The sequence below is a fragment of the Chryseobacterium lathyri genome (assembly GCF_019970085.1).
In the GTDB taxonomy this organism is placed as follows: domain Bacteria; phylum Bacteroidota; class Bacteroidia; order Flavobacteriales; family Weeksellaceae; genus Chryseobacterium; species Chryseobacterium lathyri.
Window position 1 is genome coordinate 922744 of the sequence record NZ_JAHXYG010000001.1, and the last position, 55865, is coordinate 978608.

Below are 55865 nucleotides of genomic sequence, written 5' to 3' on the forward strand. Positions count from 1 at the left end.
TTTTGATGTTTTTATCCTTAGTAGAATAATAAAAGCATTCTCCAGGCTTTAATTTATAGAGAAGCGGAGATTCATTTGTTTTGATTATCTTTATTTCAAGAGTATTGATGACAGAAACACCACGGTCTTTATCAATAAAACAGTATTTGTAAGTTTTCGAAAATATTTGATCTTTAAATCCTAAAACTCCGGTAATGGCAATTAAAATTGAAGTAACGATAGCCCAGGCATTTTTTTTAAGCAAATTTTTTCTTGCTGCAGAAGGTTGTATTTCTGTTTGGGTAACTGTTGGTGTATTTTGTTTAACTGATTGATTTTCAGTATTTGATTTTTGTAAATCAATATTTTCCTGAGGCTGGTATTCTATTTTTTGAGGCTGAATTTCAGTTTTTGGTAATTCAGGAGCCGAAGAAACTGTTTTTTCTAATTCTATGATTTCTTCCTGTTCAAGCTCTTCATTTTCCTGCAGTAATTCTCCTGCAAAAAGATGTTGTTTCTTGAAGTCATACCATGAGTCGTATCCTGCATAAATACTCAATAAATTGAGCATATCGATTCTTGGTAATTTAGTGACCGGAGAAGTTTTGAAATAAGTGTAAAATGATTTTTCACTGATGTTGCCTTTAGCTTTTTTGCGAAGGTCTTCCTGGAAATATATAATATCTATCCCTTTCCATTTTGAAATATCATCATGGGAAGAGTTGGATTCTTTTAAAAATTCAGTCTGAACATCTTTTTTTAGCTGTTCAAAATGTAATAGATCTAAATCTGTCAATTTTATTAAATAATTAAATTGTTGATTATCAGTATTGTTTTTTTGTAAAACTATTTTACAAAGGTATTACAATTATTTTTCATAAACAACTTTTGTATCTGGTCTACCTTTGTCTTGTTCAAATAACAGAACAGAAGAAATTTATAAAAAACAATATTAACAAAATTAAATTTAATTTATTATGAAAAAGTCGTTATTCGTAGCTGCTATCGCTGCAATCTCTCTAGTTGCTTGTAAAAAAACTGAAGCTACTTCTACTGAAGGAGCAACTGATTCTGCTGCTGCTAACGTAGCTGATTCTGCTGCTGTAGTTACTGATTCTGCTGCTAAAGTAATTGATTCAGCTGCTAACGTTGCTGTTGATGCTACTAAAGATGCTGCTGCTGCTACAACTGCTGCTGGTGCTGATGCTGCTAAAGCTACAACTGAAGCTGCTGCTGACGCTGCTAAAGGTGCTGCTGATGCTGCTAAAGGTGCTGCAAAAGATGCTGCTAAAGAAGTTAAAGACGCTGCTAAGAAATAATTCTAGCATAAGCTTAACAATAAAAGAACCGTTTCACCCTGTGAGACGGTTTTTTTATGTTTTATACCTTAACCTCTCTGTCATTGCGAGCCGAAGGCGAAGCAATCTCATCGGGCTAAATACTAAAGTCCAGATTCTTACCCCTTCTTTTGTCTCAACGACTCATAACAGGTAATGGCTACTGCATTGCTCAGGTTCAAAGAGTCAATACTTCCTGCCATCGGAATCAGCGTATTTTTTCCTTTTCCAACCCAGAAATCACTTAATCCGGAATGTTCCGTTCCAAATAAAACAGCAGAACGCTGTTTGAAATCTCTTTTATAAAGATCTTCAGCGGTCTCATCCATAAGAGTAGTATAAATATTGAAATTGTTTTTCTGTAAGAATTCAAAGGTTTCTTCATTTTCAGCATCATACACTTCCATTCCGAAGAGACATCCCACACTTGAGCGTATCACATTAGGATTATAGAAGTCAGCTTTTCCATCTGCAACAATTAGAGCATCAACTCCGAAAGCCTCGCAGCTTCTCAGGATTGCGCCAAGGTTACCGGGTTTTTCTACACCTTCTACAATGATGATGGTAGAATTTTCTTTGGGAATAAATGATGAAAGGAGATTTTCTTTAGTTTTATAAATTCCGATAATTCCTTCAGAGCTCCCCCTATACGCTATTTTTTCATATACCTTTTCACTTACATAATGGATTCTGCCTTCCGGAAGTTTTCCTTTAAAGATATTTTCACAGATAAAAAACTCGACAGGTTCGAAATCATACTGCAAAGCTCTTTCATTTTCCTGCTGTCCTTCAACCACAAAAACTTTTGATTTTTTACGAAACCTGTTATCAGCCAGAAGCTTGGTGATGTTTTTTATTTTATCGTTTTGAAAACTTTCTATCAACATGCTACAAAATTATGTAAAATTTGTGATTACGTCTGCCTGGTTTTAATGAAAAGGTTTTTTCCAGTAATTTGAAATGGTATTTTATTCCTGCGTTTATTGTAGATAACCAGGGTTATGATGAGCAAAATAGATAAAATTTTAAATAAATTTCCATACATATTGCCTGAAACATTTTCTGAAACACTAAATATTTCCCAGTAGAGATTCATGAAAAGATGAAGAAAAATTGCTGTCCAAAGATTAAAATCAGTTTCAAAATAAACCCATGAAAAGAAGACTGAACCTAAAAAGGTAATGAGAAATATTTCAGTAAACTCTGTGAAGCTGCTGCCCTGGTATAAATGCACATGGGCAAACAATAATGATCCGAATAAAGCAGAAGTAATAAATCCCAGCCTGGTAAATCTGTATAGAATCCCTATAAGAAATGCTCTGAAAATAAGTTCTTCAAAAAAAGGGGATGAAATGCTGTTAATGAATAGGGATTGAAAACTAATACTTTGTACCAGCTTAAAATAGATAAAATAGCCGGCTAGCATGGGAAGTGTGCCCATAAAAGCTATGGAAAAACCTTTTAGAATGGGTTTGTTGATTGAAAAAAGGGTGGTAATATTCTTCTCCGGGAATATGATTTTTAAAGTAATGATAAGTGGGAGCATTGTGATACAGTATGCTGCAACATGGGCAACAGCTTTGCTTCCGGATAATTCTTTGACGAAAATTTGAATACTTTTAAAATAAAAAAGATCAACGAAATAGTAGACAGAAAACCCCAGAATAAAAAAGAAGAAGAAGGAAATAGTTTTGTTCATTGCTTATAATTTTGAACAAAAATGAAGATTACAGTAAGGCTGGTCAAATGAAAGTGATGAATGACAAAAGAATGTGACGGACAGCAAATATCAGACTTTTAAAGGTCTTAATTTTGGAATAATCAACGAAATAAAGCTTCTTGAAACGGGGATCTCAAAATCATCAGAAAGAAAAAGTCTGTAGCCCTGGGCATTTCCTTTAAGACTTTTGACCTGATTTAAATTAACAATATAGGAGCGGTGACATCTTTTTATAGAATCTGTCTGAATCTGATTCAAAAGGTTTGAGAGGCTTATTCTGACTACAAGTTTTTTTACCTGCCCATTTTCCAAAAAATAGATTGAACAGTAGTTTTCCATAGACTGTGCACAGATGAAGTTCTCTTCATGAATCTGCAAATCCGTATTATTTGCAGATATATTCAATACTTTATTGAGTGTGGTAACGATTGAATTATCATGACCTGCAAGCTGCTGGGAAACCTCTTCTGCAGTTTTTTCGTGGATTGTTTTTAAATAGATATACCTCGACAATATATAAATAGTTGAAATTGGGATTCCCAGGGCCAGACAATACAGAAACATATAGAGGTAGTTGCTAAAGCTCAGCGTAACATGACTTATGAACAAAGTATTGTAAAAATAAGATAGGATAGAGGCTGAAAGAAGAATACCTGCCATCTTCAGCAATTCGGAGCCGATGTTCCAGTCTCTGAAACGAATAATACTAAGTTCTGCAGCAAAAAAAGCTGATCCAAATATAATGGAGTAAGGGAAAAGCAACAGATATTTATACTGATGCCGGAAGTTTTCCGTTCCAAAAGGCTGAAAAACAATCAGGAATATATAGATTAAAAGGCCGGCAGTAATTGATGAAAGCAGGATCTCCTTATAAGATTCAGATTTTGGATAAGAATATGCTGCAAAGGAAAACATATAATAATCTTTGGAATTTAATTTTTAAAATTACTTAGCAATTGGCATTCACGCCTTTTTTGGGAAACTGCGGGCAGTACCAGGGATATCGCAAAAATAACAACGCTGATGATTAAAATGATATGATTCTTTTCAAGTCATTAGTTTTCCGTTTCCAGAAAGTTACCGTTGTCAATAAGGCTTTGAGGCAGGTCTTTCTTATTCTTGATTCCTAAAGATTTCAGTTTCTGCGTCTGGATGACCAGGTTGTCATTTCCTGTAGACAGCTGCTTGTAAGCATCGTTGTATACATTTTTAGCCTGATCAAGATTTTTCCCGACTTTCTCAAGGTTTTCGACAAACCCAACGAATTTATCATACAGTTTTGCTCCACGATCAGCGATTTCCATTGAGTTTCTGTTCTGGTACTCACGTTTCCATAGATCTGCAATAAGCTTTAATGAAGTAATCAGGTTGCTCGGGTTCAGCAGAAGGATTCTTCTTTCATAAGCAAAGTTCCAAAGGTTCTGGTCTGCCTGCATAGCGGCAATATAAGCTGGTTCACTGGGAATGAACATCATGACGAAATCCAAGGACTTTCCATAATCATCATAGGCCTTCTGGCTCAGCTGAAGGATGTGATTTTTGATAGACCCCAAATGCTGGTTAAGCTTCATTGCATAAATATCCTGGTCATTCTCATCCACCAATTCTGTAAAGGCTGTCAGGGAAACTTTAGAATCTATGATTACATTTCTTTCATCCGGATATTTTATGACAGCATCAGGACGCATTTTTTTACCGGAAAATTCGGAAAACAGCGCTTTATTGTCTTCATCGCGAAGCTCATGCTCAAGGAAATATTCCCTTCCTTTTACAAGCCCGGATTTTTCAAGAATACTTTCAAGGATCATTTCTCCCCAGTTCCCTTGGGTTTTGCTTTCCCCTTTTAAAGCTCTTGTCAGCTTTTTCGCGTCTTCTGAAATCTGCTGATTCAGCTCAGCAAGCTCTTTTACTTTTTCTGCCAGAGAGAAACGTTCCTTATTTTCCTTTTCATAGGCTTCATTTACCCTGTTTTTAAGGTCGGTGATCTTTTCCTGGAAAGGTTCAAGAATGTTTTTTAAATTATTTTGATTTAAAGTTGTGAACTTTTCCGTCTTTTCCTCTAAAATTTTGTTGGCCAGATTTTCAAACTGAAGTTTGGATTCTTCCTGAATCTTGGTGATTTCTTCCTTTTGGTTATCAAGAGACTGTTGTAGGCTGTCATTTTTAGCAGAGAGTTCAGAATTTTTAGCAAAAATATGCTGCTTCTCCGAGATAAGAGTTTCTATTTGCGAGGTCTGCTTTGCATTAAGCTGCTTCTGCTCTGAAAATTGTGCATTTAAAGAAGCGTGTTCTGCAGAAATTTTTGCGTATTCATTTTTTAGATCATTCAACAGGTCGGTCTGCTGCTGGTTCTGCTCCTTTTCTTTGTTGATATTTTGGCTTAGCTCCTGGACTTTCAGATTAAGATTTTCCAGGTCTGAATTATTTTTGATATGCAGATTATTCAGTTCATCATAAGAATTTCTTGAAACCGTAGACGATTTTAAAACAAAATATAAAATAACGGCTCCCAGAATTCCGCCGGTAATAAATCCAATAAGTAAATAGGTCATCTCCATGTTTCAAAATTACAAAAAGAAAAATTGATTTCTTTTACGGGAAACCGTTAAAATTTTGTAGAATGGGGTGGTAGTTATTATTTATAATATTCAATATCTATCATATGAATCTGGAAAGGCAGATTATTTTTTAATAAGATTAATTTATCGGGATTTTTGTGCTTGTCTTTATGAGATGTCTGAAATCTGTAAGCAATGGTTTGGGCAGTCAATAGATCTTTTACATCATACCCTGAAATAAATCCTTCTTCATTGTAATAATAATCGACAAATGAATGGCTTTTAAGTTGACCGCTCTGATTGTCATAAATCATGCGTTCGTTGCTTTTTATTCTTAAAAGTTCATTATACCTATATTTATCTTTTGATACCAGCCTGTTCTGTAAGTCATACAGGTCGATGAGATATCCGCCCTTTTGATGAGTAATTTTTGCTCTGAGCCTGACTTCTCCATCTCTGCTTAAAGAATACCCTGTTTTTAAACCGTTTTTAAACTCATACTCGGTAATTTGCCGGTCTTTATTGCTTTGATATGATTCTTTTGTAGCATTTCCATCTTCATTATAATAACGGGTTTTCACAGAGATTAAGGAATCAGCAGGTTTATCTTTTATGGAATCGCTGTATATTTTGATTGTAAGTGAACGTATTTTTCCCTTATATCCTGAATTAATGATTTCAGGGTGTTTTTTATTTTGAGCTGTACAAAAAATACTTAGATAAAATAAAAACAAGATGCTAAGGTTTCTTTTCATTTTGAGAGATAGAATGTTTCTGCTTATTAAATATGATAAAAAAGTGAGCCGGAAGACTCACTTTATATTTGTTGATCAGATTATGGAGTGATGGTAATCGGATCTGGAAAAGGTTCAAGAACCAATGGTTTACACATTGCGGCTACTTCGCATCTTCCACCCATACATATATAATTAGTCATAGTGGTGGTGCCGTCAGGACATCTGATCATGGCTTCACCAGGGCATCCTCCCGGGCATTGTGCCGGATATAAATTTCCGCCGAATACTTCTTTCAGTTCTATTCTCGAAAGTTTTGATACGTTCATTTTTTTCATGGAATTAATTTTTTGATGGTTTTAATTTGTATTAATCTGAAAATGAACCTCTAAGATAGTGAAAAAATAAATCACTATGAAGTTACATAATGATTTATTTTAGATAGATGTTTAAGGAAAAATGTTTTCTATGGATTCTCTTTAGATATTTCTCCGTGATGTTTTAAATACAAAGGCAATGCGGCAGATCCGTACCAGGGGAAGATTTCATAGCCGAAGACCCCGGCTTGTACTGCAGGATCAGTTTTTACCCATTGCTCGGCTTCTTCTTTGGATTTTGTATTGAAAATAAACATACCGCGATAGTTTTCTTTGTTTTGTTCAAGGAAAGGTCCGGCCACCACAATTTTTCCTTCGTCAGCCAGCTTTCCGATGTTTGCCATATGGCCTTTCATCAGTTCTCCCATCTTGGCTTTATCATCAACTTTTGTAGTGCCGGTAGTGAGCATTACGATTGTGTAGGGTTTCATTCCGTATTTATCAGCACCGAGAGATGTGGCCAATTCCTGGTTGAATTTTGGTTTTTCTGTTTTCTTTTCCTGGGCAAAAGATAAAGCTGCCACTAAAAGAGTGAGGGATAAATAAATTTTTAATTTCATAGTAATGCTTAATTATAAGTAAAATATCTGAAATCTGATGTCCATCATCTGATATCTAAATTTAATCTTTTATTCTTAAAAATTCTTTAGCAAGCTCAATCATTTTAGGATCGCCGGTATATTTACCATGCTCATCGGAAAGTTTTACTGTAGCAATCCATTCCTTATTCGGTGCCTGTACTCCGATCAGTTTCATGACGATATTCATTGGTTTTAACCCGACGTCATTGGTAAGGTTGGTCCCGATCCCGAACGATACGCCTATCTTTCCTCTGCAGTAATTAGTGATTTCTTCTACTTTTTCCAGGTTCAAAGCATCCGAGAAGATAATGTATTTAAATAGAGGATTGATCCCGTTATTGATATAGTGGGCTATTGTTTTATCTGCAAATTCCAATGGGTCACCGCTGTCATGACGTACGCCGTCAAACAGTTTGGCAAATTTCTTATCGAACTGCTGGAAGAAAACATCGGTAGTATAGGTATCTGAAAGTGCGACTCCAAGATCGCCTCTGTAAACATCCACCCAATGTTCAAGGGCCATTTCATTGGCCATTTTGAATCCATATTCAGCGGCATGGAACATAAACCATTCGTGCGCATGGGTACCAATTGGTTTCACACCGTATTTCATGGCAAAATGAACATTGGAACTTCCAATAAAAGTTGATTCTTTACTATGCGTTAAAGCTTCCATTACCAGATTCTGTACCTTATAAGAATGTCTTCTTCTGGTTCCGAATTCTGCGAAATTTACCCCTAATCTCGCCAGTGAATCTGCTTTTTCCAGTGTTCTGTTCATAACGATCTCATTGGAATCTCTTTCCATATGATTCATTTCATAATGAAGCTCGCTGATTAAAGCAAGAAGAGGAACTTCCCAAAGAATGGTTCTGTACCAAAGTCCTTCAACGGTTACGGAAAGCTCACTGCCTTCCTGGCGTATTTTTACTTCAGACGGATCATAATGATAACCTTCTAAGAAATCCAGATAAGGGAGATCTATATATGGACAGGTTCTTGCCATGAATTTTTTTTCCTCCTTGGTCAGCTTTAATTCTGCCATTTTATTGACTGCTTCTTTTAAGGCAACATCAAAACCTTCCGGAAACTGATGCTTTCCTCTGTTGATGAATTCATATTTTACAATGGAGCTTGGAAATAATTTTACCACTGCATTTTGCATCGTTATTTTATAGAAATCGTTATCCAGAATAGAGTTTAATCGAACGTCGTGCATAATATGTGTAATTTTAACGCAAATATAGTTATTTAAAATAAAAATCGCCTAAATGTAAGACGATTTTTTTAATCAGTTGATTTTTGCAGGTTACTTCCCTAAATAGGAATTGTACATCCATACTTCTTTTTCCTGTTCAGTAATGTAGTCGCTCATCTGAGAATTGGTTCCTTCATCTCCTGCGGCATCTGTAATGTCCAGAAGCTCTCTCTGCAGATCGATTACTACTTTGAAAGAATTCAAAATAAGCTCAACACTTTTATGGGCATCCGTTACTTCCTTACTTTCTTTAATGGTGGCTACTTTTAAATAGTCTGAGTAGTTGTGGGCTGGGGTGGCACCTAGTGTAAGGATTCGTTCTGCGATCTCATCGATCTTCAATACAAGGCTGTTGTACAGCTCCTCAAACTTAGGATGGAGGGTAAAAAACTGATCTCCTTTGATATTCCAGTGTGAACCTCTTGTGTTTTGATAAAATATTGAATAATTGGCTAAAAGGATATTTAATTTTTCTGAAATATTCTTACAGTCAGCTTCTTTCAGACCGATAATGCTTGCATTTTTCATATGTTTACTTTTTATGCTAACAAATTTAGAAAATATTATGCCGAAAACACAGGTTTACGATTGATGATACTTATCTTTGATATTTTTATAATTGATCTTAAAAATGCAGTCATTCCGAAATATAGGACTAAGAAATTTTTTTATATTGTTTGCTGTTTTTTTTACGGTGTGTTTATCATACTATATAAACTCGGTTTCAAAAACAGGAGGTCATTATATTTATCTTTTGGATGATGCCTATATTCATTTAGCAGTGGCGAAAAATTTTGCGCTCCACAATGTCTGGGGAATTACAGAATATAAGTTTTCTTCCGCCTCTTCCTCGCCATTATTTACATTTATCATCAGTGTTCTAATTAAAATAGTTGGGAATGATGATCAGATTCCGCTGTATTTTAATGCTGTTTTCAGTGTTGGGATTGTTTATTTTCTTACCCAATATTATGGAGATATTTTTAATGATATAAAAAAGACATTTTTAGCGGTAATCTTCACGTTATTTTTTGCTGTTCTTCATTTACAATTGCTTGCGGGGATGGAGCACGTCTTTCAGGTATTTCTTTTTGTAGTAAATATCTTTTGTTTTTTCCGCCGGGATAAAAATAAGTGGGCACTTATTGGGTTTTATGGTACCATTCTATTGATGGGGCTAACGCGCTTTGAAAGTATGTTTTATTTTACCGTAATGGCTTTTGTTCTGATCTTACTTAAAAAATGGAAGGACGCTGTTGGAGTGCTGCTGGCTGGCTTTATCCCGATTGTTATTTTTTGTTATTTTAATAATCAGCAGTCTGGCTACTTCTTTCCCAATTCTGTGGTGGTAAAAGGAACAAAACTGAGTTTCGATTCACATTTCCTGATTCAGCTTAAAGCTATTGTGCTTGATAATTTTTTATTGAATATCAGCTTTTATAAAATAGGTCTGTTTCCTCTTTTATTATGTACCATCTTTATAGGTAGAGATTTAAAAAGTAAAACGTTCCGGGAGGCTGTTGAGAATAATTTTTTTCTTATTATATTTTCTTTAACGACGATCTGTCATTCCATGTTTGCAGATTTTAAAGGACTCTTTCGCTATGAAGCTTATCTTCTTGTGGGATTTTCAATGGCGCTTATTCCAAAGGTTAAAGATCTTTTCTTGGATTTTAAAAAGTATTGCAGAACAGAAATTCTTATCAGCATACTGATTGCCATGAATATTCTCCTTTTAATTTATAAAGGCTGGATCGCTCATCAGGTAATTGATAATGGAGGGAAAAATATTTATGAACAGCAGATACAGTCTGCGAGATTTTTACATACTTATTATAATAACTCTAAAGTAGTGGCCAATGATATTGGGGCTATTAGCTACTATACCGATATTCATTTGTTGGATATTATCGGTTTAGGTTCTGAAGAGACAATTGTTTTTAATGAAAACAGAAAAACTTTTGATCATAAGTTTGAAGATTTTCTTACCCGTTACTGTCTGAAAAACAAATATGATATAGCAGTAGTATATGATGGATGGTTTCAGGGACATATCCCGGGAAATTGGGAAAAAGCAGCCGTTCTGAAGATTAAAAATAAGGTAACTGTTGCCAGGCTGGAGGTATCTATATATTCTATTAATAGAGATAATTTTCAGCTGCTACAACAAAATATCAGGAATTTTAACTGGGATAAAAATGTAACGGTCATATTGATGGATTAAGCGTAACTAGCTGTTAATTAATTTTTAGTAAGAAATGTTATTTACACCTAAGTGTTTGTTAATTAAAAAAATATTCCTATTTTTGCACCCTAAAATAAAAAGCAATTAAATGCCTACTATTCAACAATTAGTAAGAAAAGGAAGAGCCACGCTTGCCAAGAAGAGCAAATCGGCTGCCCTTGATTCTTGTCCACAAAGACGAGGTGTATGTACGAGAGTATATACTACCACTCCTAAGAAACCTAACTCTGCACTTAGAAAAGTTGCAAGGGTAAGACTTTCTAACGGGAAAGAAGTCAACGCCTACATCCCGGGCGAAGGACATAATCTTCAAGAGCACTCGATAGTATTGGTAAGAGGCGGAAGGGTGAAAGACCTACCGGGAGTACGTTACCACATCGTAAGAGGTGCATTAGACACTGCAGGTGTAAATGGAAGAACACAGAGAAGATCGAAGTATGGAGCTAAGAGACCTAAGCCAGGTCAGGCAGCTGCTGCACCAGCAAAAGGAAAGAAAAAATAATCATTAAATAAGGTACAGAAGCAATGAGAAAGACAAAAGCGAAAAAAAGACCGTTGTTACCAGATCCGAAGTTTAATGATCAATTGGTAACTAGATTCGTAAACAACCTGATGCTTGACGGTAAAAAGTCAATCGCATTCAAAATTTTCTATGATGCATTAGATATCGTAGAAACTAAAAAAGGAGATAACGAAAAAACTGCACTTGAAATCTGGAAAGATGCACTTACTAATGTAATGCCTCACGTAGAAGTACGTTCTAGAAGAGTAGGTGGAGCTAACTTCCAAATCCCTATGCCAATCAGAGCTGATAGAAAAATTTCTATGGCAATGAAATGGTTAATCAAATATTCAAAAGCTAGAAATGATAAGTCTATGGCTTTGAAATTAGCTAATGAAGTAGTAGCTGCTTCCAGAGAAGAAGGTGCTGCTTACAAAAAGAAATCTGATACTCACAAAATGGCGGAAGCTAACAAGGCTTTCTCACACTTTAAATTCTAATTAGAAATGAGTAGAGATCTTAAATTTACAAGAAATATTGGTATTGCCGCACACATTGATGCTGGTAAAACTACCACTACAGAAAGGATTTTATTCTATACAGGAGTAAACCACAAAATTGGTGAAGTTCACGATGGTGCTTCTACAATGGACTGGATGGAGCAGGAAGCAGAAAGAGGTATTACTATTACTTCTGCTGCAACTACTTGTTCTTGGAACTTCCCAACTGATCAAGGGAAGCCTGTAGCTGAAACTAAACCTTACCACTTCAACATCATCGATACACCGGGACACGTTGACTTCACTGTAGAAGTAAACAGATCTTTGAGAGTATTGGATGGATTGGTATTCTTATTCTCTGCAGTAGATGGAGTAGAGCCTCAGTCTGAAACAAACTGGAGACTTGCTGACAACTACAAAGTAGCGAGAATGGGATTCGTAAACAAAATGGACAGACAGGGTGCTGACTTCTTGAACGTTGTAAAACAAGTAAAAGAAATGTTAGGATCTAATGCAGTTCCAATCGTTTTACCAATCGGTGCTGAAGAAGATTTCAAAGGTGTTGTAGACTTAATTAAAAACAGAGCGATCATCTGGGATGAAGCTGGACAAGGTGCTACTTTCGAGGTAGTTCCAATTCCGGAAGACATGAAAGATGAAGTTCTTGAATACAGAGAGAAATTAGTAGAAGCTGTTGCTGACTACGATGAGACTTTGATGGAGAAATTCTTCGAAGATCCGGATTCAATCTCTGAAGACGAAATCAACGAAGCTCTAAGAAAAGCTACTATTGATTTATCTATTATCCCAATGACTTGTGGTTCTTCATTCAAAAATAAAGGAGTACAGTTTATGCTGGATGCAGTATGTAAATATTTGCCTTCACCATTGGACAAAGATGATATCAAAGGTACTGACCCTAGAACTGACGCTGAAATTACAAGAAAACCAGACGTAAACGAGCCTTTCTCGGCTCTAGCATTTAAGATTGCTACTGACCCGTTCGTGGGAAGATTAGCATTCTTCAGAGCATACTCTGGAAGACTAGATGCAGGTTCTTATATCTTGAACACCCGTTCAGGTGATAAAGAAAGAATCTCAAGAATCTATCAGATGCACGCTAACAAGCAAAATCCTGTAGAATATATTGAAGCAGGAGATATTGGTGCAGCGGTAGGTTTCAAATCTATCAAAACAGGTGATACAATGTGTGACGAGAAAAACCCAATCGTTCTAGAATCGATGGTTTTCCCTGATCCGGTAATTGGTATCGCTGTTGAGCCTAAAACTAAAGCTGACCAGGATAAAATGGGTAACGCTCTAGCTAAATTAGCTGAAGAAGATCCAACATTTACGGTTAGAACAGACGAGGCTTCAGGACAAACGATTATCTCTGGTATGGGTGAGCTTCACTTGGATATCATTGTAGATCGTATGAGAAGAGAGTTCAAAGTAGAAGTAAACCAAGGTCAGCCGCAGGTAGAATACAAAGAAAATCTTACAAAAGTTGCTCAGCACAGAGAAGTTTACAAAAAACAATCTGGTGGTAAAGGTAAATTTGCGGATATCGTATTCGAACTTGGACCAGCTGACGAAGGTAAAATAGGTTTAGAATTTATTAACGAGATCAAAGGTGGTAACGTTCCTAGAGAATTTGTTCCTGCTATTGAAAAAGGCTTTAAAGCTGCAATGAAAAACGGTCCTTTGGCTGGTTTCGAAGTTGAAGGTATTAAAGTAGTTCTTAAAGACGGATCTTTCCACGCAGTGGATTCTGATGCACTTTCTTTTGAAATGGCTGCTAAATTAGGATTTAAAGAAGCGGGACGTGCTGCTAAGCCAGTAATCATGGAGCCTATTATGAAACTGGAGGTTGTAACTCCGGAAGAATATATGGGTAATATCATTGGTGACCTTAACAAGAGAAGAGGTACCATCAGTGGTCAGGAAGAGAAAAACGGAGCTGTTGTAATTAAAGGTTCTGTTCCACTTTCTGAAATGTTTGGATATGTAACCACTCTAAGAACACTTTCATCAGGAAGAGCTACTTCTTCTATGGAATTAGAGAAATACCAGGCTACTCCACAAAACGTTGCTGAAGAAATCATTGCTAAAGCAAAAGGTTAATTTTTTAAACTAAAGAAATGTCACAAAGAATCAGAATAAAACTAAAATCTTACGATTACAACTTGGTAGACAAGTCTGCTGAGAAAATCGTAAAAACGGTAAAGGCTACTGGTGCTGTTGTAAACGGACCAATTCCATTGCCAACAAATAAGAGAATCTTCACGGTGTTGAGATCTCCACACGTAAACAAGAAAGCTAGAGAGCAGTTCCAATTATCAGCTCACAAGAGACTGATGGATATCTACTCTTCTTCTTCTAAAACTGTTGATGCTCTAATGAAATTAGAGTTACCAAGCGGTGTAGACGTTGAAATTAAAGTGTGATAATTGCATACTTTGCAATGATTATAGAATCCGTTCCTTTTTAGGAACGGATTTTTTTTTGAATATTGAATATAAAACTGCTTGGTTATAAAATAAAAACTATTAAAATCACACCTTTTCATCATTTAGCTCTTTATAGAGATAAGTCTACTTTTCCCTGTTCCTTTTAATGATGCTCCAGGATCCTTAAAATATCCCTATAACAGCTCTAGGCTCATTTATGATCTGATAATGCTTAGTCATATCCGGGTGAGATATGTCAGCTTGATTTATTTATTTAGAATTAATAAAAATAATAATTTCGTAAAAAATTATCAGATGAATAAAGTAGTATCCTTTTCTCTGCTTGTATTGGGTGGGGTTTTTGTAAACGCACAGCAAGTGAATGATTCTATTAAAAAATCAAAAGAGATTGATGAAGTAGAACTGTTTGGTGAAAAAAAGAAACAGCCGGTAGGCTTAGAAGCTATTACAAGGCTTCCCTTGAAAACCAGAGACCAGATCCAGAGTATTTCGGTGATCTCCCATAAAGCTATTGAAGAGCTGGGAGCACTTACAGTAACTGATGTTGCTAAAAATGTACCAGGCGTAACCCTGTTCTCAAGCTATGGCGGAGGAAGTGAAAGTATGTCTATCAGAGGGTATCGTGGAGTGCCTGTATTGAAAAACGGAGTTCAGATGGATTCGGATTTCCGTACGGCAGGAATGATCACAGATATGCAGGGTGTTGAAAGCATTCAGGTTATTAAAGGATCAGCAGCCGTGAGCCAGGGAATAGGAAACGGTTTGGGCTCAGCAGGAGGTGTGATTAATGTAGTAACCAAAAGACCACAGTTCATAGATCAGACCAGTGTAGGATTCCGCTACGGAAGCTGGGATTTTTACAGACCTACAGTAGATTTTCAGAGAGTTTTGGATTCTCAGGGTAAAGTAGCTGTAAGGTTTAATGGAGCTTATCAGAAAAATAATTCTTTCAGATCTCATGTTGAAGGAGAGAGAATTTACATCAATCCATCCGTATCTTATCGCCCGGACGATAAAACGGAGATCAATGTAGAGATGGACTATCTTCATGATAATCGTACTCCTGACAGAGGAACCATTAATACAGCACCGGGTGATGTGGAAGCATTATACCATATGCCGAAAGGGAAGTTTTTAGGATATATTTCTGATTATTCGAAAACAGAGACCTTTAATTTTGCCACAACAGTGGTTCGTAAGCTTAATGATAAACTAAAAGTAAGAGCTGCATTTATTAATTCTACAAGCAGTTCAGACAGTGAAGCCTCTTCCATATCATTACCGACTAACGAAACGAATTATAATATCAGGCAGCATACTATCGGGAAATCTCAGGGAGAAGATATCAATAAAGTATTGCAGTTGGATTTCATTGGTGAGCAGGTAAAAACAGGATTCATCAATCATACTTTCCAGGTTGGATTTGACTGGAGGGAAACGGAAACATCAACCGTCACCTATGAAGCCTATAAAAATTCCATTGCCCCTGAAAATTTAATTACTGCCCGCCCAACAAAAATTGGTTCTATAACGTATGATGCCAATCCTCTTGATATTTTCGATGTTGTCAAAGGGAATATCCCGAACCAGGTTCCTGTCAATGTAATTTATAAAAATATGGGGCGTTCAAATCCTGTCCTTACGCCAAGCATTGGTGCTATGGCACAGGATGTAATGTCAATCAGCAAATATGTGAAAGCCCATTTGGGAATCAGGTACAGCAGACTGAACGGGTCTTCTAATGAAACGGTAGATACATGGAACCCATCTTTTGGATTGATCATTTCACCGATTCAGAATATCAATATTTTCGGATCCTACACTACGACTACCTCTTTAAGAGCTTCTAATAATATCCTTCAGGCAGGTGGAAAAGTAGGAGCATCACATACAAAGCAGTGGGAAGCCGGAATCAAATCTGACTGGTTCAATGAAAGATTGAGATTTAATGTTACTTTATTTGATATTAACACAAATAATCTTTCATTCCAGATCCTTGATAAAAATTATCAGCCAATAAAAGATGATAAAAATAATATCCTTTACGGACTTGCCGGTAACCTGAGAAGAAAAGGAATGGAAGTAGAGTTGATCGGAAGAATTCTTCCTAACCTTCAGGTAATGTCCGGATGGGCATATCTGGATGCCCAGTATCAGGAGAGTCCTGCCTATATCAATGGTTCTGCGCCAATGAATGCCCCGAAGCACACCGCAAACGGATGGTTGAACTATAAATTTATAACAGGAGCATTAACGGGTCTGGATGTGGGAGCAGGAATCTATTATGTAGGAAAAAGGCCTGTGGATGAATGGACTCAGAAGACATTTACAGCAGGCCATCTTAACAGCGTAAAAGCTGGAGATAAGCCTTTTGATATGCCGGAATATACTACAGTAGATGCACAGGCAGGGTACACCCTTAAAAATGGTTTGGGGCTAAGAGTATTCTTCAACAATATTTTCGATTCTGTGGGATACAGTTCGTACTTCAGAGGAGGGTACATCGATCAGATCCAGCCTAGAAATTTTGCAGTACAGGTAAACTACAAATTCTAATCTTATGAAAAATATAAAAAAAATATTTTTGGCTTTTGCTTTTGGAACACTATTCGTATCATGCCGTTCCGAAGCAGAGCTTTCCGACGAAGAACTAAAATCCATATATGAAAAAGAATTCAGGGATTTCTATAAAGCCAACCATATGAATAATGGCTGGCCGCAGAACACCTGGAATAATGGGATGCCCGGTATAAAGAAGATCCGCTTCGGAAAAGATTTACCTTCAGTCAGTACAAAAGCCATTCAATCTGAAGAAACCCACTTCGGAAAAAAATAATAAACATTCATTCATATCAAATTTTAATTAGAAAACATTAAGGCAGTCCTTCTGTCTTAATGTTTTTGTTTTTTTAAACCATTCAATCTTATTTAAGGCGCCTGAAAGATTAAAAGTAAAGCAGGATCAATAATCCGGTTAAATTTTTCATTCTTTTCCACTGTTTCCCAAGTTTCTTTACTTCCGATTCAAGTTAATTCTATAAATTTATTATTTAAAAGAATTGATAGTATGAGTCATAAGAACAATAATCTCTTTGAGAAGTTTTCAGATTGGGCAACCAAATTTACAGGAAGTTCATATGCATTTATCGGAGCCGTACTTATTGTTGTAGTATGGGCAGCTTCAGGACCTATTTTTGATTATTCTGAAACCTGGCAGCTGGTCATTAATACCGGTACTACCATTATCACTTTCTTAATGGTCTTTTTAATTCAGAAAGCCCAGAACAAAGATTCCAAAGCCATACAAATTAAGCTTAATGAGCTTCTTGCGGCTAATGAAAAAGCCAGCAACAGAATTGTGGATATAGAAGACCTTACGGAAAAAGAACTGGACCAGCTTCACTGCTATTATGAAAAGTTAGCCGATTTTGCGGAAGAAGACAACGATATCCATACCTCGCACTCAATAGATGCAGCTAAAAGAAATCAGAACTACAAACATGATATCTTTAAAACAAAGCATGAGGAATGGCTTCAGAAACAGCAAGAAAAAAAGGAATCGTAATGATTCCTTTTTCTTTTTTGTATATGTTAAATATTATCTTTTCAGGAAATACCCGAAGTAGCTGCAGCTTCCCGACAGGCTCTTCATGGTTTCCGAATCTGCATATTGGGACTTCAACTGCGCAAAATACGTTCTGTATTTCTGATTTTTGATATTATCAAGTTCAGTCTGGTGCGCCTGTTCCTTTTCAGAATACTGAGGATCCGAATAGCTGATTTTTGCTGCATTTTTTGCCTCATACTGATAATACTTTCCTTGCTCCGCGCTGGCCATCTGGAAAAGGACTCTTGCTCTCTGTTCTTTGTCTTTTGATAGTTTCAGGGTCTTTTGGTAATAATTGATCGCAAGATCAAAATTATCCGGCTCCACATAAGTGGTATAAAGGAAGTTCTTATAATAATATTTATAAGGATTCTTTCTGTCCGTATTCCAGAAATCGTACTTTCCGCCGTTGGTGTTATCAATGTCCATCACAAACAACTGGCGGTAATATCCTAAGCTGGAAGTGTTGTACAATAGGTTTCCGATAAGCTGGCTGGCTTTCGCGGCCTTTTCATCTGTTCCGTTACCTATTTTTTTAAGCTGGATCAGCGCATCCGCCAGTTCCAGTTTATTCATGCTGGCTTTAATGAAAGGAAATGCAGAATAATCCTCGGCTTCCATACTTTCAGTTTCAGGACTTCCAAAACTTTCCCATACATTGTGTCCGAAAACAAGATTCGAAATATCCCTGAATCCATTATATTCGCCGGCTGCATACTGCTTCGGAGTAATTTTTTCACCTTTATCCGTCCAGTCATAATTCATTCTTGGAATTCCAGCAAATCCCTGGGCTTTTTCATAATAAGATTTAGCCTTTTCAAAATCTGCCTGCTTCATGGCTCTGTCACCATAGATCATACTAAAGAAAGCATCTATATTGCCTACATTGTCCATATTCTTGGCGATGATCTGCTGTTCAAACTGAGTCTTATTCGGTTTTTTGTAAAAGTCTTCAACACTTTTTACCAGACTGGAATTCGGGTTATACTGAAGATCCGAAAGCTTATTGCTCATCAGGAACGATTTTCCGTCTTCTCCCTGCAGGAAATAGCGGTTGGCAAGAACATCTTTAAGGAAATCTGCCGTAGATGGAGTTTCTCCATAATAATCATAATCAGATACGGCAGTACTATCTTTTTTCACTTCTTTCTTTACAAAATAATCAGCATAGTCTTTCATCAGATGATCTTCAAATTCCGCATCGATCTTAGGATGCGAAACAATATCATTCAAAACCTTCATTCTTTTTATTTCTTCAAGATATTCCGGGTTTGTTGTTTTGATATCCTCCAGAATCTCCGAGCTTCCTTTGTAATCTTTTTTCAAAAACTTAAGATAAGCATCTGCTATCTGCCAGTATTCATCCTTAGATACTTTTTTAGTTTTCTCTGTGAATTTTTCCAGGTCGTCCAGGTAATCTTTGGTCTTTTCGTCGTATCCGTAACCTGTTTTTGTATAGAAAGGAATTCTGTCCGGGTTGTTCAGCAGTTCATCATCGCTCTGATCATTCTTTTCTCCAGCCACGCTGTCGGACTTTGATCCTCCGAAAAGGTTTTTGAAGAATCTTACAATCTTCTGCCAGAATGAAAGCTTTTCTTCTTTTTTTACTTCAGCAGGTTCAGCCTTTGCATCCTTGGAAGTTGTGTCATGGTCATCAGCATTTCCCTTCTGCATGTACACATTGTCGGAAGCATCCGAAGTATAATAATAGATTGGCAGATAACTTCTTTCCAGCTCGTTGATACTTCTTACCGCCATTACTTTAAGGATCTCAGAATCCGGATTAATGTCATACATCTTTTCCATGATAGGAATGGGATTCGTAAAGCCTTCATAGCCCAATAAGAAGTAAGCCATATTCTTTTCATCATTGGTGCCAGCCCTCTTCATAATATTGCTGAAAGAAGCTGTATCCGAAAGTTTCATCGAGACAAAAGCAGATTCCTTACGGTCTTTGCTGTTCATGAAAACCTGGAAGAAGTTCCAGTTCGCATCAGCGTTCATTTCCTTTCCTCTCTGGGCACCGGCAAGCTGGTCAAGGGCCATAAAATATACCGCACCTTTCTGCTTGATCGGTTCTATGTACGTTCTGAAAGCCTCCAGGGCAGCGTCATAGTTTCTGGTATAATGATTGAAACGTACCAGCTGATATCCGTAACGCTGCTTGATCTCCGGATTTCTTGCTGCATTATATAGGGAAGTCAGTGCATTGACTGTTTTGGCGTAATCAATGGATGTAGCATTTTGCTTTTTTGAAGGACCATAGCTGTAAAATGAGTCAGGACTTTCAACATAATTAATGCTCATATAAGGTTCCAGATACTTGGCTTCAATTAAATAATCGATGCCTTCTCTGTACTTTTGGTAGAATCCTGTTCCCAGTTTCTGTAGCAAAGGATTTGTTGGTGCTCCGTTTTTCAAAGCATTAAGATCGCTCATGCTGATCTTGTATACCAGGTTTTCTGTTTCCGCGTAGTTCAGTTGGTTGTTGAAAAACTTTTTCCACGTTTCAATATTGTCGTCAGGAATTGGGTTGCCTTTGTAGTCTCCGTAAAACCTGTTAGAATAAGTGAGCAGGAAGGGCAGATAGGATTTATCCTTTATAATGCTTTGTGTAAAAAGATTGAAATATTCATAATCCGGGTCTGACCACGCGCAGGCGTCAGATTTGGTGTAAAACAGCGATAGAACCGCCATTGAAAGAATATACTTTTTCATATAGTTGATGGGTGTTTTTATTTTGTAATTCAGTTTCAACAGGTTTAAAGCTCCATGATCTGCTCAATCAGCAGAACCATAAATTTAGAAATTCCTGTTACTTACAAATTTACTATCTAATTGATAATAAATTATATTAAAATCATGTATTTTTTTCTCCAGAAAACGGGTAACATCCTGAAGCTGGTCATCTGATATTTCTTCAACCTTTATCCTGAATCCTTTACTTAGAAAACTTCCGAAATAGAAACCGTCTCTGGTGATTTCAACTTCATTATCCGAGATCTTTTTAAATCCGGGGTTTTTAAGGTCTTTTCTGGATAAAGCATTAATGAGCTTATGCTTTTCAAGATGATTGGTAACAATTCCCCAGGAGTAAATCGGCAGTGCTACCTCAATTTTTTTAACAGGATAATCCTCCAGTTTGGAAAGGTAGCTTTTTAAAACCGTCACATCCAGAATAGAATTTTTGTTGGAGTTCTCCAATGGTGAAGAAGTAGAGTAGCACATCAGGTAGACTTTTTCTACCGGTGGTACTCCGGTCTGACCTTTGTCTTTAACCTGATGAAGGCGTAGGGTACAGGTAATCTCTTTTCCGGAAACTCTTTTCAGCTCCTTCAAAAATTTAAAATAATCATTCCTGGTTCCGGCTGTCCAGTCACAGTCAATCTGAATTTCATTATGAATCTTTAAATCATATTCTTTGGCTTTCTTCTGAATCAGATTATGAATGTTTTTTGCAAGAAACCTGATCTCTTCCGCGGAAATATGATACATGGACTGGTTCGTGATAAAAACAGTCGGCACGATTTGCTTATCTGTCTGAAAACTCCTGTCTTTGGTTATAACAGCAACCGGCTGAAATTGTCCGCCGGATTTATCTATATCAAAAAATCTGGTGTACAGATAGGGAACTTGACCCTTGTCCAAAGCTTTTTTCTCTTCCTGATCCAGCTTAAGATTTGTTTTCCAGTAATAAAAAGTATAAGGATGGTTCTTTTTCCCCCTGCACGAAACAATGAGAAGCAGGACAAGCAGGACCTTTAATACTTTCATCGTTTATACAGTTTGCTTTCGCAGGAACAGATATCCTGTGTTCCGCTTTCCATGCTGGAGCAGCAGTCTTCAGATTTCTTAATGTTTCCTTCTTTATCCGTCAGGTAGATGTTATCCTTATCGAATTTCACATAAAAATTTTCACCGTATGTTTTGAAATCTACCTTCATTACTTTTGGATTGTATTTTCCGGCATTTACTTCCTCGGTGGTTTCAGTGCTGTCCGCCTGATTTACCTGAACAAATCCGAAATAAACATCACCGTTTTTCTTTACATCCAAATAATAAGATGGGGTTCCCGATCCGCTGAATCCTTCAATGATATTAAAGCTTCTGTAGCCTACAAACGGTGCTTTTGTCTGAGCAAAGGATAAAATGCTGATGCACAAGATCACTAAACTTAAAATCTTTTTCATATATTTTTTTTCAAAAGTAAAAATATTTAATCAAAAATTAAACCGTAAAAACCCGGAGATTGCTTATTTAGGGCATTTATAGGATCTTTTTAACCACAAAAGCCACAAAAGATTCTTGATGAATGAGATTCACATAAAGAAAATCTGAGATTTTCGTAAAGCTTAAGTACTTATATTCACAAAGCTTGTTGATTAAAATAACTTAAGTGTTTAAATAACTTTTGTGACTTTTGTGGTTAAATATTTAATCAGTTAAAAACAGAAAAACCACTCCAAATAGGAATGGTCTTTATTATTGATTTGAAAGTTAGATTAGAAAACAGTCGCTGCCAGCTGAATTCTTGCGTATTTATTGGAAGGATTCCACATCGCCATCATAGAAACCGGCAGACTGTAGTGTTCTGTAATTTTAATGGTCTTACCTGCTTTTACTCCTACATTAACAATATCAAAGCTGTTTTCACCATTGCCATAGAGGAAATGTTTGTCGTTGAGGGCAAACCCGGCACCAATAAACGCATCCAGATTCACTTTCTCCCCGGCGATAACCGGATAGCTCGCCTGAATATAGGTAGAGTATCTATTTTTCTTATAGCTTCCATCAGATTCCAGAACCACTTCGCCCGCATTGGCTCCTCCGTACAGCATGATATCCGCTTCAATATTCAATGGGAATGATGGTCCGAAAGTATAATTGGTCCTAAGGTCAATGATGTGGGCAGTTCTTCTCTGTGAGTAACTGAAAATGTCGTCTGCGGCTACAGCGGTATTAATGTTTCTGGAATTATACAAATCCCACAATCCAATATAAAAACGGTTATGGGAGTATTGGATGTAGTAGTTGATCTCCTTATAATGGGTGCCGTCTTTATCGTCAGCTAATGCCGAGGCACCCCAAATACCAATCTTCCATTTCTTTTCAGAATCCAGAGCGTAAGAAAGATTTCCCATCACCACAGGTTTATCTGTAATGATCAGGCCTCTCCATAAGTGATTATTCTGAATATTGGCGGTAAAGTCCAGCCTGTTGCTCTCCTTAGGTTCCTCGCTCTCCTGAGAGAATAGTTTTCCTGTGCCCAAAATAATCAGGCATGCAATTTTTAAAATTTTCATCGGGTATTTTTTAATGTATTATTCCAAAAAGAACGGCAGCGATAACAGCGCCCAGAATGGGTCCGGCAACTGGGATCCATGCGTATCCCCAGTCACTGCTGCCTTTTACTGGAAGTACTGCATGCATAATCCTTGGAGCCAAATCTCTTGCAGGATTGATGGCATAACCGGTTGTTCCACCCAGTGATAAGCCAATGGCCCAAACCAGTAAGGTAACAGGAAGGGCTCCTACAGAACCGAGTCCTACTTTAGCGGTCGGATCCGCATTCAGAGAAATGCTAGGGTCCGAAAAATGAAAGATGACAAATACCAGTACAAACGTTCCGATAATCTCGCTGATTAAATTGGAAAATGTGTTCCTGATAGCCGGCCCGGTACTGAAACAGGCGAGCTTTGCGCCTTCATCTTCCGTAATGGCAAAATGGTCTTTGTTGAAAAGCCAGACCAGGAAAGCTCCCAGCATTCCACCGAGCAGCTGTGCAGCAATATAAGATGGAACCAAGTCCCACGAGAATTTTCCTGCAACTGCCAGTCCGATCGTTACAGCCGGGTTCAGATGGGCACCACTTGCCGGACCGGCAACGGTGACACCGACAAAAACTGCCAGTGCCCAGGCTGTCGTAATGACGATCCATCCTGAATTATTTCCTTTAGTATCCTTTAAGACAACATTGGCTACAACACCGTTGCCTAATAATATAAGAAGCATTGTTCCTACAAGTTCTGCGGTAAATGGGGTCATGAGTAGTTTTTTTAATATTAAGGATTAATCTTCGATCCAGCTTTGGGAACGTTTTACAGCTTTGTTCCAGAAATGAATCATGTTATCTGCTTTTTCTTTATCCACTTTTGGATGGAAATCCTCGTCTACAACCCATTGAGATTGTATTTCATTAATATCCTTCCAATATCCTACTGCTAAACCTGCAAGATAGGCTGCTCCTAAAGCTGTGGTCTCAAGCGTTTTTGGTCTTGTGATCTTAAAACCGAAAAGGTCAGACTGTATCTGCATCAGAAGATCACTTGCAGAAGCTCCGCCATCTACTCTGAGTTCCATACTTGGTGTTCCGGAATCTGCTTCCATGGATTTTACAATATCGTACACCTGGAATGCTATTCCTTCCAAAGTTGCCCTTGCAATGTGTCCATCAGTTGTTCCCCGGGTTACTCCTACAATAGTTCCTCTTGCGTACTGGTCCCAATACGGTGCTCCTAATCCTGTAAGTGCAGGCACAAAGTAAACACCTCCGTTATCTTCAACACTTGCTGCCAGATCATTCACTTCTTCTGCGGAACGGATAAGTTTCAGCCCGTCTCTCAGCCACTGTATCGCTGCTCCGCCTACAAATACACTTCCTTCAAGGGCATAATTTACTTCTCCATTGATCTTCCATGCCACTGTTGTTAACAGGTTGTTTTTAGAAGAAACAGCTTCTGTTCCTGTATTCATTAATAGGAAACATCCTGTTCCATACGTATTCTTTACCATTCCGGGAGTAATACACATCTGTCCGAATAAGGCGGCCTGCTGGTCTCCTGCAATCCCTGCAATTGGTATTTTTGTAGAAAATAAAGTGGTTGCAGTTTCTCCATAGATCTCACTGCTCTGTTTTACTTCAGGAAGAACAGATCTTGGAATATCAAACAGATCCAGAAGATCCTGATCCCATTCTAAGGTATGAATATTCAGAAGCATGGTTCTGCTGGCATTGGAAACATCGGTGATGAACATTTTTCCGCGCGTAAGCTTCCAGATAAGCCATGTGTCAACGGTTCCGAAACATAATTTTCCTTCTGCTGCTTTTTCCCTTGCTCCTTCTACGTGATCCAGGATCCATTTTAGTTTGGTTGCTGAAAAATAGGCATCCAGGACAAGTCCGGTTTTCTCTTTAATGATTTCGGCATGCCCCTGCTCTTTTAATTCATCACAATACTTAGAAGTTCTTCTGTCCTGCCAGACAATAGCATTGTAAATAGGTTCACCGGTTTCTTTATCCCAGACAACGGTTGTTTCACGTTGGTTGGTGATACCGATGGCAGCTACTTCCAGCCCGGAAATGCCTGCTTTGGCGATAACTTCTGCGGCAACGGATATCTGGGATGACCATATTTCGTTCGGATCATGCTCTACCCATCCCGGAGTAGGGTAGATTTGTTCAAAATTTTTCTGGGAGATATATTCGATAGCTCCGCTGTGATTGAATAAGATGGCTCTAGAAGAAGTTGTACCCTGGTCTAAAGCGAGAATCAATTTTTCCTTCATACTGCAAAGTTTTAATTATGAGTAATAGTTTTGGGAGAGTAAGGGGTTAATAAATACCCTTGTGCTAATTCAATAAATTCTTTTTCCTGTTCAGTGGCCCATTCCTGGGAATATCCTTTTTCTTTGGCAATAAGCTGTGCAATAGTATGTGCACTGTCGATCGCAGCTCTTGCATCTAAAAATAAAAGACGGACTCTTCTGGCAAGAATGTCTTCAATGGTTTCCGCCATTTCGTGTCTTATGGCCCAGACTGCTTCTGCAATAGTAAAAGCATGGTCAGGATGAATCTTTTGAGAATATTGAGGATCACTGCTCTGCAATGATTTTATGGCTGGAATATCGGATCCGTAAACATACAGATGGCTGGTGCGGTCTACAAGTTCTGCTTTCATATTACCATGAATAGACATATTTTCTGTTTGAGAAGGTCCTCCATTTAAATGAAGGATCTCTACAGCTTTATCAATAGTATCTTCCGCCATTTTACGGTAAGTGGTCCATTTTCCGCCGATGATGGAAACCAATCCTGTATCGGAAGCAATGACTTTGTGGCTGCGGGAAACTTCCTTAGTGCTTTTGCCTCCTTCTTTTGGAGCGGCAAGAGGTCTTAATCCGGCGAACATCGATTTTACATCTTCTCTGGTTGGCTTCTTCGCTAAATATTGTCTTGCTGTGTTTAAAACAAAATTAATTTCAGATTCCAACGCGTGCGGCTCAAAGCTTGGGCTTTCCAGAAGGGTATCTGTAGTTCCTACCAATGCTCTGTCGTGCCATGGAACAACAAAAAGAACCCTGCCGTCTGATGTTTTTGGAATCATAATCGCATCGTCACTTTTCAGGAAAGATTTATCCAATACTAAATGGATACCCTGGCTTGGAACTACAAATTTACCATGCTTAGGATTGTTCATATTCAAAATGTCATTCGTGAATACCCCTGTTGCATTGATAACTGCTTTCGCACGAAGTTCGTACTGCTGGTTGGTAAACTGATCTTCTGCTTTAACTCCGTTTATTTTTCCGGAATCATTTTTTAGAAGACCGGTTACTTTCATATAATTAACTGCGCTACCTCCTTTTTCGATCAGAGTCTGGGTTAAATTGATTGCTAATCTTGCATCATCAAACTGCCCGTCTTGATATACCACGCCACTTGCAAGGTTATGCTGTTCAATGGTTGGTAATTTTTCAACCGTTTTGGATTTGCTGATGTATTTTGTTTTTCCAAGACTAAGCTTTCCGGCAAGGAAGTCATAAATAGATAATCCTATTTTATAATAAATACCTCCCCACCAAGTATAGTTAGGAATAATAAATGACTGGTTTTTTACTACGTGTGCTGCGTTTTGGGCCAAAAGTCCTCTTTCTTTCAGAGCTTCTTTTACAAGTCCGATATCCCCCTGTGCAAGATATCTTACGCCACCATGCACCAGTTTGGTGCTTCGGCTGGATGTTGCTTTGGCAAAATCGTGTGATTCAAGAAGCAGGGTTTTGAATCCTCTGCTGGTTGCATCCAATGCTGAACCCAGGCCGCTGGCTCCACCTCCGATAATGATGAAGTCCCATTCCTGAACACTGGATAATTTATTAATTTCTTCGTTTCGTTTCATAAATGTTTCGTTTATGTTTCGTTTTCAAATGTATAAATTAAAAATGAAACTAAAAAGAAAATAAATGAAATTTTATCGGTCTCGAAAAAAAATGGTATTTTTGATGAAAGAATCAGAATGGAAAAGTTAATACCAAGGCACGATGATATATTAAAGGAACTGGATGAAAAGGGGCATGTTCTTGTACAGGATCTGTGTGAGAAGTTCAATGTTTCGTCGGTTACGGTCCGAAAGGATCTGAATTATCTCGAAAGTCTGGGATTGCTTTTCCGAAACCATGGTGGGGCAAGTAAGCATGTAAGATATGCTTATGAAAGAAATGTAGATGAAAAGGAAAACATCAATGTAGAAGCCAAGCAGAATATTGCGAAAGCAGCTTTAAAGCTTATCCAGGAGAATGACTGTATTATTTTAGCTTCAGGGACTACGATGCATTATTTAGCGAGAATGCTGGTGAACTTTGGGCCTCTTACGGTTTTAACCTCTTCTTTAAGAGTGGCTATAGAGCTGTGCAACAATCCTAATATTAATATCATACAGTTAGGAGGAGAAGTCCGGAAAAGTTCGACTTCCATTGTAGGTTCCATTTCTGAAGGAATTCTCAAGCAGTTTTCCTGTAATAAACTTTTTCTGGGAGTGGATGGGATTGATATTGAATTCGGGATCAGTACTTCCAATGCTGCGGAAGCTCATTTGAATCAGCTTATGATAGAATGTTCTGAAAAAGTGGTCATTCTCGGTGATTCATCAAAACTGAATAAAAAAGGCTTTGGAAAGATCGCTTCTCTGGATAAAGTAGATTATCTGATTACGGATAATGGGATTGGGGAGGAAGATAAATCTGCATTGGAGGAAAGGGGGGTTACGGTCATTGTAAAATAGGTTTCATTTAGTTTATCAAATAATAAATATTTAAAATAGAGACAGTCTGGTTTTAGAAAGTCCCTATTTTAAATTGAAAATTAGTAGGCTTATACGTTCCAGAAAAATCTTTCTTTGTTTTTGCTTTCCGCTCCAAGCAATGTGTAGAATTTAATGGCCCTTGTATTGAAGCTCGGGGTTTGCCATTGGATTATCGAGCAGCCTTCTTCTTTTGAGCAGGCTCTTATTAATTCCATTATTTGCTTTCCTGTTCCGTTTCCTCTTGCATTCTCTTTTAGGAATAAGCAGTCAACATACATATAATAGCTGGCATCCCAGGTTGAAAACTGCTTGAAAAAGGTTGCATATCCTATTATTTCAGTGCCGGACTTGGCGATCAGACATTTTATATTTGAATCCGGATCAAGGATATATTTAGAAAGCAGTTCCTTTTTGTTTTCTTCCTTAAAAGAGCTTCTTTCATACAGAGCATGGGTTTTACACAGTTCAATAATGGAGCTCAGGTCTTTTTTCTCGGCAAATCTTATTTTCATATTTCTTAATTAATAATTTAACAGGCACATACGAATGTGGAGCCATTTGTAGAATTAGTTCCTTCTGTAGCATAGCCATCGAACTTCCACCATTCAATTCCTCCCATTAATTCAAGGACTTTAAATCCTAATAGAGTCATTTTTAAAGCTCCTTTTGTAGAGGCGTTACATCCGATCCCATCACAATAGCAGACGTATATTTTTGATTTGTCAAGATGCTGGGTATTCTCTTCTGTCATTTCCCGATGAGGAAGATTAATTGCGGATGGAATGTGTTCTTTGCTATAGCCATCTGACCTTCTGGTATCTACTGCTACATAATCTGTACTGTTTTGAAATGCATCATATAAGTCTGAGGGGTCCATTTCATACATTAATTTTTTCTGGTAGAATTCAATTTGTTCTTGCATAATTTTTAAATTGTTTATAGTGCAAAACTATACCCAGGCTTCTTTTTTTCCTAAGATTGAAACTGAATGCTTTACAGCTTTAATTGAAATATTTTCAGATATTGTTTTTCGGTATATTGTTAACTTTGCAGTATGGAAATCAAGTTTTTAAAGCTTATTAAAACAATTGCGGAAGAGGGAAGTATTGCCGGTTCTTCTGAAAAACTTTTTTTGACGCAGTCTGCATTAAGTCATCAGCTTAAGGATCTGGAAATCCAGCTTGGTTTTAAGGTGTTTTACAGAACACGGAACAAATGGGAATTAACTGAAGAGGGAAATGTGCTTTACAAAACTGCCTGTACGGTAATGGATAGTATTGGTAACGGTCTAAATGCTATTCAGCAGATAAGAGCTGGAGCAGCAGGTACAATCAAAATCAGTACGGAATGTTATTCATTCTATCAGGGATTGCCATTATTTATTCAAAAAATGAAAGTGTTATATCCTGAAATTGAGGTGGATTTGGTATTGGAGGCTACTCATAAGCCTGTTTTGAAAGTAATATCCAATGAAATTGACATTGCAGTCGTTACTTCAAAGCCTTCCGGCAATAAAGAATTGGTAAGCATTGAGGTTTTTGAGGATGAAATTTTTGCTGTCCTTCATCAGGAGAATCTTCTGAATGATTCGGAATACCTGACTGCTGATGATTTTCTGGATGTTCATTTAATTATTCATTCTTTTCCGCTAAAAACAGTTTCTGTTTATGAGGAATTTCTGAATCCAAATGGAATAGTTCCGGCGAAAATTTCTGCGGTTCCCTTAACGGAAGTTACTTTGGAAATGGTACAAGCTAACATAGGGATTACCTGTATGCCAAAATGGGCATTAAAGTTATTTAAGCTATCTGATGAATTGAAGTTTAAAAAAATCGGAAGTAAGGGCTTGAAAAGAAAGCATTACCTGGTAGTAAGAAAATCAGATATTGGAAAAAAATATATTAATGATTTTCTTTTGAACTTCAAAGAGTATTTTCAAAATTTCGGATAGTTTTTTATTCGAAATCGCTAATTGATTAAAAATCAAAATATTTTACTCTAAATATTTGTCAGTTATAAAAATATTCATAAATTTGCACACTCCATTTTAGGGGCGTAGTATGCCTATATCAAAAGTAGAAATTACTTCAGACCTCCTAAAAATGTGGAAATTAGAAAGATAAATTTTATTTAATATAAACAATGTCAGGTATTATTGGTAAAAAAATCGGTATGACGTCTTTGTTTAACGAAGAAGGAAAGAATATTCCTTGTACAGTTATTCAGGCTGGTCCATGCTCGGTTTTACAGGTCAGAACCATAGAAAAGGACGGCTACAAGTCAGTTCAGTTAGGTTTCGATGACAAGAGTGAAAAGAACGTAGGTAAAGCGTTAGCTGGCCATTTTAAAAAGGCTGGTTCTGCTCCAAAAGCTAAGTTGGTAGAATTCTACAGAGAATTCGTAGACGAAGTAAAAGTAGGAGAAGAAGTAAAAGTTGATTTATTCTCTGAAGGAGAGTATGTTGACGTAACAGGAACTTCAAAAGGTAAAGGTTTCCAGGGTGTTGTTAAAAGACATGGCTTTGGAGGTGTAATGCAAGCTACTCATGGTCAGCACAACAGACTTAGAGCTCCAGGTTCTATCGGTGCTGGATCGGATCCTTCAAGAGTATTCAAAGGAATGAGAATGGCGGGTAGAATGGGAGGTAAGCAGGTAACTGTACAAAACCTTCAAGTATTAAAAGTGGATCAAGAACAAAATCTTTTAGTAGTAAAAGGTGCTGTTCCGGGAGCTAAAAATTCTTATGTAATTATCAGAAAATGGAACTAGTAGTATTAAATACATCAGGAAAAGAGACCGGAAGAAAAGTAACTCTAGACGAATCAGTATTCGGAATTGAGCCAAATCAGCACGCGGTTTACTTAGAAGTTAAACAGTACCTTGCAGCACAGAGACAAGGGACTCATAAATCAAAAGAAAGAAGCGAAATTACTGCTTCTACTAAAAAACTTAAGAAGCAAAAAGGATCTGGTTCTGCTAGATATGGTGATATCAAATCTCCAACTTTCAGAGGTGGAGGTAGAGTATTCGGACCAAAACCAAGAGACTACAGATTCAAATTGAACAAAGCTCTTAAGAGATTAGCTAAAAAATCTGTTTTATCTCAGAAAATGAGAGACAACAGCATCAGAGTAATGGAAGATATGAGCTTAAACGCTCCTAAAACTAAAGATTTCATCACGATCCTAAATGCATTGGCATTGAACGATAAGAAGTCTCTATTTGTTCTTCCTGAAGCTAACAAGAATGTGTATTTATCTTCAAGAAACTTACCTAAAACTAAAGTAATGAACTTCAACGAAATTAGTTCATATGACTTAATGAATGCAGGTGAGATCGTATTCTTAGAAGGTGCAGTTGAAAAATTCCAGGAAAATTTAAAGAAATAAATCATGTCACTTATTATTAAACCAGTTATCTCAGAAAAGGCTAATTACCTTACAGATTTAAGAGGTTCTTATTCTTTCTTAGTAGATCCTAAGGCTAATAAGATCCAGATTAAAAAAGCTGTTGAAGCAGCTTACGGTGTAAAAGTAGCAGACGTTAACACAATGATTTATGCTCCGAAGGTTTCTTCAAAATACACTAAAAAAGGTCTTCAAGTAGGGAAGACAAATAAATTGAAAAAGGCGGTAATCAAGCTTGTTGAAGGTGAAGTTATCGATATTTTTGCTGTAAATTAATTATTAATTATAAATAATAGTAATGTCTGTTAGAAAATTAAAACCTATCACCCCAGGACAGAGATTCAGAATTGTAAACAATTTTGAGGAAATTACTACCAACAAACCAGAGAAATCTCTAACAGTTGGTATTAGTAAGTCAGGTGGACGTAACCAAACTGGTAAAATGACCATGCGTTACACCGGAGGTGGACACAAAAAGAAATACAGAATTATCGACTTCAAAAGAAACAAGCATGATGTTGAAGCAACGGTAAAAACTGTAGAATATGATCCAAACAGAACTGCATTTATCGCTTTATTAGAGTACGCAGATGGAGAGAAGAGATACATCATCGCTCCAAACGGTATCAAAGTAGATCAGAAAGTAGTTTCAGGAGAAAGCGTTGAACCAAACGTAGGTAACGCAATGAAATTGAAAAATATTCCATTGGGTACTGTAATTTCTTGTGTTGAAATGAAGCCTGGACAAGGTGCTATTTTAGCAAGAAGTGCTGGTTCTTCAGCTCAATTAACTTCAAGAGACGGAAAATATGCAATCATCAAATTGCCTTCAGGAGAATCCAGAATGATCCTTACTGAATGTTATGCAATGATTGGATCTGTTTCTAACTCTGATCATCAGTTAACTGTTTCAGGTAAGGCTGGTAGAAGCAGATGGTTAGGTAGAAGACCTAGAACTAGACCGGTAGTAATGAACCCTGTAGATCACCCAATGGGAGGTGGTGAAGGACGTTCTTCTGGAGGTCACCCAAGATCTAGAAACGGTATGCCGGCTAAAGGTTACAAAACCAGAAAGAAAAACAAAGCGTCTAACCGTCATATCATATCTAAAAGAAAATAATTATGGCAAGATCACTTAAAAAAGGACCATTCATTCATCATACTTTAGATAAGAAGGTTCAGACAAACATAGAGTCTGGTAAGAAGACAGTTATTAAAACTTGGTCTAGAGCATCGATGATCTCTCCAGACTTCGTAGGACAAACTATTGCAGTACACAACGGGAAATCTTTTATCCCTGTTTATGTTACAGAAAACATGGTAGGTCACAAGTTAGGCGAATTTTCTCCAACAAGATCTTTCAGAGGTCATGGTGGTAACAAAAATAAAGGAAGCAGATAATCATGGGATCAAGAAAACAAGATAGTTCAATCGCAAGAAAAGAAGCTAACAAAGACGTTGTAAAAGCTTCATTAAATGACTGCCCATCATCTCCAAGAAAAATGAGATTAGTTGCTGATATCATTAGAGGAGAGCAGGTAGATAAAGCTCTTTATATCCTAAAATATTCTAAAAAAGAAGCCTCTAACAAATTAGAGAAATTACTTCTTTCTGCTATGGCAAACTGGCAGACTAAAAATGAAGGTGCTGATATTGAAGAAGCAAACCTTATCATTAAAGAAATCTTCGTGGATAGTGCAAGACAATTGAAGAGACTAAGACCAGCTCCGCAAGGTAGAGGGTATAGAATCAGAAAAAGATCTAACCACGTTACATTAATCTTAGGTAATAAAGAAAATTAATCAAGGTATGGGACAGAAGACAAATCCAATTGGTAACAGATTAGGTATCATCAGAGGATGGGATTCTAACTGGTTTGGCGGAAACGATTATGGAGACAGAATCGCGGAAGACTACAAAATCAGAAGATACCTTGAGGCTAGATTATCTAAAGGTGGGATTTCAAAAATTTATATTGAAAGAACACTAAAATTAGTAACAGTGACGATCACTACTGCTAGACCGGGACTTATCATCGGTAAAGGAGGTCAGGAAGTTGATAAATTGAAAGAAGAATTGAAGAAACTTACAGGTAAGGATATTCAAATCAATATTTTCGAAATCAAAAGACCTGAACTTGATGCAGTATTAGTGGCTGACAGCATCTCTAAGCAAATTGAAAACAGAATTTCTTACAGAAGAGCTGTTAAAATGGCAATGGCTAGTACAATGAGAATGGGTGCTGAAGGTATCAAAGTTCAAATCTCTGGTAGATTGAACGGAGCTGAAATGGCAAGAAGCGAATCTTTCAAAGACGGAAGAATTCCTTTGTCTACTTTCAGAGCTGATATCGATTATCACTGGGCTGAAGCTCATACTACTTATGGTAGACTAGGAGTAAAAGTTTGGATCATGAAAGGAGAGGTTTACGGTAAAAGAGATCTTTCTCCACTAGTGGGACAACAGAAAAAAGGAGGTCCTTCAGGAGGCGGAAACAGAGGAGACAGAGACAACAGAAGACCTAGAAAAAATAACAATAATAACAATAATAATTAAAAATTTTAGGTTAGAAATTTTGAATTTTAAATTACCGTTACTTTTTTAAAATATAAAAAATCTAAAATCTAAAATCTAAAATCTAAAATTTAGAAATTATGTTACAACCAAAAAGAACCAAATTCCGTAGAGTTCACAAGATGAAGATGAAGGGGATTGCTCAAAGAGGTAATCAACTGGCTTACGGAACTTTTGGAATCAAAGCTATAGAAGGTGCTTGGATCACTGCAAGACAAATCGAAGCTGCTCGTATCGCTGCGACAAGATATATGAAGAGAGAAGGTCAGCTATGGATCAAAATCTTCCCGGATAAGCCAATTACTAAAAAACCAGCCGAAGTTCGTATGGGTAAAGGTAAAGGTGCTGTGGAATATTGGGTAGCTGTAGTAAAACCAGGTAAAATTATGTTCGAAATCGGAGGAGTATCTTACGAAATCGCTAAGGAAGCTTTAAGACTTGCTGCACAGAAATTACCGGTAGTTACTAAATTCGTAGTTGCTAACGATTTTGTTAAACCTCTATAATCTTTGATACAATGAAACAAGCTGATATTAAAAATTTAAGCGCGGGTGATATTCAAGCAAAACTTGCTGAATTGAAAACTCAATATTCAAAACTGAAATTGGCTCACAAGATCAGTCCAATTGAAAACCCGATTCAAATCAGAGATTTGAGAAGATCGATCGCTAGACTAAACACTGAGTTAACCACTAAACAACAATAAGATTTTCATACATTATGGAAAGAAACTTAAGAAAAGAAAGAATCGGAATAGTTTCCAGCAATAAAATGGAAAAGACCATTGTTGTAAGTGAGACTACGAGAGTGAAACACCCGATGTACGGTAAATTCGTATTAAAAACGAAAAAATATACTGCACACGACGAAAACAACGAATGCACAGAAGGTGATACAGTTCTTATCCAAGAAACTAGACCTTTGAGCAAGAGCAAGAGATGGAGATTAGTAAGAATCATTGAAAAAGCTAAGTAATAATGTTACAAACAGAATCAAGATTAAAAGTTGCTGATAACACAGGTGCAAAAGAAGTACTAGTTATCAGAGTTCTGGGAGGAACCAGAAGAAGATATGCTTCAGTTGGTGATAAAATCGTTGTTACTATCAAGGATTCTACACCATCAGGAAATGCTAAAAAAGGTCAGGTATCTAAAGCTGTAGTAGTAAGAACTAAAAAAGCAGTTAGAAGAAAAGATGGTTCATACATCAAATTCGAAGACAATGCTTGTGTATTACTAAACGCAGCGGGAGAAATGAGAGGAACACGTGTTTTCGGACCGGTTGCTCGTGAGTTGAGAGACAAAGAATATATGAAAATCATTTCATTAGCTCCTGAAGTACTTTAATTTTTAAAATTTTTAAAAGAAAATGTCAAAGTTAAAAATAAAAAGAGGAGATAACGTCATCATTACTACTGGTAAGAAAGATATCAAAGGTAAGACAGGTGAAGTTATTGAAGTGATCAAGAAAGAAGGAAAAGACCCTAGAGTAATCGTTGCAGGACTTAACATCGTTAAAAAACACGTTAAGCCTTCAGCTTCTAACCCTCAAGGTGGGATTACTGAAAAGGAAGCTTCTATCCATATCTCAAACGTAGCCCTAGTTGGTAAAGACGGAAAAGCTATCAAAATCGGTTACAAAATCGATGGAGATAAGAAAGTAAGAATCGATAGAAAAACGGGTGAAACTTTATAATTTGAATTAACACATGGAATTTATAGCAAGACCCAAAAATATATACAGAGAGAAAATTGTTCCTGCAATGATGGAAGAATTTGGGTACAAATCTGTAATGCAGGTACCTAAATTGGAAAAAATCATCCTATCTCAAGGATTAGGTGATGCCACTGCAGACAAGAAAATCATTGATTATGCTGTAGAAGAATTAACAATGATTACTGGCCAGAAAGCAGTAGGTACTATCTCTAAGAAAGACGAAGCAGCTTTCAAATTGAGAAAAGGTATGCCTGTAGGTGCTAAGGTAACATTGAGAGCTCATAAAATGTATGAATTCTTAGACAGACTTACTTCTTCTGCTTTACCACGTATCAGAGATTTCTCTGGTATCAAAGCAGACGGGTTCGATGGTAGAGGTAATTACAACTTAGGTATTACTGAGCAGATTATCTTCCCTGAAATCGTAATTGACAAAGTGAAAAAAATCCAGGGGATGGACATCACTTTCGTTACAACTGCGAAAACAGATAAAGAAGCTAAAGCATTATTAACTCACTTCGGTTTACCATTCAAAAAGAACTAAGAGATGGCTAAAGAATCAATGAAAGCGCGTGAGCGCAAAAGAGAAGCACTAGTTGCTAAATACGCTGACAAAAGAAAAGCTTTAAAAGAAGCTGGTGATTATGAAGGACTTCAGAAATTACCTAAAAATGCTTCTCCTGTAAGATTACACAACAGATGTAAACTAACAGGTAGACCTAGAGGATACATGAGAACGTTTGGTATTTCCAGAGTAACTTTCAGAGAAATGGCAAACAACGGTCTTATCCCGGGAGTAAGAAAAGCCAGTTGGTAATAATTACTAATTAATCGGGACAATTAAGTTGTCTGGATACTAAAGAATAAAAATATCAGACCCAAGATTTTCTGAAGTCTGATATTTTAATCTTCAAGTCCTTTCAATACTGATTGTCTTTAACCAATAATTTAAAATAGAAAAATGGTAACAGATCCAATTTCAGATTTCCTAACAAGAGTAAGGAACGCACAAAGCGCAGGCCACAAAGTGGTGGAAATTCCTGCATCGAAAATCAAAAAGGAGATTACTAAGATCTTATTTGACCAAGGGTATATCTTAAACTACAAGTTTGAAGATAACGCTGTTCAAGGAGTGATCAAAATCGCTTTAAAGTATGACAAGCAAACTAACAAACCGGCTATCAAGTCTATTCAAAGAGCTTCTAGACCAGGTTTAAGACAGTACAAAGGTTCTACTGAACTTCCAAGAGTACTGAACGGTTTGGGTATAGCTGTTATCTCTACTTCTAAAGGAGTAATGACTGACAAGAAGGCTAGAGAAGAGAAAGTAGGCGGTGAAGTAATCTGCTATGTTTATTAATTTTTAATCAGAGGAAAATGTCAAGAATTGGTAAAGCAATTATAACAATTCCAGCTGGAGTTACTGTCACTGAAAATAACGGTGTTGTAACAGTTAAAGGTCCTAAAGGAGAACTTTCTCAGGAGCTTACAGCAGGAATTACTTTAGAACAGAAAGATGGTGAACTTAACGTTAACAGACCATCTGAGTCTAAACAACACAAAGCACTTCACGGTCTATACAGAGCGTTGATCAACAACATGATCACTGGTGTTAATACAGGTTTCGAAAAGAAACTGGAACTAGTAGGGGTAGGATACAGAGCTTCACACACAGGTCAAAAACTTGAGTTAGCTTTAGGATTCTCTCACGGTATCGTATTAGAACTTCCAAGCGAAGTAAAAGTAGATACATTGACTGAAAAAGGTAAAAACCCAATTATTACTTTAGCGTCTCATGACAACCAACTTCTAGGAATGGTAGCTGCAAAGATTCGTTCTTTCAGAAAGCCTGAGCCTTACAAAGGAAAAGGTGTAAGATTCCTTGGAGAAATTGTTAGACGTAAAGCTGGTAAATCTGCTTAATAAATTATAAGTATTATGGCATTAAGTAAATTAGAAAAAAGAATAAGAATAAAAAGAAGAGTAAGAGGAAAAATCTCTGGATCTTCTGAATTGCCAAGATTATCTGTATATAAAAGTAATAAGGAAATTTACGCTCAGTTAATCGATGATAAAAATGGTACAACTTTAGTTGCCGCTTCTTCAAGAGAGAAAGGTGTTGATGCTAATGGTACCAAGACTGAAGTTTCTGCTGCTGTTGGTAAAGCTATTGCTGCCAAAGCTATCGCTGCAGGAATCGAAAGTATTGTATTTGACAGAAACGGTTTCGTTTACCACGGAAGAGTGAAAGCTCTTGCTGATGGAGCGAGAGAAGGAGGACTTAAATTCTAATCATAAAATTTCGGAAAATATGTTAGGACTAGATAATATAGAAAGAGTAAAACCGGGAGGATTAGAATTAAAAGATCGTCTCGTAGCTGTTAACAGAGTAACAAAAGTAACCAAAGGAGGTAGAGCTTTCGGATTTTCTGCTATCGTAGTAGTAGGTAACGAAGACGGAGTAATCGGTCACGGTCTTGGAAAATCTAAAGAAGTAGCTTCTGCAATCGCTAAAGCTGTTGAAGATGCTAAGAAAAACCTTGTGAAAGTTCCTGTAATGAACCACACAATCCCTCACCAGACTACTGCCAGATACGGTGGTGCAGATATCTTCTTAAGACCTGCTTCTCACGGTACAGGACTTATCGCCGGTGGTGCGGTAAGAGCGGTATTGGAGTCTGCTGGTATTCACGATATCCTTTCAAAATCTAAAGGATCTTCTAACCCTCACAACGTGGTGAAAGCTACTTTCAAAGCGTTATTGGATATCAGAAGACCTGAAGAGATCGCTAGAATGAGAGGAGTTTCTTTAAGTAAAGTGTTTAACGGTTAATATTAGAACAATGGCAACAATCAAAGTAAAGCAAGTAAGAAGCGCTATTGGAAGAACAAAAACCCAAAAGAGAACGCTTGAAGCATTAGGATTTAAGAAACTTCACCAAGTTGTAGAACACGAAGCTACTCCTTCTATCTTAGGAATGATAGCTGCAGTTAGTCATTTACTTGAAGTTCAAAAATAATTTTTAACAAAAGAAATTAAAATGAATTTAAATAACATAAAACCTGCTGCAGGATCTACTTTCAATTCAAAAAGAATTGGTAGAGGTCAGGGTACAGGAAAAGGAGGTACTGCTACGAAAGGTCATAAAGGTCAGAAAGCTAGAGCTGGTTATTCTCAGAAAATCGGTTTCGAAGGTGGACAGATGCCTTTACAAAGGAGATTACCTAAATTCGGTTTCAAAAACGTAAACAGAAAAGAGTTTAGAGGAGTAAACCTTGATACTATCCAAATTTTAATCGAGAACAAATCCATTACTGGAGATATCACGAAAGAAGTTTTAGTAGAAAACGGTTTAGTTTCTAAAAACGAATTAGTGAAAATTATGGGTAGAGGAGAATTGAAATCTGCGGTTTCAATCTCTGCTGACAAGTTCACTAAATCTGCTGAAGAGCTTATTGCTAAAGCAGGTGGAAAAGCAATTACCTTATAATACTTACTAATGAAAGAATTTATACAAACCCTTAAAAATATTTGGAGCCTAAAGGAATTAAGAGATAAAATTCTCTTTACGTTAGGTATTATCCTTGTGTATAGATTCGCATCTTATATCTCACTTCCCGCAATTAACCTTGCAGAAGTGGGAGATCTCTTAGAGCATTATAAAAATCAAGGCGGTAACAAGCAAGGAGCAGGTCTCCTTGGCTTGCTTTCGTCGTTTACGGGGGGGGCTTTCAGCCACGCTTCCGTAATGGCGTTGGGAATCATGCCTTATATTTCTGCTTCTATTATTGTTCAGTTGATGGGGATGGCTATTCCTTATCTTCAGAAACTTCAGAAGGATGGAGAGTCTGGTAGAAATACATTGAATCAAATTACTAGATGGTTAACGATTGGTGTTTGTCTTGTACAAGCTCCTTCTTATTTAACGTCTATTACTCAATTATTCTTACCGTATGCTCAGTTCTCTTCTGCATACTATGTAGAGCCAAATTCTATCATGTTCTGGTTACCAAGTATTGTAATTTTGGTTGCCGGTTCAGTGTTCGCAATGTGGTTAGGTGAGAAAATCACCGACAAAGGTATCGGAAACGGTATTTCCATCCTTATTATGGTGGGGATCCTATCAAGATTACCTGAAGCATTCGTACAGGAAATGGCCGTGCAGAACGGAAAAGGAGGAATGGGATCTATCATGATCCTTATAGAAGTAATATTCTGGATGCTGGTAGTTCTTTTAGCAGTAGTATTATCTGTTGCTGTAAGAAAAATTCCAATTCAGTATGTAAGCAGAGCTCAAGCAAGAGGAGGTGTAAACAGAAATCTTATGCAGGGAGCAAGACAATGGATCCCATTGAAAGTAAATGCTGCTGGTGTAATGCCGATTATCTTTGCTCAGGCATTGATGTTCGTACCAGGACTATTAACGAAATTCGATGAGTCCAATACTTTTCTTGCAGGTTTCAAGAATGTTTTTAGCTGGCAGTACAATGTATTGTTCGCGCTATTAATTATTATCTTCTCATTCTTCTATACTGCAATTACGATTCCGGTAAACCAAATGGCTGATGATTTGAAGAGAAATGGAGGTTTAGTACCGAAAGTAAGACCCGGTAAAGAAACAGCTGATTATTTAGATGATATTTTATCAAAAATTACCTTGCCAGGTGCAATATTTTTGTCTATCTTTGCAGTCCTTCCAGCAATAGTGCATGGAAGCTTTGTTCAGACAGATGCGTTCGCCCTATTTTTCGGGGGAACATCACTATTGATTATGGTTGGAGTTATTTTAGATACCGTTCAACAGATTAATACATATCTGCTGAATCATCACTATGATGGCTTAATGCAGTCTAAATTATCAAGAACGACTGGATATTAATTTATGGCGAAACAAAAACATATTGAACAAGACGGCGTTATCACGGAAGCTCTTTCCAACGCCCAGTTCCGTGTAGAGCTGGAGAATGGGCATATACTTATCGCTCATATTTCCGGTAAAATGAGAATGCATTATATTAAACTTTTACCTGGAGACAAGGTAAAACTAGAAATGTCTCCCTATGATTTATCGAAAGGGAGAATCACATTTAGATATTAAGACAAACGCCAAATGGAATGTATGTTCCATTTGGCTCTTGTTGAAAAATAAATACTATCAAAATGAAATCGTAAGATTCATTGGTCAGTAAAAAAAATAAATATTTCAAATGAAAGTTAGAGCATCAATTAAAAAAAGAAGCGCTGATTGCAAGATTGTACGCAGAAAAGGTGTACTATTCGTAATCAACAAGAAGAACCCAAAATTTAAACAAAGACAAGGCTAACATTAAATTATGGCGAGAATTGCAGGTATTGATTTACCAAAAAACAAAAGAGGTGTTATCGGTTTAACTTACATCTACGGAGTTGGAAGAAGTACTTCTTCCGAAATCCTTAAAGCTGCCGGTATCAGCGAAGACAAGAAAGTCAACGAATGGAATGACGATGAATTGGCTGCAATCAGAACATATATCTCTGAAAACATAAAAGTAGAAGGAGAATTAAGATCTGAAGTGCAATTGAACATCAAGAGATTGATGGACATAGGATGCCAACGAGGAATACGTCACAGACTAGGACTACCTTTAAGAGGCCAGAGAACGAAAAACAACTCTAGAACCCGTAAAGGAAAGAGAAAAACTGTTGCTAACAAGAAAAAGGCAAGTAAATAATCGTTAGGAATTATGGCAAAACAAACTAAAGTAGTTAAAAAAAGAAAAGTAAAAGTTGAAGCTATTGGTGAAGCGCACATTCAGGCTTCTTTCAATAACATCATCATTTCTTTAACAAATAAAAGCGGAGAAGTTATCTCTTGGGCTTCTGCCGGTAAAATGGGTTTCAGAGGTTCTAAAAAGAATACTCCATTTGCTGCTCAAATGGCGGCTGAAAATTGCTCTAATGTTGCTCACGAAGCTGGATTAAGAAGAGTAAAGGTGTATGTGAAAGGTCCTGGTGCAGGTAGAGAATCTGCAATCAGAACAATCCACAATTCAGGTATTGAAGTTAGCGAAATCATTGATGTGACTCCTATGCCGCACAATGGATGTAGACCACCGAAAAGAAGAAGAGTTTAATTTTTAGAATTTACCCATTATGGCAAGATATATTGGACCTAAAACTAAGATTGCTAGAAAGTTTGGTGCTGCAATCTACGGAGATGACAAAAACTTCGAAAGAAGAAAAAACCAACCGCCAGGACAACACGGTCCTAACAAAAGAAGAGGTGCTAAAAAATCTGAATATGCAATTCAGCTAGCTGAAAAGCAAAAAGCTAAATATACTTACGGTATTTTAGAAAAGCAGTTTGCTAACTTATTTGAAAAAGCACACAGAAGTAAAGGTGTAACAGGTGAAGTTCTATTACAGCTTTGTGAATCAAGATTGGATAACGTAGTATTCAGATTAGGTTTTGCTAAAACAAGATCTGCTGCTAGACAGTTAACTTCTCACAGACACATCACTGTGAATGGGGAGATCCTTAACATTCCTTCTTATTTAGTAAAAGCAGGTGATGTGATCGCTGTAAGAGAGAAATCTAAATCTCTTGAGGTTGTTACTGATTCATTAGCTTCTAAAGCTAATTATGAGTGGTTACAATTCAACGATGAGAAGAAAGAAGGTACTTTCGTTTCTGCTCCTGAAAGAATCCAGATTCCGGAGGACATCAAGGAACAGCTTATCGTCGAACTTTACTCTAAATAATTTTTTAATCAAATTTTTGCTCAACCCAATAATATGGCAATTTTACAATTCATAAAACCCGATAAAGTAATTTTACTTAACTCTGATGAATTTAAAGGTCAATTCGAATTCAGACCATTAGAACCAGGTTTCGGGCTTACAATCGGTAATGCTTTGAGAAGAGTGTTGCTTTCTTCTCTGGAAGGATATGCTATTTCATCTATCAAAATAGAAGGTGTAGAGCACGAATTTTCAACTATTCCAGGAGTAATCGAAGACGTTACCGAAATTATTCTTAACCTTAAGCAGGTAAGATTAAAAGCTTCAGCAGAAGGCCAGGCCAACGAGCAGGTAATTGCTAAAGTTTCAGGTCAAACAGTTATTACTGCTGGTGATTTAGGAAAGTCTATCAACGGATTTGAGGTGCTGAACCCGGACCTTTTGATCTGCAACCTAAACAGTGATGTAACTTTCGAAATTACTTTCAATATAGAAAAAGGAAGAGGGTATGTTCCTTCAGAACAGAATAAGTCAAACAATGCACCTGTAGGTACTATTGCTATTGACTCTATTTTCACGCCAATTAAGAAAGTACAATACAGCATTGAAAATTATCGTGTAGAGCAAAAAACAGACTACGAAAAACTTGTATTAGATATAGAAACTGATGGTTCCATCAGTCCTCAAAATGCTTTAACTGAAGCTTCTAAGATATTAATTTATCACTTCATGTTGTTCTCTGATGAGAGAATAACTCTTGAAACAGAAGCTGTAAAAGCATCTATCCAATATGACGAAGAAACACTTCATACAAGACAATTACTTAAGTCTAAATTAGCAGATATGGATCTTTCTGTAAGAGCCCTTAACTGTCTGAAAGCAGCTGAAGTAGAAACTCTTGGAGAACTGGTTTCTTACAGTAAGTCTGATTTGATGAAATTCAGAAATTTTGGTAAAAAATCTTTGACAGAACTAGAAGAATTAGTGCATTCAAAAGGTCTTAACTTCGGTTTCGACGTTGCAAAATATAAGTTAGACGCTGATAAATAATTAATAATGAGACACGGTAAAAAATTCAATCACTTAGGAAGAACAGCTTCTCATAGAAGTGCTTTACTTTCTAATATGGCTTGTTCTCTAATTGAGCATAAAAGAATCAACACTACTGTAGCTAAAGCTAAGGCTTTAAGAGTATATGTTGAACCTCTATTAACAAAGGCAAAAGAAGATACTACACACAATAGAAGAATTGTTTTTTCATATCTTCAAAGTAAAGAGGCGGTTGCTGAACTTTTCAGATCAGTAGCTCCTAAAATCGCAGAAAGAAACGGCGGTTATACAAGAATCATCAAGACTGGTTTCAGACAAGGTGATGCTGCTGACATGGCTCTTATTGAGCTGGTTGATTTCAACGAACTTTACAATCCTAATGCTGAGGAGAAAAAAGCTACAAGAAGAAGCAGAAGATCTGCAACTGCAAAAAAAGCTGAAGCTGTAGTAGCTGAAGCTCCAAAAGCAGAAGAGAAAACTGAAGAGCCTAAGGCTCAGGCAGCTGATTCTGCAGAAGAGAAAACTGAAGAATAATATTCATTCAGATATAATTGAAAAGCCATCCAGAATCTGGATGGCTTTTTTATTTGCCGGCTTCTGCGAAGAACAATAAATTTATTTCAGCAATGAAGTGAGTTCAATATTCACCATTGACAATTCAGTATCACATTCACCATTATTTTCTAAACCCTGATTCAGGAATTTATCTCGGTTTAAATTTTCGTCCTCTTCAATTCAATCACATTATTTCCCTGTTCCAGATGAAGACTATCACCTTTTACCCTGGCAGTCATATCATCCTTTTTGTAGATGACCTCACCGTCTTTTGTGTCTGTTTTAGGTAATGTAAATGTCTTTTTGTTGCTGGTGATCGCTACAGTATTTTCCTTAGGATCATTTTTGAATACTACTTTTACTAATGTTCCGTCTGTAGCCTTGTAAACGAAATCTGTTTTCTCTGTCTTCTGACCGTTCACTTCAGTTGTTGAAGAACTTTGGGTTACAGAATCAATTTTCCCATTGTTGTCGGTGATCACCGTTTCTGAACTGTCAATTTTAATTACGCTTTTGTTTCCGCTTTCACTTTTTTTACAGCTGGTTAATAATAATGCCACAGCTGAAACTGCTATTAAAAGGCTTTTTCTCATGATATTTATTTTTTAATGTGTAGGGTTAATTGTTTTTCTATTGTAATAGAAATTTTAACTAAATTTAATAGAAACAAAAAACAAACCAATAACCCTGAACTCAAGTCACTAAATTACACAAAAGTGTAATTGATTCCGTCTTGTTTTCTTACGAAATTTGTCTTAAACAAAAAACAATGAGCATTTCTATCGCCATAGTAGAAGACGAAAAGAACTACAACAACGCGTTGAAGAAGGTCATCAATTACCAGCAGGATATGCACGTGACTGCCCAGTTCTTTAATGGAAAGGAAGCCCTGAATAATCTTCCCGGTATTTCCCCGGATGTTGTTATGATGGATATCCAGCTGCAGGATATGCTGGGTATCGAAATCATTGAAAAGCTCAGAAAAGAAATGACAAAGACACAGTTCATCATGTGTACCAGTTTTGAAGATGATGAAAAGATCTTTAATTCATTAAAAGCAGGAGCCATGGGATATCTCATCAAAGGTGAAAGCATGGACAAGATCCTTTCTTCCATCCGCGATGTATATAACGGCGGTGCCCCCATGAGCCTGTCCATCGCCCGCAGAGTCTTAAGTCATTTTGAAAAAAAACTTCCTGAAATTAAAGATTTTGATGACCTCACAGAACGTGAAAAAGAAATTCTCGAGCTCCTTTCACAGGGACTCCTTTACAAAGAAATTGCCGACAGAAAGTTCATCAGTATAGACACTGTAAAAAAACATGTAGGAAATATCTACAGAAAACTGCACGTGAGCAATAAGGTAGAAGCAATAAATAAATTTAACCATTTTAAAAACTAAGAGACATGAGAACAATTAAACTATTAAGAATTATTTATCTAATAACTTTAATGTTGTTTTTGATAAGTTGCAGGAAGGATAAGACCGGAGAAATAAGGGATAGAGCTTTAGACCAGCCGGATCAAAAAGCTAATGCTGCTCCTGTTGATTCTAATGGAGATAGTATATATATAAAGAAATTCGATTTTCTAAGCTTACAAACCATATTAACAACAATACCGGATACGGATGTAGATAAGTATTATGGGAAATATTCAACTACATATAAACCACATTTAGGATTGGGAAAAAAATACCCATATTCTTTTGATATAGCTCCCAGTGTAGGAGAGGAAATGAAAAAGATGGTGAAGAATAATGACTCGATACGGCTAATTCTTACTACAAGAGAAAATCATTTGGAAATTCTTTTTGCTGACTCAAATAATAACAAATACATTATTACAGAAAATGCTATTAAGCAGGTTGATGAGAAAGTATTTAAAGAAATGGATAATGTCTTCAAAACCGGTATTTATGATGAAATGACAAAAGCTAAGATAGGATTGGTAGACTCTGAACAGTCAGGGGATAAAACGTATGGTAATACTACTGAAATATTAATACCGTATGCTGACTTTAGCCAATATGAGCCAACAAAACATACTTTATCTTTTTTACCTGGGGTATTAACGAATAACAATGTTAACAGCAATAAGAAAAGTAAAATGCACCACCTAACATTAATTATGTGTTTGATGGAATTAAGTCCCAACAAAGCTCTTAAAAATCCTCCAATAGTTTTTTCTGATGACTTTTGTTTAAAGCCGCCAGGCTGCTAAATATGTATATATTCTATTTAATTCTAACTTTTCTTTGTCTTGCTTTTTCAGTTATAAATAAAGCAGCAAGACAAAGATTCTTGTATTTATACTTTGTGATTGTTTTTTTATCAGAAATTCTGATATTCATGGGAATATTTGATGGTGGCATTTATAAATACACTAAGATTTTTTATATTCTGTTCTTTATATTTTATTATAAAGAACTTTTTACATTACATTATAATAGATACATTCTTTTATTTATAGTCATTACCTGCCTGCTTATAAAGAATAGTATTGGAGATGAAAATTTATTACCGGTGATACAAAGTTTTGTTTATGTTTTTCTTAGCTTAGGATGGATGATGTGGCAAATTAAAAATCCTAATGAAATTTCAATCTACAATAAACAGAAATTCTGGTTTTGTGCTGGACTTTTATTGTGGAGTGCTGTATTTTTAATGCGAATTATCCCATCATTATTTTTTGCCGAAAAAGACAGTGTTTTTTTCCAAGGTATAAATTATTTTTATCAGGGAATTACTATTTTTTGCTATGCATTATTCCTGAGAGGTATTTTTTGCAGAAAATAAACGTTTGGAATTGAATTAAGATAGAAATGAATGATTTGGATAGAATAAAACTCACTTACATTATTGCAGTTATTGTAATAATGCTATTCATTGCTTTCATTATTTTTGTTGTTTTAATGTATAATAAAAAACAGCTTTTGTATCTTAAAGAACAGCAACTTAAAGAAGCAGAGCATCAAAACCAGCTTCTTCAAAAAGAACTCGAAAAGCAAAAATCTATAGAACAGGAAAGGGAACGTATTTCCCACGATATGCATGACGATCTCGGAGCCGGGATTTCAGCATTGAAACTTCAGGCAGAATTCCTCAAGCAGAAAGCGGAAGACGGAGATCTGCAGAATGATATCGATGAGCTGCTGAAAACCTCAGAAGAAATGAACCTATCCATGCGCGAAATGCTCTGGAGCCTGAACTCAGGAAATGATACTCTGGGAAGCTTTATAGACTATGCCATACAATATACCGGTAACTTTCTGAAAAAAACAAAAATTAAGCTTTCGTCAGAAAGCGAAGATATTATATCAGAAACACCAATTTCTACAGAACTGAGACGGAATATGTTTTTATGCTTAAAAGAGGCTCTGAATAATGCTTATAAACACAGTCAATCCAATCAGTTGAAACTTTCTTTTGTTCAAAAAGATAAAGAATTTATCATGAAAATCTCTGATAACGGAGTCGGGATCAGTCATGAAAATGCAGAAGGGAACGGCCTCCGGAATATGAAACGGCGGATGCAGGAACAGAATGGCGAATGTCAAATTTTATCTGAAGGATCAGGAACACAGATGCTTTTCAGAACTACAGTATAAGATCCGGAAAACATACATAGAACCTTTGTCTTCAAGAAGGCAAAAAACAATAAAAAAAATTATTGCAGAACAAAGAAAACATACTGTTTCTGACAGGTAAAATCTCATTTAAATGGAAAATTAAACTATAATCTCTCAATGTCATAAAAAACGTTGATAAATTTGGATGTATTACCAAATATTAAAGCCTACTTTTTTCATCAGGTTAGTTTTTTCATTAAATTTGTAATAAGTATAATTTTAATAATAAACAACTTGAAGCTTTTGCGGATGGTTCAAAACTAAACAATATGAGTGCAATTTCTTTCATAGAAGCGAGACAAATTTTGGATTCCAGAGGTAATCCTACCATTGAAGTAGATGTATTTACAGAAAGCGGGGCCATGGGACGTGCTGCCGTACCTTCAGGAGCATCTACAGGTGAACATGAGGCAGTGGAATTACGTGACGGTGGTTCAGATTATATGGGTAAAGGAGTCCTGAAAGCTGTTGAAAATGTAAAAGAAGTAATTGCAGAAAACTTAATCGGACAGCCGGTTTTTGAGCAGAACTTTATTGATCAGATCATGATTGATCTTGACGGAACTGCCAACAAAGGAAACCTTGGGGCCAATGCAATTTTAGGAGTTTCTTTGGCTGTAGCTAAAGCTGCTGCTGCTGAACTAAGAATACCGTTATACAAATATGTAGGAGGAGTTAATGCCAATACACTTCCTGTTCCAATGATGAATGTCATCAACGGAGGATCTCACTCCGATGCTCCTATAGCGTTCCAGGAATTTATGGTAATGCCGGTAAAAGCAGAATCTTTCTCTGATGCATTGAGAAAAGGAACTGAAATTTTCCACAACCTGAAATCTATTCTTCATTCAAGAGGTCTTTCTACAGCAGTGGGGGACGAAGGAGGTTTCGCACCTACTTTCAAAGGAACTGAAGATGCTTTGGATACATTGCTTCAGGCTATTGAAAAAGCAGGCTATAAGCCAGGTGACGATATCATGTTGGCGCTTGACTGTGCCGCTTCAGAATTTTACAAAGACGGAATTTACGACTATAGAAAATTCCAGACTCCGGATGCCGCTCAGTTCTCCAGCAGCGAGCAGGTTTCTTACCTTGCTGAATTAGCAGCTAAATATCCTATCATCTCCATCGAAGACGGAATGCAGGAAAACGACTGGGAAGGATGGAAAATGCTTACTGATAAAATCGGAGACAGAGTACAGCTTGTGGGTGACGATTTATTCGTAACCAATGTAGAAAGATTGTCAAGAGGAGTAAAAGAAGGTATTGCCAACTCAATCCTTGTAAAAGTAAACCAGATTGGTTCTCTTTCCGAAACAATGGATGCTGTACAAATGGCTCAGAATAACAAATTTACTTCAGTAATGTCTCACAGATCAGGAGAAACCGAAGATTCCACAATTGCTGATTTGGCAGTAGCTATGAATTGCGGACAGATCAAAACCGGATCTGCTTCAAGATCAGACAGAATGGCGAAGTATAACCAGCTTTTAAGAATTGAGGAAGCATTGGGTGATACGGCTTTTTTCCCAGGTTTAGATGCATTTAAAATTAAAAGATAATTGAATTTATAAATAACGGCAAGCGATAATTTTTGTTTGCCGTATTTTGTAATAAGTAGTATATTTAAAAAAAAATAAATAAATGTCAGACAACAAAGTAATATTGAATTATGACGGTAATTCATATGAATATCCAATTGTGGATAGTACTATCGGAGACAGAGGAATTGATATTTCAAAATTAAGAGACCAGACAGGTTTAATCACTCTGGATTTAGGGTACAAAAATACCGGAGCTACTATTAGCGACATCACTTACTTAGACGGAGATAAAGGAGAATTATTCTACAGAGGTTATCCAATCGAGCAGATTGCTGAGAAATCTAACTTTTCAGAAGTTATGTACCTTTTATTACATGGTGAATTACCTACTCAGGACCAATTTGTTTCCTTCAACAATAATATTAAAAAATATAACTTTATAGCAGATGAAATGAAAAAGATCATTGATGTTTTTCCTCGTTCTGCTCATCCTATGGGAGTTTTATCTTCTTTAACTTCCGCTTTAACAGCTTTTAACCCTAAAGCCGTTAATGTAAACTCTAAAGAAGAAATGGACCACGCTGCAGAATTGATGATTGCTAAATTCTCTCACCTTTGCGCATGGACCTACAGAAAAACTCAGGGGCTTCCGCTTAACCACGGAGATAACAGCCTGAACTATGTAGAAAACTTCTACAAAATGGCATTCAGATTACCTAACGAGGAATTTGAAGTAAATCCAGTTATTGTAGACGCTCTTGATAAACTATTAATCCTTCATGCTGATCACGAACAAAACTGTTCTACTTCTACAGTAAGAATGGTAGGATCTGCTCATACAGGTCTTTTTGCTTCTATTTCTGCCGGTGTTTCTGCACTTTGGGGACCTCTTCACGGAGGTGCTAACCAGGCTGTTATCGAAATGCTTGAGTTGATCGACAAAGATGGAGGAGATGTTAATAAATGGGTAGCGAAAGCAAAAGATAAAAACGACAGCTTCCGTCTAATGGGCTTCGGACACAGAGTGTATAAAAACTTTGATCCAAGAGCGAAGATCATTAAAAAAGCTGCTGACGATATCCTTAATGCATTAGGTATCCAGGATAAAGCACTTGACATTGCAATGCAGTTAGAAAAAGTAGCACTTGAAGATGAGTACTTCGTAGAAAGAAAACTATATCCAAACGTAGATTTCTATTCAGGTATTATCTACAGAGCACTGGGAATTCCTACAGAAATGTTCACCGTAATGTTTGCTTTGGGAAGACTTCCGGGATGGATTTCTCAGTGGAAAGAAATGAGACTGAAAGGAGATCCTATCGGAAGACCAAGACAGGTTTATCAGGGTGCTCAAAAAAGAGATTACATCGATATTACAAACAGATAACCCCTGTTTTTATCATAAACAAAATCCCAAAGCTTGCTTTGGGATTTTTTATTTTAATCACTGATTTGCTATTAAGGTTCCTTAGTAATATCTATTAAAGTATTTATGCCATAAATCATAATCATGGATGCTTTGTCTGTTTCTATAAAATAGGGTAATCTTTCGCCTGTCACTAGTTCCACTTCACCTAAAGCATATTGATCAGTTTTGCTTTTGAATTCTCCATACCATTTGTTTTTAGCGTTTATCAGGTTTCCGAATTCTATATTTCCTTTATTGTTTGTTACTAGTTTTCGTGTTGTTAAAATACTGTAGTTGTCAGAATCAATAATAACAGAACAAATGATTAGTTCTTCTTTCTCAAAATCAATTGGAAAATTTTGAAATAATAATTTTGGATTGGAATCTGAATCATAAAACTGAGCCCATTTGAAATCGTAAGGTTTTATTGTCTTTCTTTTTATTGAAGCAATACATATATTGTAAAGAGATTGATCAGATTTTTTCATTAATTTAAGAAGAGTTTAAAAATACAAAATTTAAAGTGAATCTTTTGTTATATATATCAATTTGAAGACAATAATTTTATTAAATTTACCTTCATAAAGTGATCACTTTCAATTAGTTTTGGTTTAAGCCGGAATGATAGGAATTTATCAAGAAAATAAATCAATATAATGACTTTCGGACAGCAGATGTTATTTTTCTTCAGTGCGGTAGGAGCCTTTAATGGGTTGCTGCTCGGGGTCTATCTTCTGTTTGTCAAAAAACTTAAAAACATTCCGGATTTCTTTTTAGGCTTGATTTTATTGACTTTAAGCATCAGAGTGGGGATTTCCGTTTGTATCTATTTCTATCCGGACTGGCCGCGAATCATTCCGCACCTTGGGATGTCTGCGCTATTTTTCACAGGGCCGGCTTTATATTATTACATCAGATCATCATTCCAGAAAGAAGAATTTGATTTAAAACAATGCAGAGCGTTTTTCGGAGTATTGACATTGGTTCTTGGAGGTGTAGGATTGCTGTATTTGTTTTTTCCGGTTAGTTGGGATAAATATTTCGGAACCTTTATTTATACGGTTTGGTCAGTATTTGTCTTGCTTGCTGTATATCAGTATTATATTTCTTCAAAACAGACAGCGAGAAATCCCAATAAATTTATCCTTCCGGTACTTATCAGCAATGTGATCATTTTCCTGGCGTATCAGTTAATTTCTACAGGCTGGGTACAGGTGTATTGTGCAGGCGGAAGTCTTGTATTCTCATTTGTGCTGTACGCGAATTTTTTAATTCTTTTCAGTAAAAAGAATAATGATAATTCTGTAAAAGAGATTCCTAAATATACCAATAAAAAGATTTCAGAAGAACTTGCAGACAGTTTTGTTTCAAAACTTGAACGGCTTATGAATTCCGAAGAATTATACAAAAATCCAAACCTGAAATTAAGCGATCTGGCGGCTAAAATGAATATGTCTGCCCATCAGCTTTCCCAATTGCTGAATGATAATCTCGGTAAAAGCTTTTCAACTTACATCAATGAATACAGGATCAACGAAGCCTGTCAAAAAATAGAAATCGGCTCCTTCCTCAAGATCGAAGAGATTGGTTATGAAGTTGGATTTAATTCTAAGTCTACTTTCTTTTCCACATTCAAAAAAATTAAAAATACCACACCGCTTTTATACAAGCAGTCACAAACCCCTTCTGAAGCTAGGTTTCAAAGTTCAGAATTATAATTTCGTACTGCGGAATTTAAACTTCAAAACCTTATTTTTTCAATAGCCTGCTACTTTTGGTTTCATAAAATTAAAATTTATGAATATCAGATTATGGTTTTTTCTGTTGCTATTATTCCTTTCCTTCTTTGGAAAAGCTCAGGAAACAATACAGGGGAAAATTTTGGATTCAGAGACCAAGACAGCTGTTTCTCAGGCTGAAGTTTCTATGTTAAATAAATCAGACCGGAGCATCATTCAAAAAGTTCAGACGGATTCCTTAGGTTTTTTCCGGCTTGATAATGTAGCTCCTGATGCTTACTTTGTGGTCCGGAAAAATGGATATGAAACGGAAGAATTTAATACTGTAGAAGATATTTCTTTGATTGAATTGAAACCTGTTTCTGAAAATATTTCTGAAGTAGTGATCCGTTCAGCGGCCAGAAGTATCAGGCTCAATGACGGAAATGTCGTAATGAGTGTTTCCGGAAATAAAGATTTCAAGACCTCTGCGAATCTTCTTGAGGTTTTAAGAAAAACACCGGGCGTTTCCATAGATCAGGAAGGCGGCATTTTTATTGGCGGAAGAATTACTCCTGCCATATTTATTGACGGGAAGCCAGTCACCATGAGCAGCCAGGAACTTCAGGCCTATCTTCGTTCATTACCGCCGGAAATGGTAGAATCTGTTGAAGTGAATGCCAACCCTTCTTCCAAATTTGATGCTGAGTTTAAAGGAATTATCGATATCAGACTAAAAAGAAACGGAAACCTTGGCTGGAAAGGACATTACAGTGGAAATACCTATGCCAATAAGTTCAGCTACAGAGAAAACTCTTTAAACCTTTCTTATAATACAGAAAAGACAGCATACAGCTTGCAGGCCAGTTACAATAATGGTATTTCTATCTATCGCTATAATGCACTACAGAAGCTTGCCAATACCAATGTCATGCAAACCAATACGTATCAGGAAGATGAAGGGAAGGTATATGGCATTCAGACCGGAGCAGATTTCAGGATCAATGATAAGAATAGATTAGGCATCAGTTTAAGAGGAAATTTCAGAACCAGTGACCGGGTCCGTTCAGGTTCACTATACACTACCAATAAAGAAGGCTCACAGCTGATCTTTAACACCGAAAGTGAAAACCCTACAAATTATTCCCAGGAAAATTATGGGGTAACTGCAGATTATTCATTTCAAAATAAAGGTTTTAAACTGAATTTTTTAGGTAATTATCTTTCCGTCAGAAATAAGCAGAAGGATGATTTTATCAATAAAGATAAACCAACCTCTCAACTTTTATCCTACTGGAAATCTGACCTGCTTAATAAAATTGATATCCAGACCGCACAAATCGACATTTCCCAAAAGATAGGAAATGCTGACCTTGAGGCCGGAATGAAATACAGCCATTCCAATACCCATAATAATATCCGCTACGATACGCTGTCTGTTGATGACCGTTTTATCTTTGATCCGGAGCGTAGCAATATGTTTTCTTACAAAGAGCAAATATGGGCCGGCTATGTTTCATACAGACAGAAATTTGGAAAGCTTCAGGTGAATGCAGGACTAAGGTTTGAAAATACCGAGAGTATTTCGGATGCAGTTACTAAAGATTCTGTGGTGTCAAGAAATTATCTCGAATGGCTGCCGTCTTTTAGTACAACCTATACATTCAATAAATCTAATGAACTGTCACTTTCGTACAGCAGAAAAATAACACGACCTGTGTTTTCCCAGCTCAATCCGTTCCGGGTTTATTTCAGCCCGCTGAATTATTGGATCGGGAATCCTTATCTGCAGCCTTCTTTCACCAGCCAGATCAAACTTACGTACCGCTATAAGAATTGGGTGACCAGTTTTACAGCAGGAAAAGAAAAAGATGTGATGACCCGGTATCCGCTTTACAATCCGAAAACCAACGTTCTGGAATATCTTGGAACCAATCTTCCTTACCGCAAATTTGCTTCTATAGAAACCAGTTTTCCTGTGAAACTGACAAACTGGTGGAATATCACCAGCCAGCTTGCGGGATACTATAACGATGAGTTCAGACCTTATCTGGGTGAGGTGTTTGCTTTAAAAGTGTATAATTATGAAATACGGATAAATCAGGTTTTTACTTTACCTAAAGGATATACCGTTAATCTATTTGCAAATTATGAATCCAAAACCGGAAACAGCCTATACATTATCAAACCAAGGTATACAGTAGATCTATCTGTGCAGAAGTCATGGTTTAACAACACATTGAATACAAAAATAAGCTATAACAATATTTTTGATTCTTATGATCAGCGTTTGGAATTCAGGCATAAGCAGATTATGGACAACCGTCTTACTCATTGGTGGGACAGCAGCCGTCTGATTTTTTCGGTAGGATACAGCTTTGGAAGTTCAAAATACCAAGCCAAAGAACTTCTGAAAACAGAAGAAGAAAACAGGGCGCGATAAAAAGAAACCCTGCTTATCAAAAGCAGGGTTGTTATTTCTTTAATTATGGACAAACACAGTTACCACACGTCCAAATGGTACAGTTTCCGTTGTCATCCCACTCGCAGCAGTATCTGGGTCTGGTTATCCCTCCTCCTGTGATTAATTTCTGCTCGTTTCTTCCTAATTTTTGTGCATTTTTAAGCACCGGGCTTTTCTTGTTCATGATTTTGATTTTTGATGTTAATAGTTAAATTTTAATTTTTATAATTCCATTGAAATTATATCACTAAGATATGAATTTATTTTATAAAATATATTGTTTTTTGTTTCTTATGTAGATGAAAAATAGTCAGTTGTAGATGAATTATGTTGGAAATATAAAGGGACTATTGGGTTGTATTTACAATTTAATACAGGAATATAAGGCATAAGGCCGAATATAAGCAGCATTAAAATCAAATTTGATGCATAAAACAAATCAAAAGTTTTCCAGATAGAGACCTTTACTTATATTTGTAGTATTGCATAAATCTTTATGAAACTAAACATTAAAAACGAAACGGGCAGGCTGAAATCAGTTGTTCTAGGACAGCCTAATTCAATGGGAGCCGTTCCCACACTGGAGGAGAGTTATGACGCCAAGTCATATTACTCCATCGAACACAATATGTATCCTAAAGAAGAGGATATTATCAACGAAATGAATGCTTTTGAAGCTGTATTGAAGAAATATGATGTAGAAGTCCTTCGTCCAAGCATTATCAAAGATTATAACCAGGTTTTCGCAAGAGATGTGGCTTTTGTGATTGACGATAAAATGATCATCTCAAATGTGATCGCTGACAGAGCTGATGAGCAGGATGCTTACAAGAAAGTTTTTGAAAAAGTAGCGTGGAGAAAAATTATCAATCTTCCGGAAACTGCACACATTGAAGGCGGTGACGTTATTGTATGGGATGATTTCCTTTTTATAGGAACATGTTTCAGCGAAGATTACAGAAACTATAAAACAGCGAGAACCAATGAATATGCTATTGAAATTCTGAAAGAATATTTTCCGAAGAAAAGAATCATCGACCTGGAATTAAAGAAAAATGATAAAATTCCGTTTGAAGGGATCCTACATTTGGACTGCACATTCAATCCGGTGGGAAAAGATAAATGCCTG

General features: G+C 36.7%; 70 protein-coding genes (2 of these 70 only partly in view). 48 read left to right on the top strand and 22 right to left on the bottom strand.

Going from position 1 to position 55865, the window contains the following annotated elements:
* Nucleotides 1–775, bottom strand: partial view of a hypothetical protein gene (locus LC418_RS04180; protein ID WP_223558218.1) — the 5' portion only. Its footprint begins 407 nt before the window's first position; 775 of the gene's 1182 nt are visible here — the first part of the coding sequence; the start codon lies at nt 773–775; its stop codon lies off the left edge, out of view.
* 181 nt (nt 776–956) lie between these two features.
* Here LC418_RS04180 and LC418_RS04185 point away from each other — a divergent pair, with 181 nt between their 5' ends.
* The gene (locus LC418_RS04185) at nt 957–1298 is read left to right on the top strand and encodes a hypothetical protein (protein WP_111957032.1); all 342 of its coding nucleotides are present in this window, start codon (nt 957–959) and stop codon (nt 1296–1298) included.
* Nucleotides 1299–1435: 137 nt separating this feature from the next.
* On the opposite strand, the gene LC418_RS04190 is transcribed toward LC418_RS04185, so the two are convergent.
* From LC418_RS04190 to LC418_RS04230, 9 genes are all read right to left on the bottom strand, one after another.
* Nucleotides 1436–2203 carry a TrmH family RNA methyltransferase gene (locus LC418_RS04190; RefSeq protein ID WP_111957034.1) on the bottom strand — a complete coding sequence of 256 codons (768 nt, stop codon included), beginning with the start codon at nt 2201–2203 and terminating at the stop codon, nt 1436–1438.
* Nucleotides 2204–2229: 26 nt separating this feature from the next.
* Nucleotides 2230–3015 (bottom strand): CPBP family intramembrane glutamic endopeptidase, encoded by a 786-nt coding sequence (locus tag LC418_RS04195; RefSeq protein WP_223558219.1) that lies wholly within the window; start codon nt 3013–3015, stop codon nt 2230–2232.
* A gap of 90 nt (nt 3016–3105) precedes the next feature.
* Nucleotides 3106–3951: a LytR/AlgR family response regulator transcription factor gene (locus tag LC418_RS04200; RefSeq protein ID WP_223558220.1), complete on the bottom strand. Its 846-nt coding sequence runs from the start codon at nt 3949–3951 to the stop codon at nt 3106–3108.
* A gap of 140 nt (nt 3952–4091) precedes the next feature.
* Entirely contained in the window at nt 4092–5594 is a 1503-nt protein-coding gene (locus LC418_RS04205) for a DNA recombination protein RmuC (RefSeq protein ID WP_420837276.1), read from the bottom strand.
* 77 nt (nt 5595–5671) lie between these two features.
* On the bottom strand, nt 5672–6349 hold the full coding sequence (locus tag LC418_RS04210; protein ID WP_223558222.1) for a hypothetical protein: 678 nt from the start codon (nt 6347–6349) through the stop codon (nt 5672–5674).
* 80 nt (nt 6350–6429) lie between these two features.
* On the bottom strand, nt 6430–6666 hold the full coding sequence (locus LC418_RS04215; RefSeq protein WP_223558223.1) for a hypothetical protein: 237 nt from the start codon (nt 6664–6666) through the stop codon (nt 6430–6432).
* A gap of 128 nt (nt 6667–6794) precedes the next feature.
* Nucleotides 6795–7265, bottom strand: coding sequence for a YciI family protein (locus tag LC418_RS04220; protein WP_223558224.1), 471 nt, complete (start codon nt 7263–7265; stop codon nt 6795–6797).
* Between the two features lie 61 nt (nt 7266–7326).
* Nucleotides 7327–8505 carry a nicotinate phosphoribosyltransferase gene (pncB, locus tag LC418_RS04225; protein WP_223558225.1) on the bottom strand — a complete coding sequence of 393 codons (1179 nt, stop codon included), beginning with the start codon at nt 8503–8505 and terminating at the stop codon, nt 7327–7329.
* 90 nt (nt 8506–8595) lie between these two features.
* Nucleotides 8596–9072, bottom strand: a complete 477-nt coding sequence (locus tag LC418_RS04230; protein ID WP_111957050.1) for a Dps family protein — start codon at nt 9070–9072, stop codon at nt 8596–8598.
* Nucleotides 9073–9175: 103 nt separating this feature from the next.
* Here LC418_RS04230 and LC418_RS04235 point away from each other — a divergent pair, with 103 nt between their 5' ends.
* The 8 genes from LC418_RS04235 (at nt 9176) to LC418_RS04270 (ending at nt 17827) form a co-directional block, all read left to right on the top strand.
* On the top strand, nt 9176–10768 hold the full coding sequence (locus LC418_RS04235; protein WP_223558226.1) for a hypothetical protein: 1593 nt from the start codon (nt 9176–9178) through the stop codon (nt 10766–10768).
* 109 nt (nt 10769–10877) lie between these two features.
* On the top strand, nt 10878–11291 hold the full coding sequence (gene rpsL, locus LC418_RS04240) for a 30S ribosomal protein S12 (protein ID WP_002983146.1): 414 nt from the start codon (nt 10878–10880) through the stop codon (nt 11289–11291).
* A gap of 23 nt (nt 11292–11314) precedes the next feature.
* Nucleotides 11315–11791, top strand: coding sequence for a 30S ribosomal protein S7 (gene rpsG / locus LC418_RS04245; protein WP_007839548.1), 477 nt, complete (start codon nt 11315–11317; stop codon nt 11789–11791).
* Nucleotides 11792–11797: 6 nt separating this feature from the next.
* Nucleotides 11798–13915, top strand: coding sequence for an elongation factor G (fusA, locus tag LC418_RS04250; protein WP_111957054.1), 2118 nt, complete (start codon nt 11798–11800; stop codon nt 13913–13915).
* Nucleotides 13916–13932: 17 nt separating this feature from the next.
* A complete protein-coding gene (gene rpsJ / locus LC418_RS04255; RefSeq protein ID WP_002661363.1) occupies nt 13933–14238 on the top strand; it encodes a 30S ribosomal protein S10 in 306 nt (101 codons plus the stop codon).
* A 318-nt stretch (nt 14239–14556) separates the two neighbouring features.
* Nucleotides 14557–16818: a TonB-dependent siderophore receptor gene (locus LC418_RS04260; RefSeq protein WP_223558227.1), complete on the top strand. Its 2262-nt coding sequence runs from the start codon at nt 14557–14559 to the stop codon at nt 16816–16818.
* Between the two features lie 4 nt (nt 16819–16822).
* Entirely contained in the window at nt 16823–17098 is a 276-nt protein-coding gene (locus LC418_RS04265; RefSeq protein WP_223558228.1) for a hypothetical protein, read from the top strand.
* A gap of 231 nt (nt 17099–17329) precedes the next feature.
* Entirely contained in the window at nt 17330–17827 is a 498-nt protein-coding gene (locus LC418_RS04270; protein WP_111957058.1) for a low affinity iron permease family protein, read from the top strand.
* A 33-nt stretch (nt 17828–17860) separates the two neighbouring features.
* Here the strand turns inward: LC418_RS04270 and LC418_RS04275 are convergent, their stop codons facing one another.
* From LC418_RS04275 to LC418_RS04305, 7 genes are all read right to left on the bottom strand, one after another.
* Nucleotides 17861–20587 (bottom strand): hypothetical protein, encoded by a 2727-nt coding sequence (locus LC418_RS04275; RefSeq protein ID WP_223558229.1) that lies wholly within the window; start codon nt 20585–20587, stop codon nt 17861–17863.
* Nucleotides 20588–20671: 84 nt separating this feature from the next.
* Nucleotides 20672–21643: a hypothetical protein gene (locus tag LC418_RS04280; protein WP_223558230.1), complete on the bottom strand. Its 972-nt coding sequence runs from the start codon at nt 21641–21643 to the stop codon at nt 20672–20674.
* A complete protein-coding gene (locus LC418_RS04285; RefSeq protein ID WP_223558231.1) occupies nt 21640–22059 on the bottom strand; it encodes a hypothetical protein in 420 nt (139 codons plus the stop codon). Before LC418_RS04285 ends, LC418_RS04280 begins: the two co-directional genes overlap by 4 nt.
* Before the next feature lie 312 nt (nt 22060–22371).
* Nucleotides 22372–23172 carry a hypothetical protein gene (locus tag LC418_RS04290; protein WP_223558232.1) on the bottom strand — a complete coding sequence of 267 codons (801 nt, stop codon included), beginning with the start codon at nt 23170–23172 and terminating at the stop codon, nt 22372–22374.
* A gap of 10 nt (nt 23173–23182) precedes the next feature.
* Nucleotides 23183–23914, bottom strand: a complete 732-nt coding sequence (locus LC418_RS04295) for an MIP/aquaporin family protein (protein ID WP_223558233.1) — start codon at nt 23912–23914, stop codon at nt 23183–23185.
* 24 nt (nt 23915–23938) lie between these two features.
* Nucleotides 23939–25435: a glycerol kinase GlpK gene (glpK, locus tag LC418_RS04300; protein ID WP_111957068.1), complete on the bottom strand. Its 1497-nt coding sequence runs from the start codon at nt 25433–25435 to the stop codon at nt 23939–23941.
* Between the two features lie 11 nt (nt 25436–25446).
* Nucleotides 25447–27045: a glycerol-3-phosphate dehydrogenase/oxidase gene (locus LC418_RS04305; protein WP_223558234.1), complete on the bottom strand. Its 1599-nt coding sequence runs from the start codon at nt 27043–27045 to the stop codon at nt 25447–25449.
* Nucleotides 27046–27162: 117 nt separating this feature from the next.
* Here LC418_RS04305 and LC418_RS04310 point away from each other — a divergent pair, with 117 nt between their 5' ends.
* A complete protein-coding gene (locus LC418_RS04310; RefSeq protein ID WP_223558235.1) occupies nt 27163–27927 on the top strand; it encodes a DeoR/GlpR family DNA-binding transcription regulator in 765 nt (254 codons plus the stop codon).
* An 89-nt stretch (nt 27928–28016) separates the two neighbouring features.
* Here LC418_RS04310 and LC418_RS04315 read toward each other — a convergent pair whose 3' ends face one another.
* The gene (locus LC418_RS04315; RefSeq protein WP_223558236.1) at nt 28017–28460 is read right to left on the bottom strand and encodes a GNAT family N-acetyltransferase; all 444 of its coding nucleotides are present in this window, start codon (nt 28458–28460) and stop codon (nt 28017–28019) included.
* Nucleotides 28461–28477: 17 nt separating this feature from the next.
* Nucleotides 28478–28870, bottom strand: a complete 393-nt coding sequence (locus tag LC418_RS04320) for a rhodanese-like domain-containing protein (RefSeq protein ID WP_223558237.1) — start codon at nt 28868–28870, stop codon at nt 28478–28480.
* Nucleotides 28871–29002: 132 nt separating this feature from the next.
* Between LC418_RS04320 and LC418_RS04325 the strand changes: the two genes are divergently transcribed.
* The 29 genes from LC418_RS04325 to rplQ all read left to right on the top strand — a co-directional run bounded on the left by LC418_RS04325 (nt 29003) and on the right by rplQ (nt 43950).
* Nucleotides 29003–29899: a LysR family transcriptional regulator gene (locus LC418_RS04325; RefSeq protein ID WP_223558238.1), complete on the top strand. Its 897-nt coding sequence runs from the start codon at nt 29003–29005 to the stop codon at nt 29897–29899.
* A gap of 191 nt (nt 29900–30090) precedes the next feature.
* The gene (rplC, locus tag LC418_RS04330) at nt 30091–30717 is read left to right on the top strand and encodes a 50S ribosomal protein L3 (RefSeq protein ID WP_034678007.1); all 627 of its coding nucleotides are present in this window, start codon (nt 30091–30093) and stop codon (nt 30715–30717) included.
* On the top strand, nt 30708–31337 hold the full coding sequence (gene rplD, locus LC418_RS04335; protein ID WP_111957081.1) for a 50S ribosomal protein L4: 630 nt from the start codon (nt 30708–30710) through the stop codon (nt 31335–31337). Before rplC ends, rplD begins: the two co-directional genes overlap by 10 nt.
* Nucleotides 31338–31340: 3 nt before the next feature.
* On the top strand, nt 31341–31631 hold the full coding sequence (gene rplW / locus LC418_RS04340; protein WP_034702844.1) for a 50S ribosomal protein L23: 291 nt from the start codon (nt 31341–31343) through the stop codon (nt 31629–31631).
* A gap of 22 nt (nt 31632–31653) precedes the next feature.
* Complete coding sequence (gene rplB, locus LC418_RS04345) at nt 31654–32475, top strand: 50S ribosomal protein L2 (RefSeq protein ID WP_111957083.1); 822 nt, start codon at nt 31654–31656, stop codon at nt 32473–32475.
* 2 nt (nt 32476–32477) lie between these two features.
* The gene (rpsS, locus tag LC418_RS04350; RefSeq protein ID WP_034702850.1) at nt 32478–32756 is read left to right on the top strand and encodes a 30S ribosomal protein S19; all 279 of its coding nucleotides are present in this window, start codon (nt 32478–32480) and stop codon (nt 32754–32756) included.
* A gap of 2 nt (nt 32757–32758) precedes the next feature.
* Nucleotides 32759–33157 carry a 50S ribosomal protein L22 gene (gene rplV / locus LC418_RS04355; protein ID WP_111957085.1) on the top strand — a complete coding sequence of 133 codons (399 nt, stop codon included), beginning with the start codon at nt 32759–32761 and terminating at the stop codon, nt 33155–33157.
* Between the two features lie 7 nt (nt 33158–33164).
* Nucleotides 33165–33911, top strand: a complete 747-nt coding sequence (gene rpsC, locus LC418_RS04360; RefSeq protein ID WP_111957087.1) for a 30S ribosomal protein S3 — start codon at nt 33165–33167, stop codon at nt 33909–33911.
* Between the two features lie 98 nt (nt 33912–34009).
* Nucleotides 34010–34435, top strand: coding sequence for a 50S ribosomal protein L16 (gene rplP / locus LC418_RS04365; RefSeq protein ID WP_034738777.1), 426 nt, complete (start codon nt 34010–34012; stop codon nt 34433–34435).
* Between the two features lie 11 nt (nt 34436–34446).
* Nucleotides 34447–34635, top strand: a complete 189-nt coding sequence (rpmC, locus tag LC418_RS04370) for a 50S ribosomal protein L29 (RefSeq protein WP_034725985.1) — start codon at nt 34447–34449, stop codon at nt 34633–34635.
* 11 nt (nt 34636–34646) lie between these two features.
* A complete protein-coding gene (rpsQ, locus tag LC418_RS04375; protein ID WP_053073319.1) occupies nt 34647–34904 on the top strand; it encodes a 30S ribosomal protein S17 in 258 nt (85 codons plus the stop codon).
* Nucleotides 34905–34906: 2 nt separating this feature from the next.
* A complete protein-coding gene (gene rplN / locus LC418_RS04380; protein ID WP_007839504.1) occupies nt 34907–35275 on the top strand; it encodes a 50S ribosomal protein L14 in 369 nt (122 codons plus the stop codon).
* 22 nt (nt 35276–35297) lie between these two features.
* Nucleotides 35298–35624 (top strand): 50S ribosomal protein L24, encoded by a 327-nt coding sequence (gene rplX, locus LC418_RS04385; protein ID WP_111957089.1) that lies wholly within the window; start codon nt 35298–35300, stop codon nt 35622–35624.
* A gap of 13 nt (nt 35625–35637) precedes the next feature.
* Nucleotides 35638–36189 carry a 50S ribosomal protein L5 gene (rplE, locus tag LC418_RS04390; RefSeq protein WP_111957091.1) on the top strand — a complete coding sequence of 184 codons (552 nt, stop codon included), beginning with the start codon at nt 35638–35640 and terminating at the stop codon, nt 36187–36189.
* A gap of 3 nt (nt 36190–36192) precedes the next feature.
* Nucleotides 36193–36462: a 30S ribosomal protein S14 gene (rpsN, locus tag LC418_RS04395; protein ID WP_047376574.1), complete on the top strand. Its 270-nt coding sequence runs from the start codon at nt 36193–36195 to the stop codon at nt 36460–36462.
* A gap of 144 nt (nt 36463–36606) precedes the next feature.
* Nucleotides 36607–37005 carry a 30S ribosomal protein S8 gene (rpsH, locus tag LC418_RS04400; RefSeq protein ID WP_111957093.1) on the top strand — a complete coding sequence of 133 codons (399 nt, stop codon included), beginning with the start codon at nt 36607–36609 and terminating at the stop codon, nt 37003–37005.
* Between the two features lie 17 nt (nt 37006–37022).
* Nucleotides 37023–37568, top strand: coding sequence for a 50S ribosomal protein L6 (gene rplF, locus LC418_RS04405; protein WP_111957095.1), 546 nt, complete (start codon nt 37023–37025; stop codon nt 37566–37568).
* Nucleotides 37569–37583: 15 nt separating this feature from the next.
* The gene (gene rplR, locus LC418_RS04410) at nt 37584–37937 is read left to right on the top strand and encodes a 50S ribosomal protein L18 (RefSeq protein ID WP_111957097.1); all 354 of its coding nucleotides are present in this window, start codon (nt 37584–37586) and stop codon (nt 37935–37937) included.
* 19 nt (nt 37938–37956) lie between these two features.
* Nucleotides 37957–38478: a 30S ribosomal protein S5 gene (gene rpsE / locus LC418_RS04415; RefSeq protein WP_034703137.1), complete on the top strand. Its 522-nt coding sequence runs from the start codon at nt 37957–37959 to the stop codon at nt 38476–38478.
* A gap of 10 nt (nt 38479–38488) precedes the next feature.
* Nucleotides 38489–38665 (top strand): 50S ribosomal protein L30, encoded by a 177-nt coding sequence (gene rpmD, locus LC418_RS04420; RefSeq protein WP_007839493.1) that lies wholly within the window; start codon nt 38489–38491, stop codon nt 38663–38665.
* Between the two features lie 21 nt (nt 38666–38686).
* Nucleotides 38687–39136 carry a 50S ribosomal protein L15 gene (gene rplO / locus LC418_RS04425; RefSeq protein WP_111957099.1) on the top strand — a complete coding sequence of 150 codons (450 nt, stop codon included), beginning with the start codon at nt 38687–38689 and terminating at the stop codon, nt 39134–39136.
* A 9-nt stretch (nt 39137–39145) separates the two neighbouring features.
* On the top strand, nt 39146–40525 hold the full coding sequence (gene secY / locus LC418_RS04430; RefSeq protein ID WP_034725974.1) for a preprotein translocase subunit SecY: 1380 nt from the start codon (nt 39146–39148) through the stop codon (nt 40523–40525).
* A gap of 3 nt (nt 40526–40528) precedes the next feature.
* Nucleotides 40529–40744, top strand: coding sequence for a translation initiation factor IF-1 (gene infA, locus LC418_RS04435; protein WP_027381317.1), 216 nt, complete (start codon nt 40529–40531; stop codon nt 40742–40744).
* Between the two features lie 109 nt (nt 40745–40853).
* Entirely contained in the window at nt 40854–40970 is a 117-nt protein-coding gene (rpmJ, locus tag LC418_RS04440; RefSeq protein WP_007839480.1) for a 50S ribosomal protein L36, read from the top strand.
* A gap of 9 nt (nt 40971–40979) precedes the next feature.
* The gene (rpsM, locus tag LC418_RS04445) at nt 40980–41357 is read left to right on the top strand and encodes a 30S ribosomal protein S13 (RefSeq protein WP_040993540.1); all 378 of its coding nucleotides are present in this window, start codon (nt 40980–40982) and stop codon (nt 41355–41357) included.
* Nucleotides 41358–41369: 12 nt separating this feature from the next.
* On the top strand, nt 41370–41759 hold the full coding sequence (rpsK, locus tag LC418_RS04450) for a 30S ribosomal protein S11 (RefSeq protein WP_027387198.1): 390 nt from the start codon (nt 41370–41372) through the stop codon (nt 41757–41759).
* A 19-nt stretch (nt 41760–41778) separates the two neighbouring features.
* On the top strand, nt 41779–42387 hold the full coding sequence (gene rpsD, locus LC418_RS04455; protein WP_111957101.1) for a 30S ribosomal protein S4: 609 nt from the start codon (nt 41779–41781) through the stop codon (nt 42385–42387).
* Between the two features lie 33 nt (nt 42388–42420).
* The gene (locus tag LC418_RS04460) at nt 42421–43416 is read left to right on the top strand and encodes a DNA-directed RNA polymerase subunit alpha (protein ID WP_034725969.1); all 996 of its coding nucleotides are present in this window, start codon (nt 42421–42423) and stop codon (nt 43414–43416) included.
* Between the two features lie 6 nt (nt 43417–43422).
* On the top strand, nt 43423–43950 hold the full coding sequence (rplQ, locus tag LC418_RS04465; RefSeq protein ID WP_111957103.1) for a 50S ribosomal protein L17: 528 nt from the start codon (nt 43423–43425) through the stop codon (nt 43948–43950).
* A 179-nt stretch (nt 43951–44129) separates the two neighbouring features.
* Here rplQ and LC418_RS04470 read toward each other — a convergent pair whose 3' ends face one another.
* Complete coding sequence (locus LC418_RS04470; RefSeq protein WP_223558239.1) at nt 44130–44564, bottom strand: hypothetical protein; 435 nt, start codon at nt 44562–44564, stop codon at nt 44130–44132.
* Between the two features lie 176 nt (nt 44565–44740).
* On the opposite strand from LC418_RS04470, the gene LC418_RS04475 reads away from it, so the two are divergent.
* From LC418_RS04475 to LC418_RS04500, 6 genes are all read left to right on the top strand, one after another.
* Nucleotides 44741–45373: a response regulator transcription factor gene (locus LC418_RS04475; protein WP_111957107.1), complete on the top strand. Its 633-nt coding sequence runs from the start codon at nt 44741–44743 to the stop codon at nt 45371–45373.
* A 5-nt stretch (nt 45374–45378) separates the two neighbouring features.
* Nucleotides 45379–46194 carry a hypothetical protein gene (locus LC418_RS04480; RefSeq protein WP_223558240.1) on the top strand — a complete coding sequence of 272 codons (816 nt, stop codon included), beginning with the start codon at nt 45379–45381 and terminating at the stop codon, nt 46192–46194.
* 128 nt (nt 46195–46322) lie between these two features.
* Nucleotides 46323–46769 (top strand): hypothetical protein, encoded by a 447-nt coding sequence (locus LC418_RS04485; RefSeq protein WP_111957111.1) that lies wholly within the window; start codon nt 46323–46325, stop codon nt 46767–46769.
* A gap of 35 nt (nt 46770–46804) precedes the next feature.
* On the top strand, nt 46805–47581 hold the full coding sequence (locus LC418_RS04490) for a sensor histidine kinase (RefSeq protein WP_223558241.1): 777 nt from the start codon (nt 46805–46807) through the stop codon (nt 47579–47581).
* A gap of 290 nt (nt 47582–47871) precedes the next feature.
* Nucleotides 47872–49164 (top strand): phosphopyruvate hydratase, encoded by a 1293-nt coding sequence (gene eno, locus LC418_RS04495; protein ID WP_111957115.1) that lies wholly within the window; start codon nt 47872–47874, stop codon nt 49162–49164.
* Nucleotides 49165–49246: 82 nt separating this feature from the next.
* The gene (locus tag LC418_RS04500) at nt 49247–50533 is read left to right on the top strand and encodes a citrate synthase (RefSeq protein WP_111957117.1); all 1287 of its coding nucleotides are present in this window, start codon (nt 49247–49249) and stop codon (nt 50531–50533) included.
* A gap of 71 nt (nt 50534–50604) precedes the next feature.
* Here the strand turns inward: LC418_RS04500 and LC418_RS04505 are convergent, their stop codons facing one another.
* A complete protein-coding gene (locus LC418_RS04505) occupies nt 50605–51042 on the bottom strand; it encodes a hypothetical protein (protein ID WP_111957119.1) in 438 nt (145 codons plus the stop codon).
* 168 nt (nt 51043–51210) lie between these two features.
* Here LC418_RS04505 and LC418_RS04510 point away from each other — a divergent pair, with 168 nt between their 5' ends.
* Both LC418_RS04510 and LC418_RS04515 read left to right on the top strand, forming a co-directional pair.
* Nucleotides 51211–52272, top strand: coding sequence for a helix-turn-helix domain-containing protein (locus LC418_RS04510; RefSeq protein ID WP_111957121.1), 1062 nt, complete (start codon nt 51211–51213; stop codon nt 52270–52272).
* Between the two features lie 79 nt (nt 52273–52351).
* The gene (locus LC418_RS04515) at nt 52352–54715 is read left to right on the top strand and encodes a TonB-dependent receptor domain-containing protein (protein ID WP_223558242.1); all 2364 of its coding nucleotides are present in this window, start codon (nt 52352–52354) and stop codon (nt 54713–54715) included.
* Between the two features lie 43 nt (nt 54716–54758).
* Here LC418_RS04515 and LC418_RS04520 read toward each other — a convergent pair whose 3' ends face one another.
* Nucleotides 54759–54920 carry a hypothetical protein gene (locus LC418_RS04520; protein WP_157963380.1) on the bottom strand — a complete coding sequence of 54 codons (162 nt, stop codon included), beginning with the start codon at nt 54918–54920 and terminating at the stop codon, nt 54759–54761.
* A gap of 312 nt (nt 54921–55232) precedes the next feature.
* Between LC418_RS04520 and LC418_RS04525 the strand changes: the two genes are divergently transcribed.
* Nucleotides 55233–55865 carry the 5' portion of a dimethylarginine dimethylaminohydrolase family protein gene (locus LC418_RS04525; protein ID WP_223558243.1) on the top strand. 282 nt of this gene lie beyond the right edge of the window, so the window shows 633 of its 915 coding nt (coding positions 1–633); its start codon is at nt 55233–55235; the stop codon falls past the right edge of the window.

Bases quoted from the DNA above. Each gene is read 5' to 3' on its own strand.
- LC418_RS04185 (WP_111957032.1), top strand. From the start codon at position 957: ATGAAAAAGTCGTTATTCGTAGCTGCTATCGCTGCAATCTCTCTAGTT.
- LC418_RS04190 (WP_111957034.1), bottom strand. From the start codon at position 2,203: ATGTTGATAGAAAGTTTTCAAAACGATAAAATAAAAAACATCACCAAG.
- LC418_RS04195 (WP_223558219.1), bottom strand. From the start codon at position 3,015: ATGAACAAAACTATTTCCTTCTTCTTCTTTTTTATTCTGGGGTTTTCT.
- LC418_RS04200 (WP_223558220.1), bottom strand. From the start codon at position 3,951: ATGTTTTCCTTTGCAGCATATTCTTATCCAAAATCTGAATCTTATAAG.
- LC418_RS04205 (WP_420837276.1), bottom strand. From the start codon at position 5,594: ATGGAGATGACCTATTTACTTATTGGATTTATTACCGGCGGAATTCTG.
- LC418_RS04210 (WP_223558222.1), bottom strand. From the start codon at position 6,349: ATGAAAAGAAACCTTAGCATCTTGTTTTTATTTTATCTAAGTATTTTT.
- LC418_RS04215 (WP_223558223.1), bottom strand. From the start codon at position 6,666: ATGAAAAAAATGAACGTATCAAAACTTTCGAGAATAGAACTGAAAGAA.
- LC418_RS04220 (WP_223558224.1), bottom strand. From the start codon at position 7,265: ATGAAATTAAAAATTTATTTATCCCTCACTCTTTTAGTGGCAGCTTTA.
- pncB (WP_223558225.1), bottom strand. From the start codon at position 8,505: ATGCACGACGTTCGATTAAACTCTATTCTGGATAACGATTTCTATAAA.
- LC418_RS04230 (WP_111957050.1), bottom strand. From the start codon at position 9,072: ATGAAAAATGCAAGCATTATCGGTCTGAAAGAAGCTGACTGTAAGAAT.
- LC418_RS04235 (WP_223558226.1), top strand. From the start codon at position 9,176: ATGCAGTCATTCCGAAATATAGGACTAAGAAATTTTTTTATATTGTTT.
- rpsL (WP_002983146.1), top strand. From the start codon at position 10,878: ATGCCTACTATTCAACAATTAGTAAGAAAAGGAAGAGCCACGCTTGCC.
- rpsG (WP_007839548.1), top strand. From the start codon at position 11,315: ATGAGAAAGACAAAAGCGAAAAAAAGACCGTTGTTACCAGATCCGAAG.
- fusA (WP_111957054.1), top strand. From the start codon at position 11,798: ATGAGTAGAGATCTTAAATTTACAAGAAATATTGGTATTGCCGCACAC.
- rpsJ (WP_002661363.1), top strand. From the start codon at position 13,933: ATGTCACAAAGAATCAGAATAAAACTAAAATCTTACGATTACAACTTG.
- LC418_RS04260 (WP_223558227.1), top strand. From the start codon at position 14,557: ATGAATAAAGTAGTATCCTTTTCTCTGCTTGTATTGGGTGGGGTTTTT.
- LC418_RS04265 (WP_223558228.1), top strand. From the start codon at position 16,823: ATGAAAAATATAAAAAAAATATTTTTGGCTTTTGCTTTTGGAACACTA.
- LC418_RS04270 (WP_111957058.1), top strand. From the start codon at position 17,330: ATGAGTCATAAGAACAATAATCTCTTTGAGAAGTTTTCAGATTGGGCA.
- LC418_RS04275 (WP_223558229.1), bottom strand. From the start codon at position 20,587: ATGAAAAAGTATATTCTTTCAATGGCGGTTCTATCGCTGTTTTACACC.
- LC418_RS04280 (WP_223558230.1), bottom strand. From the start codon at position 21,643: ATGAAAGTATTAAAGGTCCTGCTTGTCCTGCTTCTCATTGTTTCGTGC.
- LC418_RS04285 (WP_223558231.1), bottom strand. From the start codon at position 22,059: ATGAAAAAGATTTTAAGTTTAGTGATCTTGTGCATCAGCATTTTATCC.
- LC418_RS04290 (WP_223558232.1), bottom strand. From the start codon at position 23,172: ATGAAAATTTTAAAAATTGCATGCCTGATTATTTTGGGCACAGGAAAA.
- LC418_RS04295 (WP_223558233.1), bottom strand. From the start codon at position 23,914: ATGACCCCATTTACCGCAGAACTTGTAGGAACAATGCTTCTTATATTA.
- glpK (WP_111957068.1), bottom strand. From the start codon at position 25,435: ATGAAGGAAAAATTGATTCTCGCTTTAGACCAGGGTACAACTTCTTCT.
- LC418_RS04305 (WP_223558234.1), bottom strand. From the start codon at position 27,045: ATGAAACGAAACGAAGAAATTAATAAATTATCCAGTGTTCAGGAATGG.
- LC418_RS04310 (WP_223558235.1), top strand. From the start codon at position 27,163: ATGGAAAAGTTAATACCAAGGCACGATGATATATTAAAGGAACTGGAT.
- LC418_RS04315 (WP_223558236.1), bottom strand. From the start codon at position 28,460: ATGAAAATAAGATTTGCCGAGAAAAAAGACCTGAGCTCCATTATTGAA.
- LC418_RS04320 (WP_223558237.1), bottom strand. From the start codon at position 28,870: ATGCAAGAACAAATTGAATTCTACCAGAAAAAATTAATGTATGAAATG.
- LC418_RS04325 (WP_223558238.1), top strand. From the start codon at position 29,003: ATGGAAATCAAGTTTTTAAAGCTTATTAAAACAATTGCGGAAGAGGGA.
- rplC (WP_034678007.1), top strand. From the start codon at position 30,091: ATGTCAGGTATTATTGGTAAAAAAATCGGTATGACGTCTTTGTTTAAC.
- rplD (WP_111957081.1), top strand. From the start codon at position 30,708: ATGGAACTAGTAGTATTAAATACATCAGGAAAAGAGACCGGAAGAAAA.
- rplW (WP_034702844.1), top strand. From the start codon at position 31,341: ATGTCACTTATTATTAAACCAGTTATCTCAGAAAAGGCTAATTACCTT.
- rplB (WP_111957083.1), top strand. From the start codon at position 31,654: ATGTCTGTTAGAAAATTAAAACCTATCACCCCAGGACAGAGATTCAGA.
- rpsS (WP_034702850.1), top strand. From the start codon at position 32,478: ATGGCAAGATCACTTAAAAAAGGACCATTCATTCATCATACTTTAGAT.
- rplV (WP_111957085.1), top strand. From the start codon at position 32,759: ATGGGATCAAGAAAACAAGATAGTTCAATCGCAAGAAAAGAAGCTAAC.
- rpsC (WP_111957087.1), top strand. From the start codon at position 33,165: ATGGGACAGAAGACAAATCCAATTGGTAACAGATTAGGTATCATCAGA.
- rplP (WP_034738777.1), top strand. From the start codon at position 34,010: ATGTTACAACCAAAAAGAACCAAATTCCGTAGAGTTCACAAGATGAAG.
- rpmC (WP_034725985.1), top strand. From the start codon at position 34,447: ATGAAACAAGCTGATATTAAAAATTTAAGCGCGGGTGATATTCAAGCA.
- rplN (WP_007839504.1), top strand. From the start codon at position 34,907: ATGTTACAAACAGAATCAAGATTAAAAGTTGCTGATAACACAGGTGCA.
- rplX (WP_111957089.1), top strand. From the start codon at position 35,298: ATGTCAAAGTTAAAAATAAAAAGAGGAGATAACGTCATCATTACTACT.
- rplE (WP_111957091.1), top strand. From the start codon at position 35,638: ATGGAATTTATAGCAAGACCCAAAAATATATACAGAGAGAAAATTGTT.
- rpsN (WP_047376574.1), top strand. From the start codon at position 36,193: ATGGCTAAAGAATCAATGAAAGCGCGTGAGCGCAAAAGAGAAGCACTA.
- rpsH (WP_111957093.1), top strand. From the start codon at position 36,607: ATGGTAACAGATCCAATTTCAGATTTCCTAACAAGAGTAAGGAACGCA.
- rplF (WP_111957095.1), top strand. From the start codon at position 37,023: ATGTCAAGAATTGGTAAAGCAATTATAACAATTCCAGCTGGAGTTACT.
- rplR (WP_111957097.1), top strand. From the start codon at position 37,584: ATGGCATTAAGTAAATTAGAAAAAAGAATAAGAATAAAAAGAAGAGTA.
- rpsE (WP_034703137.1), top strand. From the start codon at position 37,957: ATGTTAGGACTAGATAATATAGAAAGAGTAAAACCGGGAGGATTAGAA.
- rpmD (WP_007839493.1), top strand. From the start codon at position 38,489: ATGGCAACAATCAAAGTAAAGCAAGTAAGAAGCGCTATTGGAAGAACA.
- rplO (WP_111957099.1), top strand. From the start codon at position 38,687: ATGAATTTAAATAACATAAAACCTGCTGCAGGATCTACTTTCAATTCA.
- secY (WP_034725974.1), top strand. From the start codon at position 39,146: ATGAAAGAATTTATACAAACCCTTAAAAATATTTGGAGCCTAAAGGAA.
- infA (WP_027381317.1), top strand. From the start codon at position 40,529: ATGGCGAAACAAAAACATATTGAACAAGACGGCGTTATCACGGAAGCT.
- rpmJ (WP_007839480.1), top strand. From the start codon at position 40,854: ATGAAAGTTAGAGCATCAATTAAAAAAAGAAGCGCTGATTGCAAGATT.
- rpsM (WP_040993540.1), top strand. From the start codon at position 40,980: ATGGCGAGAATTGCAGGTATTGATTTACCAAAAAACAAAAGAGGTGTT.
- rpsK (WP_027387198.1), top strand. From the start codon at position 41,370: ATGGCAAAACAAACTAAAGTAGTTAAAAAAAGAAAAGTAAAAGTTGAA.
- rpsD (WP_111957101.1), top strand. From the start codon at position 41,779: ATGGCAAGATATATTGGACCTAAAACTAAGATTGCTAGAAAGTTTGGT.
- LC418_RS04460 (WP_034725969.1), top strand. From the start codon at position 42,421: ATGGCAATTTTACAATTCATAAAACCCGATAAAGTAATTTTACTTAAC.
- rplQ (WP_111957103.1), top strand. From the start codon at position 43,423: ATGAGACACGGTAAAAAATTCAATCACTTAGGAAGAACAGCTTCTCAT.
- LC418_RS04470 (WP_223558239.1), bottom strand. From the start codon at position 44,564: ATGAGAAAAAGCCTTTTAATAGCAGTTTCAGCTGTGGCATTATTATTA.
- LC418_RS04475 (WP_111957107.1), top strand. From the start codon at position 44,741: ATGAGCATTTCTATCGCCATAGTAGAAGACGAAAAGAACTACAACAAC.
- LC418_RS04480 (WP_223558240.1), top strand. From the start codon at position 45,379: ATGAGAACAATTAAACTATTAAGAATTATTTATCTAATAACTTTAATG.
- LC418_RS04485 (WP_111957111.1), top strand. From the start codon at position 46,323: ATGGGAATATTTGATGGTGGCATTTATAAATACACTAAGATTTTTTAT.
- eno (WP_111957115.1), top strand. From the start codon at position 47,872: ATGAGTGCAATTTCTTTCATAGAAGCGAGACAAATTTTGGATTCCAGA.
- LC418_RS04500 (WP_111957117.1), top strand. From the start codon at position 49,247: ATGTCAGACAACAAAGTAATATTGAATTATGACGGTAATTCATATGAA.
- LC418_RS04505 (WP_111957119.1), bottom strand. From the start codon at position 51,042: ATGAAAAAATCTGATCAATCTCTTTACAATATATGTATTGCTTCAATA.
- LC418_RS04510 (WP_111957121.1), top strand. From the start codon at position 51,211: ATGACTTTCGGACAGCAGATGTTATTTTTCTTCAGTGCGGTAGGAGCC.
- LC418_RS04515 (WP_223558242.1), top strand. From the start codon at position 52,352: ATGAATATCAGATTATGGTTTTTTCTGTTGCTATTATTCCTTTCCTTC.
- LC418_RS04520 (WP_157963380.1), bottom strand. From the start codon at position 54,920: ATGAACAAGAAAAGCCCGGTGCTTAAAAATGCACAAAAATTAGGAAGA.